55 protein-coding genes (1 of these 55 cut by a window edge) are annotated in these 57,671 nt (G+C 40.4%); 20 read left to right on the top strand and 35 right to left on the bottom strand.

Annotation, left to right across the window (positions count from 1 at the left end; all coding sequences use genetic code 11):
- On the bottom strand, positions 1-1,181 hold the 5' portion of the coding sequence (locus tag V7L95_RS11755) for an ABC transporter ATP-binding protein (RefSeq protein ID WP_017366929.1). 835 nt of this gene lie to the left of the window's left edge; 1,181 of the gene's 2,016 nt are visible here — the first part of the coding sequence; the start codon lies at positions 1,179-1,181; its stop codon lies off the left edge, out of view.
- Positions 1,178-2,935 (bottom strand): ABC transporter transmembrane domain-containing protein, encoded by a 1,758-nt coding sequence (locus V7L95_RS11750; RefSeq protein ID WP_340966478.1) that lies wholly within the window; start codon positions 2,933-2,935, stop codon positions 1,178-1,180. The genes V7L95_RS11755 and V7L95_RS11750 overlap by 4 nt, the downstream gene beginning before the upstream one ends.
- Positions 2,936-3,493: 558 nt before the next feature.
- Here V7L95_RS11750 and V7L95_RS11745 point away from each other — a divergent pair.
- The gene (locus V7L95_RS11745) at positions 3,494-4,000 is read left to right on the top strand and encodes a universal stress protein (RefSeq protein ID WP_017360333.1); all 507 of its coding nucleotides are present in this window, start codon (positions 3,494-3,496) and stop codon (positions 3,998-4,000) included.
- Between the two features lie 47 nt (positions 4,001-4,047).
- Here the strand turns inward: V7L95_RS11745 and dat are convergent, their stop codons facing one another.
- On the bottom strand, positions 4,048-4,902 hold the full coding sequence (gene dat, locus V7L95_RS11740; protein WP_025207022.1) for a D-amino-acid transaminase: 855 nt from the start codon (positions 4,900-4,902) through the stop codon (positions 4,048-4,050).
- 295 nt (positions 4,903-5,197) lie between these two features.
- On the opposite strand from dat, the gene V7L95_RS11735 reads away from it, so the two are divergent.
- Positions 5,198-6,052 carry a polysaccharide deacetylase family protein gene (locus V7L95_RS11735; RefSeq protein ID WP_008348955.1) on the top strand — a complete coding sequence of 285 codons (855 nt, stop codon included), beginning with the start codon at positions 5,198-5,200 and terminating at the stop codon, positions 6,050-6,052.
- A 38-nt stretch (positions 6,053-6,090) separates the two neighbouring features.
- Here the strand turns inward: V7L95_RS11735 and V7L95_RS11730 are convergent, their stop codons facing one another.
- The 3 genes from V7L95_RS11730 to V7L95_RS11720 all read right to left on the bottom strand — a co-directional run bounded on the left by V7L95_RS11730 (position 6,091) and on the right by V7L95_RS11720 (position 8,206).
- On the bottom strand, positions 6,091-6,837 hold the full coding sequence (locus V7L95_RS11730) for an NAD-dependent protein deacylase (protein WP_017360336.1): 747 nt from the start codon (positions 6,835-6,837) through the stop codon (positions 6,091-6,093).
- A 14-nt stretch (positions 6,838-6,851) separates the two neighbouring features.
- Positions 6,852-7,940 carry a mechanosensitive ion channel family protein gene (locus V7L95_RS11725; RefSeq protein WP_017360337.1) on the bottom strand — a complete coding sequence of 363 codons (1,089 nt, stop codon included), beginning with the start codon at positions 7,938-7,940 and terminating at the stop codon, positions 6,852-6,854.
- Between the two features lie 164 nt (positions 7,941-8,104).
- Positions 8,105-8,206: a YhdX family protein gene (locus V7L95_RS11720; RefSeq protein WP_017360338.1), complete on the bottom strand. Its 102-nt coding sequence runs from the start codon at positions 8,204-8,206 to the stop codon at positions 8,105-8,107.
- Positions 8,207-8,511: 305 nt separating this feature from the next.
- On the opposite strand from V7L95_RS11720, the gene V7L95_RS11715 reads away from it, so the two are divergent.
- The 3 genes from V7L95_RS11715 to crcB (V7L95_RS11705) are packed head-to-tail and all read left to right on the top strand — an operon-like array spanning position 8,512 to position 9,995.
- Positions 8,512-9,228 carry a glycerophosphodiester phosphodiesterase family protein gene (locus tag V7L95_RS11715; protein ID WP_138825463.1) on the top strand — a complete coding sequence of 239 codons (717 nt, stop codon included), beginning with the start codon at positions 8,512-8,514 and terminating at the stop codon, positions 9,226-9,228.
- Positions 9,228-9,629 carry a fluoride efflux transporter CrcB gene (gene crcB, locus V7L95_RS11710; RefSeq protein WP_060780926.1) on the top strand — a complete coding sequence of 134 codons (402 nt, stop codon included), beginning with the start codon at positions 9,228-9,230 and terminating at the stop codon, positions 9,627-9,629. Before V7L95_RS11715 ends, crcB (V7L95_RS11710) begins: the two co-directional genes overlap by 1 nt.
- Positions 9,630-9,995 carry a fluoride efflux transporter CrcB gene (gene crcB / locus V7L95_RS11705; protein ID WP_340966471.1) on the top strand — a complete coding sequence of 122 codons (366 nt, stop codon included), beginning with the start codon at positions 9,630-9,632 and terminating at the stop codon, positions 9,993-9,995.
- Here the strand turns inward: crcB (V7L95_RS11705) and V7L95_RS11700 are convergent.
- Together V7L95_RS11700 and V7L95_RS11695 are read right to left on the bottom strand one after the other, a co-directional pair.
- Positions 9,992-10,384 (bottom strand): transcriptional regulator, encoded by a 393-nt coding sequence (locus V7L95_RS11700; protein ID WP_212047087.1) that lies wholly within the window; start codon positions 10,382-10,384, stop codon positions 9,992-9,994. The two genes, crcB (V7L95_RS11705) and V7L95_RS11700, sit on opposite strands and share 4 nt — an antisense overlap.
- A gap of 89 nt (positions 10,385-10,473) precedes the next feature.
- Positions 10,474-11,856, bottom strand: a complete 1,383-nt coding sequence (locus V7L95_RS11695) for a hemolysin family protein (protein WP_017360343.1) — start codon at positions 11,854-11,856, stop codon at positions 10,474-10,476.
- Positions 11,857-12,191: 335 nt separating this feature from the next.
- Between V7L95_RS11695 and V7L95_RS11690 the strand changes: the two genes are divergently transcribed.
- Positions 12,192-12,632, top strand: coding sequence for a MerR family transcriptional regulator (locus V7L95_RS11690; protein ID WP_008348973.1), 441 nt, complete (start codon positions 12,192-12,194; stop codon positions 12,630-12,632).
- Positions 12,633-12,690: 58 nt separating this feature from the next.
- On the top strand, positions 12,691-14,022 hold the full coding sequence (locus V7L95_RS11685; RefSeq protein ID WP_008348975.1) for a hemolysin family protein: 1,332 nt from the start codon (positions 12,691-12,693) through the stop codon (positions 14,020-14,022).
- Positions 14,023-14,062: 40 nt separating this feature from the next.
- On the opposite strand, the gene V7L95_RS11680 is transcribed toward V7L95_RS11685, so the two are convergent.
- Entirely contained in the window at positions 14,063-14,665 is a 603-nt protein-coding gene (locus V7L95_RS11680; protein WP_017360344.1) for a 1-acyl-sn-glycerol-3-phosphate acyltransferase, read from the bottom strand.
- A gap of 386 nt (positions 14,666-15,051) precedes the next feature.
- Between V7L95_RS11680 and V7L95_RS11675 the strand changes: the two genes are divergently transcribed.
- The 3 genes from V7L95_RS11675 to V7L95_RS11665 are packed head-to-tail and all read left to right on the top strand — an operon-like array spanning position 15,052 to position 16,872.
- A complete protein-coding gene (locus V7L95_RS11675) occupies positions 15,052-15,543 on the top strand; it encodes a sigma-70 family RNA polymerase sigma factor (RefSeq protein WP_008348979.1) in 492 nt (163 codons plus the stop codon).
- Entirely contained in the window at positions 15,536-16,594 is a 1,059-nt protein-coding gene (locus tag V7L95_RS11670) for an anti-sigma factor (protein WP_024719964.1), read from the top strand. Before V7L95_RS11675 ends, V7L95_RS11670 begins: the two co-directional genes overlap by 8 nt.
- Positions 16,582-16,872, top strand: a complete 291-nt coding sequence (locus V7L95_RS11665; protein WP_008348984.1) for a hypothetical protein — start codon at positions 16,582-16,584, stop codon at positions 16,870-16,872. Before V7L95_RS11670 ends, V7L95_RS11665 begins: the two co-directional genes overlap by 13 nt.
- 44 nt (positions 16,873-16,916) lie before the next feature.
- On the opposite strand, the gene V7L95_RS11660 is transcribed toward V7L95_RS11665, so the two are convergent.
- Both V7L95_RS11660 and V7L95_RS11655 read right to left on the bottom strand, forming a co-directional pair.
- Positions 16,917-18,317, bottom strand: a complete 1,401-nt coding sequence (locus tag V7L95_RS11660) for an amino acid permease (RefSeq protein ID WP_025207016.1) — start codon at positions 18,315-18,317, stop codon at positions 16,917-16,919.
- Between the two features lie 456 nt (positions 18,318-18,773).
- Positions 18,774-19,604: a LysM peptidoglycan-binding domain-containing protein gene (locus tag V7L95_RS11655; RefSeq protein ID WP_340966463.1), complete on the bottom strand. Its 831-nt coding sequence runs from the start codon at positions 19,602-19,604 to the stop codon at positions 18,774-18,776.
- A gap of 354 nt (positions 19,605-19,958) precedes the next feature.
- On the opposite strand from V7L95_RS11655, the gene V7L95_RS11650 reads away from it, so the two are divergent.
- Positions 19,959-21,323, top strand: coding sequence for an alkaline phosphatase (locus V7L95_RS11650; protein WP_340966461.1), 1,365 nt, complete (start codon positions 19,959-19,961; stop codon positions 21,321-21,323).
- Between the two features lie 50 nt (positions 21,324-21,373).
- On the opposite strand, the gene V7L95_RS11645 is transcribed toward V7L95_RS11650, so the two are convergent.
- Together V7L95_RS11645 and V7L95_RS11640 are read right to left on the bottom strand one after the other, a co-directional pair.
- A complete protein-coding gene (locus V7L95_RS11645) occupies positions 21,374-22,789 on the bottom strand; it encodes a SpoVR family protein (protein ID WP_046527365.1) in 1,416 nt (471 codons plus the stop codon).
- A gap of 76 nt (positions 22,790-22,865) precedes the next feature.
- Positions 22,866-24,065 carry a globin domain-containing protein gene (locus V7L95_RS11640; protein WP_340966457.1) on the bottom strand — a complete coding sequence of 400 codons (1,200 nt, stop codon included), beginning with the start codon at positions 24,063-24,065 and terminating at the stop codon, positions 22,866-22,868.
- A gap of 183 nt (positions 24,066-24,248) precedes the next feature.
- Here V7L95_RS11640 and V7L95_RS11635 point away from each other — a divergent pair, with 183 nt between their 5' ends.
- Both V7L95_RS11635 and V7L95_RS11630 read left to right on the top strand, forming a co-directional pair.
- Complete coding sequence (locus V7L95_RS11635) at positions 24,249-24,680, top strand: Rrf2 family transcriptional regulator (RefSeq protein ID WP_041507532.1); 432 nt, start codon at positions 24,249-24,251, stop codon at positions 24,678-24,680.
- A 159-nt stretch (positions 24,681-24,839) separates the two neighbouring features.
- Entirely contained in the window at positions 24,840-26,315 is a 1,476-nt protein-coding gene (locus V7L95_RS11630; RefSeq protein WP_017360350.1) for a catalase, read from the top strand.
- A 45-nt stretch (positions 26,316-26,360) separates the two neighbouring features.
- On the opposite strand, the gene V7L95_RS11625 is transcribed toward V7L95_RS11630, so the two are convergent.
- Positions 26,361-26,624: a YqzG/YhdC family protein gene (locus tag V7L95_RS11625; RefSeq protein ID WP_340969031.1), complete on the bottom strand. Its 264-nt coding sequence runs from the start codon at positions 26,622-26,624 to the stop codon at positions 26,361-26,363.
- 248 nt (positions 26,625-26,872) lie between these two features.
- Here V7L95_RS11625 and V7L95_RS11620 point away from each other — a divergent pair, with 248 nt between their 5' ends.
- Positions 26,873-27,121, top strand: a complete 249-nt coding sequence (locus tag V7L95_RS11620; RefSeq protein ID WP_008349000.1) for a YhdB family protein — start codon at positions 26,873-26,875, stop codon at positions 27,119-27,121.
- A 159-nt stretch (positions 27,122-27,280) separates the two neighbouring features.
- On the opposite strand, the gene V7L95_RS11615 is transcribed toward V7L95_RS11620, so the two are convergent.
- The 11 genes from V7L95_RS11615 to V7L95_RS11565 all read right to left on the bottom strand — a co-directional run bounded on the left by V7L95_RS11615 (position 27,281) and on the right by V7L95_RS11565 (position 40,962).
- Complete coding sequence (locus V7L95_RS11615) at positions 27,281-27,931, bottom strand: response regulator transcription factor (protein ID WP_340966453.1); 651 nt, start codon at positions 27,929-27,931, stop codon at positions 27,281-27,283.
- Positions 27,928-29,073 carry a GAF domain-containing sensor histidine kinase gene (locus tag V7L95_RS11610; protein WP_340966451.1) on the bottom strand — a complete coding sequence of 382 codons (1,146 nt, stop codon included), beginning with the start codon at positions 29,071-29,073 and terminating at the stop codon, positions 27,928-27,930. Before V7L95_RS11610 ends, V7L95_RS11615 begins: the two co-directional genes overlap by 4 nt.
- Positions 29,074-29,224: 151 nt before the next feature.
- Positions 29,225-30,970: a phospho-sugar mutase gene (locus V7L95_RS11605; protein ID WP_206116101.1), complete on the bottom strand. Its 1,746-nt coding sequence runs from the start codon at positions 30,968-30,970 to the stop codon at positions 29,225-29,227.
- 144 nt (positions 30,971-31,114) lie between these two features.
- Positions 31,115-32,776: a glycerol-3-phosphate dehydrogenase gene (gene glpD / locus V7L95_RS11600; protein WP_039169256.1), complete on the bottom strand. Its 1,662-nt coding sequence runs from the start codon at positions 32,774-32,776 to the stop codon at positions 31,115-31,117.
- A 139-nt stretch (positions 32,777-32,915) separates the two neighbouring features.
- Positions 32,916-34,412: a glycerol kinase GlpK gene (gene glpK, locus V7L95_RS11595; protein WP_007497075.1), complete on the bottom strand. Its 1,497-nt coding sequence runs from the start codon at positions 34,410-34,412 to the stop codon at positions 32,916-32,918.
- A gap of 15 nt (positions 34,413-34,427) precedes the next feature.
- A complete protein-coding gene (locus V7L95_RS11590) occupies positions 34,428-35,243 on the bottom strand; it encodes an MIP/aquaporin family protein (protein ID WP_008349011.1) in 816 nt (271 codons plus the stop codon).
- Positions 35,244-35,459: 216 nt separating this feature from the next.
- Positions 35,460-36,017: a glycerol-3-phosphate responsive antiterminator gene (locus tag V7L95_RS11585; protein WP_017360356.1), complete on the bottom strand. Its 558-nt coding sequence runs from the start codon at positions 36,015-36,017 to the stop codon at positions 35,460-35,462.
- Positions 36,018-36,344: 327 nt separating this feature from the next.
- On the bottom strand, positions 36,345-37,682 hold the full coding sequence (locus V7L95_RS11580) for an aspartate aminotransferase family protein (RefSeq protein ID WP_017360357.1): 1,338 nt from the start codon (positions 37,680-37,682) through the stop codon (positions 36,345-36,347).
- A gap of 241 nt (positions 37,683-37,923) precedes the next feature.
- Positions 37,924-39,516, bottom strand: coding sequence for a PucR family transcriptional regulator (locus V7L95_RS11575; protein ID WP_017360358.1), 1,593 nt, complete (start codon positions 39,514-39,516; stop codon positions 37,924-37,926).
- Positions 39,517-39,544: 28 nt separating this feature from the next.
- Positions 39,545-40,462: an AEC family transporter gene (locus V7L95_RS11570; RefSeq protein ID WP_007497064.1), complete on the bottom strand. Its 918-nt coding sequence runs from the start codon at positions 40,460-40,462 to the stop codon at positions 39,545-39,547.
- Positions 40,463-40,545: 83 nt separating this feature from the next.
- On the bottom strand, positions 40,546-40,962 hold the full coding sequence (locus V7L95_RS11565) for a VOC family protein (protein ID WP_008349030.1): 417 nt from the start codon (positions 40,960-40,962) through the stop codon (positions 40,546-40,548).
- A gap of 166 nt (positions 40,963-41,128) precedes the next feature.
- On the opposite strand from V7L95_RS11565, the gene V7L95_RS11560 reads away from it, so the two are divergent.
- Positions 41,129-41,545 carry a hypothetical protein gene (locus V7L95_RS11560; protein ID WP_025207006.1) on the top strand — a complete coding sequence of 139 codons (417 nt, stop codon included), beginning with the start codon at positions 41,129-41,131 and terminating at the stop codon, positions 41,543-41,545.
- Between the two features lie 45 nt (positions 41,546-41,590).
- Here V7L95_RS11560 and V7L95_RS11555 read toward each other — a convergent pair whose 3' ends face one another.
- From V7L95_RS11555 to V7L95_RS11545, 3 genes are all read right to left on the bottom strand, one after another.
- The gene (locus V7L95_RS11555) at positions 41,591-43,129 is read right to left on the bottom strand and encodes a bifunctional GNAT family N-acetyltransferase/carbon-nitrogen hydrolase family protein (RefSeq protein WP_007497061.1); all 1,539 of its coding nucleotides are present in this window, start codon (positions 43,127-43,129) and stop codon (positions 41,591-41,593) included.
- A 14-nt stretch (positions 43,130-43,143) separates the two neighbouring features.
- A complete protein-coding gene (locus V7L95_RS11550; RefSeq protein WP_017360360.1) occupies positions 43,144-43,809 on the bottom strand; it encodes an HAD family hydrolase in 666 nt (221 codons plus the stop codon).
- A 307-nt stretch (positions 43,810-44,116) separates the two neighbouring features.
- A complete protein-coding gene (locus V7L95_RS11545; RefSeq protein WP_017366912.1) occupies positions 44,117-44,458 on the bottom strand; it encodes a DUF5365 family protein in 342 nt (113 codons plus the stop codon).
- Positions 44,459-44,566: 108 nt separating this feature from the next.
- Between V7L95_RS11545 and V7L95_RS11540 the strand changes: the two genes are divergently transcribed.
- Positions 44,567-45,472 carry an RluA family pseudouridine synthase gene (locus tag V7L95_RS11540; RefSeq protein ID WP_017360363.1) on the top strand — a complete coding sequence of 302 codons (906 nt, stop codon included), beginning with the start codon at positions 44,567-44,569 and terminating at the stop codon, positions 45,470-45,472.
- A 34-nt stretch (positions 45,473-45,506) separates the two neighbouring features.
- On the opposite strand, the gene V7L95_RS11535 is transcribed toward V7L95_RS11540, so the two are convergent.
- The 3 genes from V7L95_RS11535 to V7L95_RS11525 form a co-directional block, all read right to left on the bottom strand.
- Positions 45,507-46,073 carry a class D sortase gene (locus tag V7L95_RS11535; protein ID WP_340966439.1) on the bottom strand — a complete coding sequence of 189 codons (567 nt, stop codon included), beginning with the start codon at positions 46,071-46,073 and terminating at the stop codon, positions 45,507-45,509.
- Between the two features lie 32 nt (positions 46,074-46,105).
- Positions 46,106-49,012 (bottom strand): 5'-nucleotidase C-terminal domain-containing protein, encoded by a 2,907-nt coding sequence (locus V7L95_RS11530; RefSeq protein WP_340966436.1) that lies wholly within the window; start codon positions 49,010-49,012, stop codon positions 46,106-46,108.
- A gap of 82 nt (positions 49,013-49,094) precedes the next feature.
- A complete protein-coding gene (locus V7L95_RS11525; RefSeq protein WP_340966433.1) occupies positions 49,095-52,457 on the bottom strand; it encodes a CheR family methyltransferase in 3,363 nt (1,120 codons plus the stop codon).
- Between the two features lie 144 nt (positions 52,458-52,601).
- Here V7L95_RS11525 and V7L95_RS11520 point away from each other — a divergent pair, with 144 nt between their 5' ends.
- On the top strand, positions 52,602-53,246 hold the full coding sequence (locus V7L95_RS11520) for a spore coat protein (protein WP_017360366.1): 645 nt from the start codon (positions 52,602-52,604) through the stop codon (positions 53,244-53,246).
- A 29-nt stretch (positions 53,247-53,275) separates the two neighbouring features.
- Here the strand turns inward: V7L95_RS11520 and V7L95_RS11515 are convergent, their stop codons facing one another.
- Positions 53,276-54,151 (bottom strand): hypothetical protein, encoded by an 876-nt coding sequence (locus V7L95_RS11515; RefSeq protein ID WP_017360367.1) that lies wholly within the window; start codon positions 54,149-54,151, stop codon positions 53,276-53,278.
- 156 nt (positions 54,152-54,307) lie between these two features.
- Positions 54,308-54,814: a YhcN/YlaJ family sporulation lipoprotein gene (locus V7L95_RS11510; RefSeq protein WP_017360368.1), complete on the bottom strand. Its 507-nt coding sequence runs from the start codon at positions 54,812-54,814 to the stop codon at positions 54,308-54,310.
- 153 nt (positions 54,815-54,967) lie between these two features.
- On the opposite strand from V7L95_RS11510, the gene V7L95_RS11505 reads away from it, so the two are divergent.
- Positions 54,968-55,384: a hypothetical protein gene (locus V7L95_RS11505; RefSeq protein ID WP_017360369.1), complete on the top strand. Its 417-nt coding sequence runs from the start codon at positions 54,968-54,970 to the stop codon at positions 55,382-55,384.
- Between the two features lie 35 nt (positions 55,385-55,419).
- On the opposite strand, the gene V7L95_RS11500 is transcribed toward V7L95_RS11505, so the two are convergent.
- Positions 55,420-55,800: a hypothetical protein gene (locus V7L95_RS11500; protein WP_129548188.1), complete on the bottom strand. Its 381-nt coding sequence runs from the start codon at positions 55,798-55,800 to the stop codon at positions 55,420-55,422.
- Between the two features lie 94 nt (positions 55,801-55,894).
- On the opposite strand from V7L95_RS11500, the gene V7L95_RS11495 reads away from it, so the two are divergent.
- Both V7L95_RS11495 and cspB read left to right on the top strand, forming a co-directional pair.
- Positions 55,895-56,986 (top strand): diguanylate cyclase, encoded by a 1,092-nt coding sequence (locus tag V7L95_RS11495; protein WP_048003248.1) that lies wholly within the window; start codon positions 55,895-55,897, stop codon positions 56,984-56,986.
- 211 nt (positions 56,987-57,197) lie between these two features.
- Positions 57,198-57,398 carry a cold shock-like protein CspB gene (gene cspB, locus V7L95_RS11490; RefSeq protein WP_008349061.1) on the top strand — a complete coding sequence of 67 codons (201 nt, stop codon included), beginning with the start codon at positions 57,198-57,200 and terminating at the stop codon, positions 57,396-57,398.
- A 132-nt stretch (positions 57,399-57,530) separates the two neighbouring features.
- On the opposite strand, the gene V7L95_RS11485 is transcribed toward cspB, so the two are convergent.
- On the bottom strand, positions 57,531-57,671 hold a 141-nt coding region (locus tag V7L95_RS11485; protein WP_340969029.1), incomplete at its 5' end, for an IS3 family transposase.

The raw sequence follows: 57,671 nt of genomic DNA, 5'->3' as shown, positions 1-57,671 counted from the left end.
GAAAATTGATTCACAATGCCTGTAATCGGCTGGAACAAACGATTTAAATAATCGACAAATGCATAGAGCACCCCAATCGACACAATGCCCGTCGCACTTAAGGACGCGCCGCCAAAATACCAAATGAGTGCGACATATGCTAAGTTCCGAAGCAGATTCACCAGGTTATGTGAAAGCAGTGAATTTAAATGAAGCATCTTTCGCTGATATCGAAAGTGATTGTTATTCAGCTCATCAAATTCTTCTTTCGTTGCTTGTTCATGTCGAAATGCTTGAATAATCGTCATTCCTTGAATAGCTTCATTTAGCTTGGCATTAATTTCACTGATGATGGATCGAATGCGATGATTGTAAACCGACGCAAACTTTCGGTAAGTCATCGACCATAGGAAAATAATCGGAACAGCCACTAAACAAATGAGCGCCAGCTTCACATTTAATAAGAACATGGCGATATAAATTCCAACCATGTAAATGGCACTTGTGACGAAATTAGCGAGTACTGTTACATATAAATCACGAATGGTTTCTGTGTCATTCGTAATCCGCGCGACAACCTTTCCAGCCGGTAAATTATCAAAATACCGAATCGGAAGCGTTTGGATATGTTCAAATACGTCCACTCGCATTTTTTGAATAATGCGATTTGCAATACGCTGGAGTAAATAGTGCTGCCCATATTGAAAGAAAATCGCAATGACGAGCATCCCAAAATAAAATAGAACAAGCTGCACCAAACCACTGATTTCCGGCTGATAAAAAGCGAAGATTTCCTCTTTGGATAAACGCTGTACCTGATACGTCTCACGCTCGCTCCCATTTTCAATGGTGAGCTGATCCCCTTCTATTGTCCGGCTCCCGTCAAATCGAATCGGTTCATTCACAAAATAGTACCCAAATCCGACTTGCACGACATTGATTTGCTTTCCAGCTTCATTTTGATTCTGTAGCCGGTCACTTCTTATATAGTTATTTCCCTGGTAATAAACCGTTTTATCTGTTTTTTCATCTACCTCAACATACGGTTTTTCTACACCTAAAATATGATCATCAATCATTTTTTTCCCAATGAAAGGTCCTGTCAACTCAGCACCAACTGCAATGATCAGAAAGATCAAAGCAACAGACAATACTTTTTTATACAGGAGTGCATAGGCAAGAAGTCTTCTCCCTGTTGTCATGCCTCATCCCCTCCTTCCAGCTGATTTGTCAGCTGCTGACGCAGAAATTGCTCTTTATACCATCCATCTTGCTGAATAAGCGCTTGATGGGTTCCCTTTTGAACAATACGTCCTTCTTCCATGACAAGAATGAGATCCGCATGCTCTACAGCTGATAGACGGTGGGTTGTAATAAATGTCGTTTTTCCATGACGATTTTGTCTTAAATTCTCTAAAATAGCCGTTTCTGTTTTTGCATCAACTGCAGATAACGAGTCATCCAAAATCAAAATGTCTGGATCAATTAATAAAGCACGTGCAATGGAAATCCGCTGCTTCTGTCCTCCTGACAGCGCCACTCCCTTTTCTCCAACCATGGTTTCCAAGCCTTCTGGTAAAAGGCGCAAATCCTTTTCAAAGTAAGCATCTTTAATCGCTTGTGCTAATTCAGCTTCTCTCGCGTCTCTATGACCGAAACGCATATTCTCTTCTACACTTTTTGAGAAAAGGACACGATCTTGCGGAACATAGCCAATCCATTGGAACAGTTGATCCAATTCAATGTCCTCAATTGGAACACCTGAAAGCAAGATCTTCCCATCACCTGTCGGATACTGACGAAGAAGCTGTTTGACAATCGTTGTTTTTCCACTTCCCGTTTTTCCTGTAATACCAATCGTTTGCCCTTTTCGTACAGTAAAGGAGACATCCGTTAGATTATCTTTAGAGGAAGTTGGATATCTAAATGTCACATGTTCAAATTGAATATCGCCAGGCTCTTGTAATCTTTTTGGCTTGGCTGCGTCAGTTACATCCGGTTGATAACTGAGTGTATGATTCAACCGGTCTAATGAGGCATTTCCTCTTTGCATGATATTAATCAATTCACCAATGGCAAACATTGGCCAGATCATCATCCCCAGATAGACGTTAAATGCGACAAGCTCACCAATGGTTAAATCACTTTGGAACACAAGATATGCGCCGTAACCGATACCGATTAAATAACTGATCCCCACAAGCAATTTCACCGTCGGCTCAAACAATGAATCAATGATCGCTACTCTCATATTTTTTTGAAAAACATCATCTGTCATTTCTCGAAAGCGATTCACATCTTGTTTTTCCTGTACAAAAGACCGAATCACCCGAACGCCGGCAACTGATTCTAATACACGATCATTCATATCACCAAATGCATCTTGAGCGACTGTAAAGCGTTCATGAATTTTACTGCCATAAAACGCTATCAAAATCGCCATCAGTGGCATCGGAATAATGGCCATTAAAGTTAATTTCCAGCTGATCGTCAGTCCCATCGTAAAAAAGATCATCAGCATGTAAGCAGTGGAATCGACTAATGTTAAAACGCCAAAGCCTGTTGTTAAAGCCACAGCATTCAAATCATTTGTACCTAACGCCATTAAATTTCCGGTTTTTTTCTTTTCATAAAAGGTGGGTGTCATCTTAAGTAAGTGGCGCATTAATTTTCCGCGCATCACACGCTCCATGACATTCGCGCCGCCAAATAACTGATACATCCAAAAGTAGGTGAGCGCATAGACACTGACACCAAGTAAGCAAAAAATGGTTACGTAAAATAAGATACTGGATGTTGTAAATTGACCAGACCGAATGTCATCAACTGCTTGACCTAGATACCTCGGTGGCAGCATTTCAAGCACATTCACAATGAGCAGCAGCGTAATGGCGATTGTATAGCGCCTCCACTCTTGTTTAAAGAACCAGCCTAATTTCACAAATACTGAAAACATGTTTGTCTCTCCTTTTAAAGCTAGCCGCTTTCTATATTTTCCTGATTGTCACCTTGTTTCGTTTTTTGAACTTTTGTCATTTGTATTGCCTTTGGCATGTTCACATGCTTTCACTCCTCTTCATTTAGTTGTTGATGCATTCCATTATTTCGAGATACGAAATGTATACAACAAAAAAAGAGGCAACCAGCTGACTGGTACGCCTCTTTTATACATGATAAAAAGGCGCATGTTGACAAATACGCAACATACGCCTTGATTCATCCGATCAATTGGAACATACGAGTCCCTTTTCAATGACCAATGAAGGTGTAATTGTCACGTGAATCAACCCATTCATGCAGTTTGATTTCATTCTTCCAATGATGTTGCACATGACATTTCCTCCTTTTGGCTCTTGAATCTTTTTTTATCTTATAGTGGCTGTCACCATTTTGTCAATAAATATTTTTCAATAAATGAAATTTTCTAACAAAAACACAATCTTTTCATGTGTATCTTTTTCTCATAACGGGTATACCATGAACGTATAGACTCCTTTTGAAAGGAATGAGGACATTGTTTCAAGCTGATCGGATGGTCGTTGCGTTTGATGGACATGAAGACAGTAAGAAAGCATTAAAGAAGGCAATCGCTTTAGCCAAAACGTTGAATGCCAAGCTGACCGTTGCCTACGCTCATGATGGGAAATCCAGCAGACAGGTGTTTGATGCACCTCGCCCAATGACTGGCGGCGCTTATATCGGAGGCGGCATGGCAGACCTTCAAACACCCCCTGTGTATGTACCTCATGATGAACAGCAAAGTCCCTTGATTTTTGAAGATCATACAGAAGAGGTCGTTGCAGAAGCAAGAATGCTGTTAAATGAAGAGCAGTTTGAAGCTGCGATTGAAATTGTTGAAGGGGAGCCTGCAGAAGCGATTATCGAATACGCTGAAAAGATTTCAGCAGACCTCATCGTCATGGGAGCACGTGACCAAAGCAGATTGAAAAAAATGCTCTTTGGCAGTGTGAGTGAAAAGTTATCGTCCAAATCAGATATACCTGTACTGATCGTGAAATAAATGTCATCACAAAAGGCTGTAAACATTGGTTTACAGCCTTTTTCTTTTTACGAAGAAATAGATGCTTCGCTTTCATGCTTAATTTTTTTCTGGAACCCTTCCTGTACACGCTTCGTGATCTCTCCTGGAACACCTTCCCCAACTGGCTGACCATCTATCTCTACAATTGGAATCACTTCAGCTGTCGTTGAACTGATGAAAATTTCCTGTGCATGCAAAAGTTCGTCTTTACTCATGCGGGTTTCTTCCACACGACATCCTTCTTCCTGACAAACCTCTAGCAGCTTTCTACGTGTAATGCCGTTTAAAATCAGGTGATTTGCTGGGTGTGTACGAATGACACCGTCAATGACGGCATATACATTCGAGGACGTCCCCTCTGTCACAAAGCCGTCTCTTATTAAAATCGCTTCAAACGCACCAGCTTCAGACGCTTTCTGCTTTTCCATGACGTTATATAAAAGGTTTAAGCTTTTAATATCACACCTTAACCAGCGAAGATCTTCAGACAATAGAGCTTTCACACCAGCTGTCTGCTCTTGAATAGGCTTTTTCACTTGAAATGTATATGCCGTAATCTGAGGGGTAAGTACACCATATTGATGTTTACGAGGTGCGACGCCTCGCGTGACTTGAATATACACGCCGCCATCAATCACTTGATTATCTGCGACTAGCTTCTTCAAATTCTCTTCCATATCGGATACTGTACCTTGCAGATGAATGCCGATTTCCTTTGCACTCTTGAATAGACGCTCAGTATGCTCTTTTAATGTAAACAAAGTCCCATTATATACGCGGATGACCTCATAGACTCCGTCGCCAAATTGATAGCCTCTGTCTTCAATATCAACATGTGCATCTTTTTTTTCAATAAAATCCCCATTGTACAATACTTTCATATGGAATCTCCCCTTCGCTTTGCTTAATGGTTGAATCTGATGCTATCTTAGCGGATAAATGTAAACGTTTCAATGATTATTCAGAATTATTTCATATCCATTTGACTGGATAACCTTCTATTGTAACAAATATAGATTCATAACCAAAAAGATTCCAATTTTTTAGCATCTTCTATATTCATAGGCTCTTTTTTCCTGTATACTTACTCCATATGAGCACGACAAAAAACAGCGAAAAAAGACAGAATCCACTACATGATTCGACACAAACTACTGATTTATTGGAGCGATTGTAATGCAACGGGTTACGAAAAAACAGACACCTTCAAACACGATGCTGCTCTCAAAGGCAATTGGTCTAGTCATTCTGACATTGATCCTTTTTTTCATTTGGGATATATCTAAAACCAATATGCAGGCAGCAGATCAACCGAATGAAGTGTCTGCGAGCAGTCCATTTCGAGACACAAGTACAAGTCTGAAAGCAAAAGATGATTCGCCAAAAACATTAGATGCACATTTTAAGATCAATCCAAACAAACATGTAACGGATCAAACGATCTTTTTGACCTTTGATGATGGCCCTTCTGCTACATCAAATCAGCTGTTAGATGTGCTAAAATCACAGCAAGTGAAGGCCACATTCTTTATGCTCGGGCCGCAAATCAAAGAACACCCAACAGCTGTGAAAAGACTTCATCAAGAAGGTCATCAATTAGGACTTCATGGCATCACGCATGATGTGAAACGCTTTTATCAAAAAAGTGATTCTCCTGTAAATGAGATGAAAGAAGATCAACGTATATTGGCTTCTGTTACTGGTGAATATACACATCTTGTGAGAACACCTTATGGCAGTTCTCCAAACTTAACAGACCAGCAAAAAACACGTTTAAAACAAAAAGGCTTTGTATACTGGGACTGGACCATTGACAGTCTTGACTGGAAATATAAAAGCTCAAAATATGTACCAGAAGTATTAAATCAGCTGCAAGTGCTTGAAACCAAGTACCCGAAAGAGCCAAAAATCATCTTAATGCATGATCAACCAGCTACCGCAAAATACTTAAACAGTCTGATCACACAATTAAAGGCGAAGGGCTACACGTTTGAAGTCCTTGATGAAACAATGAAGCCACTACAGCAATAAAGAAAACCCGCACCTGTTGGATGCGGGTTTTTTATGATTTATAAAGCATTCACAAGCTCGCCAATTCGTTCGTGAAAGACAAGATCAAACAGCGGATCGAATTCCGTTTCACTTAAATTCATCATGACCTTAAAGATGGAAGGATGATGAGCAGCATCTTCTGGAATATATCGGGCTGGTGCCACTTCTAAGGAAGTTCCCATGACGAGCAGCATGTCCGTTTGCTGGAGCGATTTCTCCACTTGATCAAAGTGCTTCACCATGTCTCCAAAAAGGACAACATCTGTTTTAAGTACTCGTCCACATGTGCGGCCGTCTGATGAAATCCGCTCACAAACCGGCACCTCTTCTTGTAATAAATAAGGCAGTTCGTATGTTGACCCGCATGATGGACATGTAGCTGTTTGAATGGAACCATGCAGTTCATACACATGCTGGCTTCCCGCTTTTTTATGCAGACCATCGATATTTTGCGTGAAAATATCCACGCGTTTTCCTTGCTTTTCTAAATTGGCTAAAAAAGCATGTCCAGCGTTTGGCTCGTACTCTCCACTCATCTTCATTTGAAACAATTCTTTGAATTTCGGCCAAAATTGATGAGGATGTGATAAAAAGTAGGACCGGCTCATTGCCTCCATGCGAGAGGTATCTTCTGTCCATAGTCCACCTGTTGATCTAAAATCGGGAATTCCCGATTCTGTGCTCATCCCAGCACCTGAAAGGACCGTAATATGTGAGGCCTTTGATAATCTCTCTCTTAGCGCTGCCACTTTTGTTTGATCCAACCACCATTCCTCCTTTATTCACCGAGCTGTTTCTCACCTTTTTGTTTCATATAAATGGTCTGTCCAGGGAAAGCAAATTCTACCCCTTCTTCATGGAAAATATCAATAATGCGATAGTTAATATCCTGCTTAATATCCAGGTTTTCAGACCAAGCCGTTGTGTTTGTATAAAAGTTAAAGAATAAGTTTAAATAGCTGTCTGCCAGCACATCGAAATTCACCATTATCGTTTCCTTATGAACCCCATCATGCTCATAAAGCATTTGTTTCAGACGTTTGATGCACTTATCAATGTTTTCTTTCGGTGTATTGTAAGATACGCGAACAGAGAACGTAATTTGACGTTTATTCATTCTCGTCCAATTTGTGATCGGCTCCTTTGAAAGGGTCGAATTTGGCACGGTCACCACCGCTTCAGCAGGTGTTCTAAATTTTGTGCTTCGGAAGGTAATGTCCTCTACAGTCCCAAGTACACTTGGAGTCTCTACAAAATCGCCCATTGTAAAAGGCTTCTCTGTAATAATCACAATTCCTCCAAAAAAGTTCGCCACTGTATCCTGCGCAGCGAGCGCAAAAGCAAGACCACCTAGACCAAGCCCTGCCACAAGTCCGTTCACATCATAATTAAACTCTTGTGCAATGACGCTAATACTCAGTGCAATAATAATAAAACGAAGAACCTTTGATAAAAATGGCGCTAAAATATCATCCATCTCTAATTCAAATTTTGAATTCACTTTTTGAAATAAGAAGGAAGAAGCTGCGGTTAGATTACAAAGTCCCCACGTCAGCATCAAAATAATAGAGGATCTATACAATTTGACAATGACATCCATATGGTGCTCAAAGTATGGGGCTTGTCTTAACGCAAAATATAAACCTAGTGCCACAAAAAACAGTCTCGCAGGTTTTTCAAACGCTACGACAATTTGATTAATGACTTCGGTTTTAGACCGGTTTGTCAGCTTAAAGAGCAGGTGAAACAAGTATTTCGTAAATACTTTTCGAAGTAATAAAAAAAGCAATAAAATACAAAGGCTAATGCCTATCTGGATCGCAATATCGACTGTAAAATATGTATCCATCCATTTTTGTGTAAACATCTCTGTCTCTCTCCTTTAAAACAATCCTCTCTAGTTTATAATATAACCTTCGTTTATGTCCTCTCTTAAATGTTTGACCTCTATATAAAAAGCCTCGGGACCTATCCCGAGGCATGATGTTCAATTATGAAATTTTGGCTTGAGACATATCGACGGGCAGCAAACTACTTTTTCTTCTGAGCCTGATCAAGGAGAGTCGCTTTAAACATTTCAGCATCCGTTTCGGCCTTAATACGTTCTTCCACTCTAATTCTCCCTTTACCCAATCATCTCGCCTCCTTTTCATCATTATAAAACATCAGAATTTTCAGTCAACATGACGAAAGCACTAATATTTTGACGAACGCTGACGATTTGGACAAAATTGATCGAAGAAAAATTGATGTAATTCAGGTTTACTCAATCAAAGCTTGCTCTATTCCTGTAACTTTTCAAAATGATACATCAAGCTTTTTCGGTACATGAGGTTCCATGATAATACGGCGCTCTTCTTCTCCATATAGTAAAGAAGGAAAACCACCAAAGCATTTGATATGATAAGACCAGAACTTATGTCAGGGAGCTGGAGCAAGTGTATATTATCGCACATAGAGGGTCATCAAGCGCCGCCCCAGAAAATACAATCGCTGCGTTTGATGTAGCTGTCGAGCAAGGAGCAGATTATATTGAATTAGACGTACAAATGACAATGGATCAGCACGTCGTCGTCATCCATGATGATACCGTTGATCGAACGACGAACGGAAACGGATTAGTCAAAAGCTATACACTTGATCAGTTGAAAAAACTGGACGCAGGAAGCTGGTTTGACCAACAGTATACGAATGAACGAATTCCAACATTACAAGAAATTCTTGAAAGATACAGTCAGCGGATTGGGATATTGATCGAGATCAAACACCCAAAACGGCAGATAGGAATCGAAAAGGCCGTTGCCCGCATCATCAATCGGTTTTCCTATTCTCGTCATATCATCATTCAATCTTTTGATGTTCATGCACTGCAAAGAATCAAAGCATTCGCCCCTTCTCTTCGCACAGCTTTGATTATAAAGCCTGATGCATTTAAACTAACGAAACGAAAGTTAACGACATACAGCTCGTTTGCAAATTGTCTTAATATGAAGAAAACGATGATCAATAGATGGTGGATAGACCGCATCCACACATTCGGGATGGATGTGTTTATATGGACTGTAAAAGATCAAAAAACAGCGGATCGAATCAAAAAATACCCAATTGATGGTGTGGTAACGGATAACCCGCTATTTTTTCAAAAGGAGAAATGATGCAGATGAAAACTTATTTCGCCGTTTTTATCGGTGGATTGATTGGTACACTTTGCAGATATGAACTAAGCCAAACTGTCATCAGCCAGACATTCCCCTATGCAACGATGATTGAAAACATTTCTGGCAGCCTGCTTCTTGGTTTTGCGACAGGATACTTTCTATTTCAGAAAGCAAAAAAAGATCTTGCAGCTTTGATTGGAACAGGGTTTTGCGGCGGGTTTACGACCATGTCCACCTTTTCTAAAGAGACAGTTCTTCTGTTACAGGCAGGGCAGTTCAATTTAAGTATGATGTACATCCTGCTCTCAGTCATTGCTGGAGTAGCCGCTGCTTTAGCTGGCCTGATCCTTGCTGAACGGCTCTTTCATCAAAATAAGCAGCAGAAAGGAAGCAGATAAATGATTGTTTTTTATACAGCTGTAGCTGGAGGGATCGGCAGTGCATGTCGTTTCTTCATCAGCCAAACAATCCAGAAAACTCCATCCCATGCCCTTTTCCCGTACAGTATTATTTGCATTAATTTATTAGGTGCAGCCGGTTTAGGTTTTCTCACAGGCGCTGTAACGTCCAATCCTCCACTGCTAGTGATCATAGGAACCGGTTTTTTTGGCGGCTTTACCACATTCTCTACGTTTAGTGTAGAATCTGCGACGATGCTGATGCAGCGTCAAATAGGAAAGCTTGCTGCCTATTTACTTGTGACAATTATCGGCTCTTTATGCATTTTTGCGGTGTTTTATCAAATAGGACAACTTCTGTTTTAAATATCTGTGATGGCAGCTAGGCTGATGAGCAGTTGATCCATCAGCTGGCGCTTCATTAAAAATAGTGTCTTCTCACTATAGCCGATTTCGATTGCACATTTTGCCATGCGCCAATCTCGAAAATACTTATAATCAATGAGCTTCTGCTCTATTTCATCCAATTCTTTTAAAGCCGTTTCAATACAAGCAACAATCAGTTCATACTGACTTTTCTGCTCTTCTAATTTTTGACGTGCCATATGATGATGTTGGAGAGAACTTCGCTTTTCAAGCTGTCTTTCAATATTTAAAATGGCCGCTTGATAGTTCTTGAAATTTTTTAAATGAAACTCAATACGTTTCATTGAGGTTTTTTTCTCCGTGATACTTGCTGTTTCATACCAGAGCATGTCCATCCTCCTTTTACGAACGTTTGTTCTTATTATATACGAACATACATTCTTAAAAAAGAGACTAAATACCTAAAAAAACCTTGAGCTTATTTTTCGCTCAAGGTCATTTCATTTACTAACAGTGGCTCTTTTATATCAAGCCCTGTTCGTGTATTTTCTTTTTCTGATGATGTGACGCCTTTTTTCAGGTCGATCTTTTTCACATAGCGTCCATCCATCTCCAAGACCTTCATCCGAATATCATCAAGATAAATGGATTGTCCTTCTCGGATATCAATGTTCTCATTTAAGATTAGCCCGCCTATCGTATCAATTTCTTCATCATGATATGACATTTCGATCAAATCTTGAACTTCCTCTAATCTCACTTTTCCATCTAATATATAATGATGCTCCGCTCTCTTTTGAATGACCGGCTGCTCATCTTCATCGAATTCATCTCGAATGTCTCCAACAATCTCTTCTAAGATATCCTCCGTTGTGACAAGTCCAGATGTCCCGCCATATTCATCCGTTAAAATCGCCATATGCATTCGATCGCGCTGCATTTTGACGAGAAGCTCTTGAATTGGAATCGTGTCAATCACTTCAATCACTGGATAAATATAATCTTGAAGCTTCAGTTGATCTTTTTCTCCTTGATACACAATATCTGCAAAGAGCTGCTTTTTGTTGAGCATGCCAATGACATGGTCTTTATCCCCTGAAAACACTGGGAAGCGTGTGTACTTTTCCTTTGTCATGATCGCAAGTATTTCGTCTAACGGCATATCTTCTGGAATCGCACAAATTTCTCTTCGCGGTATCATAATTTCTCTTGCGATTCGATTATCAAAATCGAATATCTTGTTCATATAATTATACTCTGATGAGTTGATTTCCCCATTTTTTAAGCTTTCAGATAATAAAATCTTTAATTCCTCTTCGGAATGGGAATGTTCTTTTTCAGACCCCATATCGATGCCCATCATTTTCGTTAGTACACGGGCTGACCCGTTCAACACATAAATAAAAGGGTACATAAGGATATAAAATGCATGCAGCGGTCCTGACAGCCAAAGCGTCATTTTTTCTGCCTTTTGTATGGCAAGTGTTTTTGGTGCAAGCTCGCCAACAACTACATGCAAAAAGGTAATAATAGAGAACGCAAGTGTTGCTGAGATCAGGCTGATTGCTGAATCAGGAATGTTTGTCAAACCAAAACCTCGAACCAAAAGTTCTTTTACTGCCGGTTTACCGATCCACCCTAAACCAAGGGATGTCACTGTAATACCGAGCTGGCAGGCTGACAAATATTCATCTAGCCTTGATGTCACCTTTTTCGCCATGATAGCCTTTTTGGACCCTTCGGCAACAAGCTGATTAATTCTTGAACTTCTCACCTTTACAATGGCAAATTCAGATGCAACAAAGAAAGCTGTTAAAGCAATCAAAACTCCGACTATACTCAGATTAACAATATCGTCCATTTAACCTTGCTCTTTCTTAGAAGAACAAGGAGTCACCTCCTGATTGATGATGTTATCTTTTGCAAAACGGTTAACTGATTAAATAAGACTACTTTGAGGGCCCCACTTAACCACCTCCGGTTCACGTAAAATCCGTCTCTCTACATATATATGAAACGGTATTCATTTTATCTTACCATAAATAATCTGAAAATTCCTGTATCGCTACAGTATTTTAAAGATGACAACCTAAATTGATGGAAATGCCCTTTGTTTCTTCATATTGGCAGGAAATCTGAACAATTATCTTGTATTTCAGACTCGAATTATATTAAACTATTTTCATAAACTATAACGTGACGGTTAGGAGGAGATGTTCAGATGGGGCTGAGAAAAAGTATCGTATTGGTGAACTAGCACAGATTGCACAGGTGACGAAACGAACTGTAGATTATTATACGAATCTAGGGTTGCTTGCGCCTGTTAGATCTTGCTCTAATTATCGTTATTACGATGAACATGCTTTAAAACGATTACAATTAATCGTTCTTTGCAAACAGCAGAGATTGGCTCTTTCTGACATCAAATCCAGATTAGATGAACAATTCCCTTCTCAAAAGGAAGATCCTGATGAACTTGTCCATTTAACCTCAGATATCGATCGGATGAATGAGCATATGGACCGCATTTTGGCACGTTGTAAGCAGCTTCAGCCAGAACAACGTGAAAAACTAAAAGAGCAGCTTACTCCTGAAAAAATGACGGCTGTCCAATCATTTTTACTGCTGTTAAGTTAAAATTTTTACTAAACAGGAGGTGTTACCTTCGTTCTCAAAGTCAGAACGAAGGCCTTAATTGGACATAGTGAATTTACTCATAGTTGCTTTACTTATAGCTTTAACCGCGTTTTTCGTTGCATCGGAGTTTGCGATCATTCGCTTAAGAAGCTCAAGAATTGATCAATTAATTGCAGAAGGTAATAAAACAGCAGTTGCTGTCAAGCACGTCACCACTCATCTTGATGAGTACTTATCGGCATGTCAGCTTGGTATCACCATTACCGCCCTTGGGATTGGTTGGTTAGGGGAAGAAACAATTGCGCACATGCTTGCTCCACTATTTGTAGAGCTGTCCATTCCTCAATCAGCTAGTTCTATTGTCACTTTTATTATTGCGTTTAGTATTATGACGTTTTTACACGTCGTGGTTGGAGAGCTTGCACCGAAAACACTCGCCATTCAAAAGGCTGAGCAAGTGTCCCTTCTATTTGCTAGACCGCTTATGATATTTTATAAAGTGATGTTTCCGTTCATTTGGGTGTTAAATGGATCTGCTCGTTTATTAACGAAAGCATTTGGTCTTCAACAAGTATCTGAGCATGACATGGCGCACTCTGAAGAAGAATTGCGGATTATTTTATCTGAGAGCTATAAGAGCGGCGAGATTAACCAGTCTGAATTCAAATATGTGAATAAAATTTTTGAATTTGATGACCGTCTGGCGAAAGAAATTATGATTCCTCGTACCGAAGTTGTCAGCTTCCCGCATGATATTACGATTGAGGAAATGCTGAAAGTGACCAAGGTCGAGAAATATACACGTTATCCAATTGAAGATGGCGATAAAGACAACATCATCGGTGTTGTGAATATTAAAGAAGTACTCACTGCATGTATTAGTGGTGAATGTTCCACAAGTGATACGATCGAACATTTTGTAAACCCAATTATTCATGTAATTGAAACGGTTCCTGTTCATGATCTACTGCTTAAAATGCAGCGTGAGCGTGTACACATGGCCATTTTATCAGATGAATATGGCGGTACAGCAGGACTTGTGACAGTTGAAGACATCCTTGAAGAAATCGTCGGTGAAATTCGTGATGAATTCGATATTGATGAAATCAACGAAGTGCGTAAACTGGGAGAAGACCACTATATCTTTGATGGAAAGGTTCTTGTGGATCAAGTCAACCTGCTACTAGGTATTCAGCTTGATAACGAAGAAGTCGACACAATCGGCGGCTGGTTCCTTACACAAAAATATGAAGTCGAGAAAAATGACGCGATTCGTGAACAAGGCTATGAATTTATCATTAATGAAGTCGATGGACACCATGTGGCATACATCGAAGTCAAAAAACTAAACGAACAACTATTAGAAGCAGCTGAAGAAGGCGCTTCTTAAGAAAAAAAACGACCCTTGCCTTAGCAAGTGGTCGTTTTCTTTATCCCTTTTCGATTAACTTAGCTTCAAGTTCTTTGATTCTTGTGTTTAATACTTCTGTCATCGCACCTAATCTTTCTTTTGGCGGCAGATGATCAAATTCAGACAGCTCAATCGGTTCACCAATAATTAAGCGCATTTTCCCCTTCTTAAAAAGGCTTTTTGCATTAGAAGGTCCTTTGTACGCTGCTGGTACAATTGGTGATTTGCCGAGCTGCGCAATCGTAACGGCCCCTCTTTTTAAAGGAACATCTTCTGTTGTACGTGTTCCGCTTGGAAAAATCCCAACGATTTTCCCCTCTTTTAATAATTTAATGGGCGTTTTAATACTGCTTGGCCCAGGATTCTCTCGATCAACTGGAAAAGCATGAATCTTCTTTAAAAATCCGCCGATCCATTTATTTGCAAACAATTCTTTTTTCGCCATGTAGTGGATCTCAAACGGAAGAATTCCTGCGCCTAATGCAAGAACATCCACAAAACCCTCATGCGTACAAGCAATGACAAACCCCCGGTCTGTTGGCAGATTTTCTTTTTGATATACTTTGATTCCGCCTCGGAGAGCAAAAAATGCTTTGACGGTATAGCCTGAAAATTTATACATAGTGCACTTCCTTTGTTTGAAGAATGAAGGATTTGTTTCTATTATAACAAATTTTTTATTACCTGGTACTAAAAATTTTCTCCTGCTGATAAAATAGAGACGGTTCACTAAAATCATCTTTTCACTTAAGATGACCGCTCCTTCTGTATTCAAGTATGTGTTTTTAGGAGAGAATAGAGGAAGAAATGTGTCCAAAATTGTCGTTTTTTGAGTTTTTTTCCTGATTTGTTCTATTGAAAATACTTTATAAATGATGCAAATTTCGCTATGATAAGGAGAAATGATTTTGATTCGGCGAAAGAGATGAGTAATGTACGGCCTATGAGAAGTTTCGTGCAACTTTATGCCTTTCTTATGCGTGTATAACATAGAGGGGAGAAAAATCAGTGACGATCGATGAAATTTATCAAATGTATATGAACGATGTTTACAGGTTTCTGCTCTCCATGACAAAAGACAAACATTTGGCAGAGGACTTATTGCAGGAAACCTTTATGCGTGCTTATATACATATTCATTCCTACGACCATAGCAAAGTGAAACCTTGGTTATTTCAGGTGGCACGAAATGCTTTTATTGATTATGTCAGGAAACATAAAAAAGAAGTGACCATATCGGATGATCTCATTGGCGGCCTTTTACAAACGTCTGTACAAAGTCCTGCTGAACAGATTGAAATAAAAGAAGTCCTCAACATGTATTTGGAGCAGCTTCCAGATAACTACAAGGAAGCGTTGACATTGTATTATTTAAAAGAACTGAATTACAAAGAAGCATCCAAGGTCATGAATATTACTGAAGCAAATTTTAAAAGTGTTTTATTTCGTGCAAGGCAGCGCCTAAAAGCACTATATAACAGAGGTGTTAATGATGAATGAAGAGTTTAATAAGCGATGGGAACAATATAATAATGGCGAGATGAACGAGGAAGAAATGATGGCGTTTGAAGAAGAGCTCGAAGAAAATGAAAAACGCTTAAGCCAAGAACTGAATGACTCAGATTGGACAGACTTCTCCATCAGTCCTGAAAAACAAAAAGCCATTTTACAATACGGAAAAAGAAAATCCTATTTACGTATTTCTGTGCTTGCTGTTATATCTACACTGATTATTTTACCGCTTTGTACACTAGGTAGTTATCTATACTACGGCGTTGGCGGAGCAGACAGTAAAGGCAATCATTTTATGGAAACGGCCGCTGTAACAGTCGCCCTAACAAAACCGAATGTCGCCATTGATATGAAGGATTTAAAAGGGCAAGTCAAACTGTTTGGTATGAACACAGAACTTAAGCTGCAAAAACAAATTGGCAATAAAACAGAAGCCATCGGTAGTGAACAAATCGAAATGTTTTTCGATAAATTAAAGCAGCCTACGATCTCTTATTATGGCGACAGCGCACGTAATACGGAGGATTTCTTTACGCACCCTTCGTCTCAGGCAGATACATCTAAAAAACAAACACTCACTACTCTAGACAAGCTACCTGAAGGAACAGTGAGTGAAGTGTATGTATCCTATGACAAAGCATACACACCGAAAGACGTGTATTCATTTGCTAAAAAATATGATATGAAAGTGCTTTGGAATGCGATAAAAACAGAAGATTCATTAAGTGGAAATCAGCGTCCAATCGGTTTTCCCGGGAAAGACTCTGAATTTTTAAAAGAGCTTCAGCACACATCAAAAACAGAGGTTGATCAGTTCAAAGATGCCCTCGCCTATGTCAACCAGCATCCATCCTGGGCAAAAACGATCTCTGGCAGACCTGAACTTGACCTCTCTAACAGAATACGCTACATCAATCAAAATGGTGTCACGGTTTACGGTTCTGTTGTCACAGGTCCTTCTAAAGAAATAGAGAAATTTGTGAAGACAAAACGCATTAAAACGGCCAAAGTGAGCGAGGTGGAATTATGGAATTGGTAAGAATTTTTAAAGAGCATAATGTGTTTGGCTGGATTTCGGTCGGCACCGCTATTTTATCGCTGCTCATGCTGAACCTCGCCATTATTAGCAATGTGACATTTTATTCGTTTCAAATGCTTCCTTTTGCAATGGCCGCAGTTCCATTCGGTGTGATTGAACTGTTCATTAAAAAAGGCCGCACTGGACCAGGTTTCCTAGGCGTCGTTCTGAATATTTTTGTCATCGTTTGTGTCTATGCGATCGTCTCCATTGATGTCGATCTTCAATTAGGTTTTTAATACTAAGAAGCCAGTCATACTTGACTGGCTTTTTCTGTACACTCTTATTTTTTGTTTAATTCGGAGTGCTTTCTTGAATATAAGAAATAGACAACAAGCCCAATGGCAAGCCAGATTAAGAAACGAACAAATGTGATGGTGCCAAGCTTATAAATGAGCAGTCCGCAAGATAGAATAGCCAAGATTGGAATGAACGGGACTGCGGGGCATCTGAATGCTCTCGGCAAATCAGGCTGTGTTTTTCTCATGACAATGACAGCAACTGAAATCAAAATGAAAGCTGAAAGTGTTCCGATGTTCACTAGACTTGCCAGCTCATCAAGCGGAATGAATCCACCCATTAATGCTGACAATGTTCCAAAGAAAAGAGTATTGATATAAGGTGTTTTATGTTTTGGATGAACCTTTGAAAGAACCTTTGGTACCAAGCCATCACGAGACATGGCAAACATGACACGTGTTTGGCCGTACAGCATGACAAGCATGACCGTGGTCATCCCTAAAATCGCCCCAACATCTACAATACCCGCCACCCAATTTTGACCGGCTACTTGTAAAACAAGAGACACTGGATGGGATACTCCCTCAAAGTTCATAAATGGAACAATGCCTGTCATGATGGCACTGACTACCACATACAACATGGTACAAATCAATAAGGAAGTGATGATTCCTCTTGGCAAGTTGCGGGATGGATTTTTTGTTTCCTCTGCCGCAGAAGCAACTGCATCAAATCCGATAAATGCAAAGAATACGAGAGCTGCTGCACTTAACACGCCTGAAGTTCCAAAAGGAACGAATGGTGTCCAGTTTTCAGGTTTTACATATTTCACAGCGACTAAAATAAAGAGCAGAATCACCGCAATTTTCATAATGACCATAATGTTGTTGACTCGTTTTGATTCTTTAATACCGAAGTAAAGCAAGAAGGTGATGATCATTAAAATAATAAATGCAGGAAGATTAAAATATGTCACTTGACCCTTTAAACCACCTGGTGCTGCTGTTAATTCAACCGGTATATGAATCCCTATCCCATTTAAAAACGACACAAAGTAGCCTGACCAGCCTGCTGAAACGGCACTAGCGGCTAGCATATATTCTAATATCAAATCCCAGCCAATGATAAACGCTAAAAATTCTCCCATAGATGCGTACGTAAATGTATAAACAGATCCTGATACTGGCACTGTGGAAGCGAATTCCGCATATGACAATGCCGCAAATAAACATGCAAGACCTGCAATCACAAATGATAAAACAAGTCCTGGTCCTGCTGTGACGGCGCCTGTACCTGTCAGAACAAATATCCCTGTACCGATAATCGCACCAATACCAAGCATCGTTAAGTCAAATGAACCTAATTCCTTTCTTAACGCTTTTTCCCCTTGTGTTGCCGCAATTAGCTCTGAAATGCTCTTCTTTCTAAACAACGAATTGCTCATACCATCACTCCCAAAACTTAGTATCCGTCTAAAGACGCCACCACTTCGTAATTCACTTTATTTTCTGAATATTTAGATTTAATTTAGCGCAATAAATTAGTGGCGTAAAATTATTATATATGAAAATTAAAAAATGAAAACACTTTTTTTCGAAATAGAGTGAAAATTCTTATTTATTAACAAAATATTTGTCAATCATCAGGGTAGATTTTCTTCAATCTTTATTCAAATCATAGCTTGGCTTCTTCTATTTATTATACAACATACAAAATTATACTTTTTTGATATAATTTTTATAAAGTGAAAATAAAATTATTCTTTTGATAACTTGTCTTCACTTTTGCTTATTTAAAAGCCTTTAGACTCATAGAGAGCTATGATAAAGGACTGATTTAGCTGCGCAAACGATATACAAAAAAAGAGACTGCCTAGTAAGCAGTCTCTTAAGATCCATTATTAGTTTACAAATGTCTTTGCGCCAAGGTAAATTGGCTTCCAATAGCTTGAAGTCATATCGCTGATCGTCACACCATCAGAAGCAGCGTGGATAAACTTGTTGTTCCCAAGGTAGACACCCATGTGAGATGGGCCAGATTTATAGGTTGTAAAGAAGACAAAATCTCCAACTTTAGGTGTTGAGACGCTTTTCATTGATCCCCAAAAACCTTCAGTCGTTTGTCTTGAAATCTTTGTTTGTTTGTTAATGATATACCACATAAAACCGCTGCAATCAAAGCCTTTCGGTGTCGTTCCACCCCATTTATATGGTGTACCGTTTTGTGCTTTCGCATCTGCTACGAGTTTAGACGTGTTTAAAGAAGAAGTAGCAACTGTTTTTTCTTTGACAGGTGTTGGTTTCACTTTGGATGTCTTTTTCACTTTCAGCTTTTGTCCAATTTTAATCAGATCTGTTTTGAGTTTATTTAACGATTTCAGCTCTTTCACTGTCATTCCATATTTTTTGCCGATTTTAGATAAAGTATCACCTTTGACAACTTTATGAGTGACTGTCGTTGAAGACGCTTTTACTTTTGTTGTTGTTTTTGATGTTTTCGTTACCTTTTTTGAAGAAGTACCATTCACTTTTAAGGTTTGTCCAACATAAATCGTGTTAGATTTCAGTTTATTGTCTGATTTAATCTTACTCACGGTTGTTTTGTATTTTTTCGCTAGAACAGAAAGAGAGTCACCTTTTTGAACCTTTACTGATTGTGCTGAGGCAGCTCCGGCAAATAATGTCGTCCCAAGTAGAACTGCACTTGCAACTGTGATCAATTGTTTTTTCATTTGTTCCTCCTGTATGTATCTATCGTGATCCGAATTTTTATCTACTTTCTATTATAAGGATCGAATACCAGAAGAAATAGTCTTGACTTCCTACGACATTATGCTTATTAATTCGGCAAAAATGTTTTTTTTTTAGGGTTCTTTTTATTTCATTTTTATTACACAATCATGACAAAACAAATGCATCTTGTCATAGATAAATCATACATTCATTTCTCTTTTTGGTTCATTCTATGTAAAGTGGACCTTTACAATTTTAAAGTGAACTTTACGGTGCTGTCATTTGGAATCCACACTTCTGCTCTACCATTGTAAACGTGAGAGCGATACATAAACAATGAGGAGGCAAAATGAATGAGTGTGTTGAAAAGCTCGAAAACGAAAATAGCTGCAATCGCAACCGCATCAGTGTTATCGATTGGTATTTTTTCAGGAATTGAATTTGGACAGGCTGACAAAGCTGAGGCTAAAAAGAAACCAAAAAATGACGTACAAAATGTGATCGTGCTCATTGGAGATGGCATGGGAACACCTTACCTTTCAACTTACCGCTCATTTAAACACAACGGTGATCTTTCCAAGCAAACAGCGTTTGACCCTTACCTCACTGGCATGCATAAAACATACCCTGATGATTCTAAAAGTAACATTACTGATTCAGCAGCAGCTGGTACAGCCATGGCAACCGGTCAAAAAACATACAACAACGCCATTGGTGTAAACAAAAATGGCAAAAAACTAAAAACAGTATTAGAAGAAGCAAAACGCAAAGGAAAGTCTACTGGTCTCGTCGTCACATCTGAATTAACCAATGCGACACCTGCTGCGTATGCCGCTCACGATGTGTCTAGAAAAAACACAGCAGCCATTGCTGATGATTTCTTCGATGAGAAAATTGGCAAACAGCATACAGTCGATGTCATGCTTGGCGGAGGACTGATCGATTTTGTCCGCAAAGATCGTGATTTGACGAAAGAATTTCAAAAAGCAGGCTATCGTTACGTAACCAATAAAGCTGACTTACAAAAAAACAAACAGCAAAAATTGTTAGGCATTTTTGCTGACGGCGGTCTCGATAAAGCAATTGATCGCGATAAAACGACTCCTTCCTTGCAAGACATGACATCCTCAGCCATCAAACAGCTGTCTAAAAACAAAAAAGGGTTTTTCCTCATGGTTGAAGGCAGTCAAATTGACTGGGCTGGACATGACCACGATATTGTCAGTGCGATGAGTGAGATGAAGGATTTTGAAAAAGCATTTGAAGAAGCCATTCGTTTCGCAAAAAAGGATAAAAACACATTAGTCATCACGACCGCAGATCATTCAACTGGCGGTCTTTCCTTCGGGGCAGACGGCTCGGGCAGCTGGGATTATCAGCCTGTCAAAGCAGCAAAAAAGACACCTGATTTCATTGCAAACAAAATTGTAGAGGGTATGACGGTCGAGACTGCGCTCAAACAATACATCGACCTTGATTTCACAAAAGAGGAAATCGCCTCTATTCAAAAGGCAGCTGAAACAAAAGATCCTGTTCAAATTGATGATGCCATCGAAAAAGTCATCAATACAAGGTCTCATACAGGCTGGACCACATCAGGTCATACAGGGGATGAAGTACCATTTTATGCTTATGGACCAACAAGCGAGCAGCTAAAAGGACTCATGGAAAATACAGATCAAGCGAAACACATTTTCAAACTGCTGAAAAACCAATAAAGTGCTAATCACAAAAAAAGATGTCTAGTCGTAGACATCTTTTTTGATCATTAAGTGAGATACTTCCTATGAACCCCTTTTCCATCGTATGAAAACATCACTTCTTTTCCTTCAAGAACTGACTCGATATGCACACTTCTTCCCCATAGCTGATGCAAATATGGAAGTACCTTTTCTAAGTATTTGAGATCGAGCTCAATGCCTTCATACCAATGTTTAATATAGAGTTCATTGTTTTTTAAATAGTCACCATCGATGACTGTCAAATACGGAAAGCCGCCATTGACCCTCATGCTGACTAGCTGATCACGGACTGCCTTCCATTCTTTATCAATGACTTTATAGTCTCTCCCCTGCTTTTGAAACAAGTACAAATCTTCCCTCATCACAAGGTCTTTCGTTAAGTAATTTCGAATAAAAGAAATGTCTGATTCAATTTCTCGCACTTCAAACATTTTGCTGCGACCGGACCCTTCCGTCACTCCTGCTTTTTTTAATTCCTCGCATGGATGATCGTAGCGCTCTTCAATATCTTCAAAAATCTTCAGCCCTAAATAGTAAGGATTGATTCCTGTCTTAGATGGCTGCACGACACCTGCATTTAATTTGGCAAATTCAATCGATTCACTTGAATCTAAATCAAGTTCACGCATAATCCGCTGGTGCCAATACGATGCCCAGCCTTCATTCATGATTTTCGTTTCTAGCTGTGGCCAAAAATAGAGCATTTCCTCTCTCAGCATCGTCAGCACATCCCGCTGCCAAGGCTCTAGCTCCCGGGAGTGTGCCTCGATAAAGAGCAAAATATCTTTTTCTGGCTTTGGGGGGAATTGCTTGATCGTTTTCTTTTTCTCACGTGTTTTCGGTTCATCCATTCCCCACAAATCATCATATGGCGTTTGACGTTTTGGTTTGTCCTCTTCATATTCATCTTCATCGTCGAGATTCCAGCTTAATTTTGAACGAACAAGCGACGGATCAATATGCTCCTGCAATGCCAATACAGCATCTAAAAAGGACTCGACTTCTTTTGTACCGTGGATATGTTCATATTCTTTAATTCGCTCTGCTGCCGCTGACATACTTTCCACCATATCTCGTTTTGTGTTTTGGAAACGGCAGTTGTTTTTAAAGAAATCGCAGTGTGCCAAGACATGAGCCACAATTAGTTTATTTTGAACAAGCGAATTGTTATCAAGGAGAAAGGCATAGCAAGGATTTGAATTAATCACCAGCTCATAAATTTTGCTTAATCCTAAATCATAATGAAGCTTCATTTTGTGAAATTGCTTTCCAAAGCTCCAGTGGCTAAATCGTGTTGGCATGCCATATGCACCGAATGTATAAATAATCTCCGCGGGACAGATTTCATACCTCATCGGATAAAAATCCAGACCAAATCCTTCTGCAATTTCTGTAATTTCATCAATGGCTCGTTGTAAAAGACGCTTTTCAGATACGCTCAAGGAAACCATCCCTCCTCATCGGACTTATCCCTAATATATGAGCGTACCTAATAAAACATGATGTTCAGCCAGTTGTTTAGACGACTTCCATCTCTTTCATGGACTGCCCGCCGAACGCTTCAAAATGGATATTCTTTTCCGGGATGTCCATCGCTTTTAGAATAAGGATCATCTCTTGAGTAAATGCGGGAGAACCGCAAACATAAAATTGGCCTTTTCCTTCACCAATGACTGATTGAAGGAAAGGTCGGTCAATCCGCGTAGCCACCTTCTCAACCAGCTCACTCTTTCCACTCTTTTCAAATTGTTCGTTACAAAGGATAATACGCCCCTCTGGAGATGAAGTGAGAACGTGTTCATACTCTTGTTCAAAAGCGGTTACATCCTCTAGTCTGTCTGCATGAATCATCGTGAATGGCTGATTGTTATGCGACGCTGTTTTCACTAGACCAATCATTGGTGTGACACCAGAACCGGCACTAATCAAATAAACAGGTTCTTTTGTATCATCTTGCAAACAGAACATTCCCTGCGGCATACTGACGTGAAGAACATCGCCTTCTCTCATTTCATCATGCAGGAATGTGGAGACATGCCCATCTCGTTTCACGGTGATGCGATAGTAAGATGGGTGATATTGATCTGATAAACTGTATTGTCTGCTGCATACATAGGCTTCACCCGGCATATCTACCTGCACCGTAATGTATTGACCAGCTTCATACATTGGTAGCTCAGATTCATCCTCTGGTACGAAATAAAAGGAAATGAGTGATGGAGATTCTTGTTTCTTTTTCTTCAGAATAAACGGTTTGACATCTGCCCATCCACCAGTTTGTTTCACATTTTCAGCCATCATTTCTGCCTCAATGGTGATGAATATATTCGCAATGATGTCATATGCAGCCTTCCAAGCCAACAATGTGTCATCTTCCTCTGATAACCCAAATACCTCTTTCATTGCTTCAAGAAGGTGATATCCGACGATTGGGTACTGCTCTTTTTTCACCATGACACTGACATGCTTATGGGCAATTTGTTTCACAGCAGGTAACAAGTCTGCCAAGCGATCAATGTGCAGTGCAGCTTGATAGAGTGTTGCGGCAAGCGCCTCTGGCTGGCTTCCATTCATGAGATTTGTTTTATTAAACTGATTGAGTAGCTCTGGGTGCTGTCTAATCATATTTTGATAAAAAACAGTCACAAGTTTTGTTCCCTCAGCTTTTAGAAGAGGGGCTGATTGTTTTATGGCATTCATTTGATCTGTGGATAACATCGTTATTCCTTCTTTCAAAAGATGTATTTTAAATACATCTTTATCGTAACGGATGACAGCTTATAAAAGCAATATTTAAAATGCATGTTTTAAATGTTGTCACATTTAGTACTTTCTCGAACAGTTTTTGTCTAAAATGTGTTACGATGATACAAAACTCTATTAGGTTTAGAGGTCGTCCAAATGAAACTTACGAATTATACAGATTTCTCATTAAGGGTACTCATTTATTTAGCTTCGAGAGAAAACAATGAACTGTCAAATATTCAGCAAATTGCCGATATTTATGGCATTTCGAAAAATCACCTGACAAAGGTCATTTACCATCTAGGAAAACGTGGTTATGTAGAAACGATCCGCGGAAGAAATGGTGGGATTAGGCTGGGGAAAAGCCCAGAAAGCATTAATATTGGTGAGGTTGTCCGCTATACAGAGGATGATTTAGTCATGGTTGAATGCTTTGATCCGAAGAAAAACAGCTGTATTATCTCCCCGATTTGTTCATTAAAGCACGTACTTCATGAAGCACTCACTGCTTATTTACGCGTTCTTGACCAATACACATTAAATGATTTAACACAAAACAAAGATGCTCTAAGAGAGCTTCTGCTCTAAGGCGAAAGAATTTATTTCTTTCGTCTTTTTCTTTACCTCTTTGTAATAATAATTTATTTAAAATTATTATAAATAAATATTGACTATCATGTTTGATTCAATATAATTAGGGTATATAGATTGCTAGAAACCATTTTTGTTTACAGGAGGAGAAAAAGAATGACAAATTCTAATCATAAAAATTTGACGACGAATCAAGGCGTGCCAGTTGGCGATAATCAAAACTCAAGAACTGCTGGTCACAGAGGGCCTTCATTTCTTGATGATTACCATTTGATTGAAAAACTTGCACACTTTGACCGTGAACGTATTCCAGAGCGTGTTGTTCATGCAAGAGGCGCTGGCGCTTATGGTGTGTTTGAAGTAGAAAATAGCATGGAGAAACATACAAGAGCAGCTTTCTTAAGTGAAGAAGGAAAACAAACAGATGTTTTTGTCCGTTTCTCAACGGTTATTCACCCTAAAGGTTCACCTGAAACATTACGTGACCCTCGTGGTTTCGCTGTCAAATTTTATACAGAAGAAGGCAACTATGATCTAGTTGGGAACAACTTGCCGATCTTCTTCATTCGTGATGCACTCAAATTCCCTGACATGGTTCACTCTCTTAAGCCAGATCCTGTAACCAACATTCAAGATCCTGACCGTTATTGGGATTTTATGACGTTAACACCTGAATCCACTCACATGCTCACATGGCTCTTCTCTGACGAAGGTATTCCTGCGAACTACGCTGAAATGCGCGGTTCTGGTGTTCATACGTTTAGATGGGTAAACAAATACGGAGAAACAAAATATGTGAAATACCACTGGAGACCATCAGAAGGCATTCGCAATTTATCGATGGAAGAAGCTGCAGAAATTCAAGCAAACGACTTCCAGCATGCGACAAGAGACTTGTATGATCGTATTGAAAAAGGAAATTATCCAGCATGGGATCTTTACGTTCAGCTTATGCCGCTCAGTGATTATGATGAACTAGATTATGATCCATGTGATCCGACGAAGACGTGGAGCGAGGAAGATTATCCGCTGCAAAAAGTGGGCCGCATGACACTGAACCGCAATCCAGAAAATTTCTTTGCTGAAACAGAGCAATCTGCTTTCACGCCAAGTGCCCTAGTACCAGGAATTGAAGCATCTGAAGACAAACTGCTTCAAGGTCGTCTGTTCTCTTATCCTGACACGCAGCGTCACCGCCTAGGTGCAAACTACATGCGCATCCCAGTGAACTGTCCTTATGCGCCTGTACACAATAACCAACAGGATGGCTTTATGACTACAACTCGTCCAAGCGGTCATATCAACTATGAACCAAACCGTTATGAAGATCAGCCAAAAGAAAACCCTCACTACAAAGAAAGTGAACCAGTTCTTCATGGTGACCGTATGGTGAGACAAAAAATTGAAAAACCAAATGATTTCAAACAAGCTGGAGAAAAATATCGAAGCTACTCTGAAGAAGAGAAACAAGCATTGATCAAAAACCTGACAGCTGACTTGAAAGACGTAAATGAAAAAACAAAATTACTTGCGATCTGCAACTTCTATCGTGCAGATGAAGATTATGGACAGCGTTTAGCGGATTCACTCGGTGTGGATATTCGTTCATATCTTCAAGGAAGCATGAAATAGATCTTCTTTTCAGCTGGAGCACCTCTTTTTAAAAGAGGTGCTTTTTTATAGCCGAAATATGTTAATACTAATCAAATGACCCGTCACTGGATGAAAATAAATTTCTGCATGTGCTGGAAATCGTGTGGAGCCTTCCTTCACGGTCACGCGAAACACATCTTTTGTTTGATCTTCATTCACTTGTGTACGTCCAATGTAATGATAATCGTTTAAAGCGGCGCCTTCATATTCATCTTGCAAGGCAGTATACGCAAGTCTTTCCCAATTCTCTGCCGGCTGCACAGCTGCTTGTGAAGATGGATGAACCATGAGACTGCCAAATAAAACAATTCCTGCTGCAAAAAGCATCCATAATTTCGGGTGCATAATATCAATATTCTCACTTTCATGTCTATTTTGTTTAGGTTTTGCTGGTTGGTTCTTTTTCATACATCAAGCATTTATTCAGCCTATAATTCCCGGTACCCAGTTTATGCAGACACCAACTTTTCCCCTGAAAAAGTCGACCTGATCCGAGCAAACTAATGAGGACTTCTCAAGGGAAAGGAGAAGGTTTAATGAATGTGGCAGATTATGATAAGGCACTTTATTATACGCATCGCTCGCAATGGGATAATTTACTTATTCTTATGGTCCGTACGCAAGATGATTTGCTCTCGAAACGTATTGAGCATTTCTTACATGCGTATCAATTTAACCGGAACGATGCAGATGTTGAAAAATGTTTATATGGACTCCTGCAGTATATCGACCATGCTTCAGAAGCTGCCGTTGCTGAAGCATATGCTGAACCAATGTACACATAAAGGAAAAGGTTGATTTTCGATTGTTGACAAAGGGCTAAAATGAACTTTATTTTAGCTCTTTGTTTTCTTTTCAGCCTTTTACTAACCGCCTTTCATAAAGAAGAAAAGACTTCACGAGAGAATACTCATGAAGTCTTTTGGAATGTCCACCATGACTGTTTACAACAGCTCTTTCGGCTGATTTTTTTGATAATCTACCGCATATAGAGCGGCCTGAGTTCGATCTGCCAGCTCTAACTTTGATAACACATGAGACACGTGAGTTTTCACAGTCTTTTCAGAAATAAAAAGCGATGAGGCAATTTCTTTGTTACTTTTCCCTTTTGCGATTTCAAATAAGACATCACGTTCTCTATTGGTCAGTTCGTTCATCAATGCCCATTTCTGCTCTTTAGGTTCAGTTAGATGCTGGACGAGAAACGTCGTAATATGACCGTCTAATTGATACGTACCATTTTGCACCTCAATCATTGTCGTGAGAAGCTTTTCAGGTGCTACATCCTTGAGCTGATAAGCCTTCGCTCCCGCTTGGATAGCAGGGATCACATAGTCCTTATCTGCATAGCTTGTCAGAATGACAATGCGGACATCCGGCATATCCAGCGTCATTTGCTTTGTCGCCTCAATTCCATTCATTACAGGCATAGAGAGATCCATCAAGACAATGTCAGGCTTTGTTTGCCTCACTACCTGTAGTGCCTCTTCTCCATTGGATGCTTCACCAACGATTTCTACATCTGGCTGAGTTTGCAAGAAAAAGACCAGCCCTTTTCTGACAATATGATGATCATCTGCAATGACTACCCTCATGACAACCCCTTCCTTTCTTGAGAAAATGGGACTTTAACATGAATCGTGGTTCCTTTCCCTAGCTCAGAGTTGATACAAAATGTACCTCCCACCCTACGAATACGTTTAGCCATCCCTTTCAATCCAAGTGAAGGAAGACTCATTTGTTCATCATACTGAAATCCCTTTCCCTGATCGATGATTTTCATACCAAACGTGTCTCCTGATTGCTCCAGTTTGACCTCTACTTTCTCAACACCCGCATGCTTTTGGCAATTATTGAGAGCTTCTTGGCATACGCGAAATAAGGTCTCGTGCTTTGAATGATCTATTTCCATACAGCCTGATAAAGACAATGAACAATTTAGACCTAAAAGCTGTGCATACTCTTCAATCGCTGTCGTAAATCCTTTTTCAAGTCCTTTTGGTCTTAACTGCCAGATGAGTGAGCGCATTTCAATGAGGGCATCTTGTGATAAATGCTGAATAAAATCAATCATTTCACCTAATTTTTGATCACTTGTCATTTGACGCGCTGCCTTTGCAGTCAAACTCACGGAAAACAGCATTTGATTCACAGAATCATGTAAATCCTGCGCAAGCCGGTTTCGTTCTTCTAGCAGTGCATGCTGCTGCTCATTTTGCACAAGCTTCATACGCTGAATAGCCGTACCAATTTGCAGTGCAATACTTTCAAGCAGATTCAGCTCCTCCTGTGTAAATGTGACCTTCCCTTTTGCCGCCACATTTAATAAGCCAAACGTACGCTTACATGCTTGGAGAGGAACGGTTGCATGATGGGTAATTCCTTCTGTATCTCCAAGCTTTTGCTCAATCGCCGTTTCAATCCGTTTACAATTGATGATATTGGTCGCTGATTGCAGTGAGCCTTTTGTGTAGCGGTTGATGCAATAGCAATCGTTTTGACACATCAATTGCTTTCGATCCTTTGCCAGTGCTTCAGGTAAGCATACTTCTGCCATTAGTTCATACGATCCGTCTTCTTCTATAAAATAAATCCATGCTGTTTGAAAGCCTGTCACTTCCATAAGCATATGAAGCACTTCATGAAGCGTTTCCTTCATTTCCATCCCTTCATTTAGCTTTTCAGCAATTTCTTTTAACGTTTTTAATGTTTTGACTTTTTCTTGGTAATCTCCCATCGTGTGTACCCCCGGCTTTTACTGCCTCTCTGATCAATATGTTGATTATACCATGAGCATCTGTGCGGCTCTTTCTCAAAAAGGATGATTTTTTCTCATCCTTTTGACTGAGAAAAAGCCATCATGCATGACATGATGGCTTTGTGATGTTTTATTTAGCTGTTTCTTCCACAATGTCATAGACGACTTTCATGACTTCTTCTGATAAGTGTTTCAGCTTTTCTTCGCTGTCAGTTAACGATGTGCCTTTGACTGCAATATAAAATTTGACTTTAGGCTCCGTACCAGAAGGTCGTAAACAAAACCATGAGCCATCTTCAAGGAAATATTTCAGGACGTTTGATGCCGGCAGATGAATCGTTTCTTCTTTCTTTTCAGCTACAAGGTGCCTTTGACTTGATTGATAATCCTCAATGACCGTAATGCGCTGACCAGCGATAGAAGCTGGCGGGTTTGATCTAAAGGTATGAAGAATAGCAGAAATCTGCTCCGCTCCTACTTTCCCCTTTAAGGTTAATGACTTTAACCCTTCTCTGTAAAATCCAAATTCCTTAAAAATATCAACAAGAGCATCGTATAATGACTTGCCTTGTTTTTTATAAAAGGCTGCGACTTCAACTGCTAATAACGCCGCTTGAACTGCATCTTTATCTCGTGCAAAATCACCGATCAAATAGCCGTAGCTTTCTTCATAGCCAAATTGAAACGTGTATTCTCCGCTTTCTTCAAACTGCTTGATTTTTTCTCCGATAAATTTAAAGCCAGTGAGCGTATCAATCGTGTCAGCTCCAAATGCTGAGGCAACAGCACGCCCAAGCTCACTTGTCACAATCGTTTTCATCACAACGGGGCGAGGCGGCAGCTGACCTAGTTTTTGTTTTTCAGATAATAAATAATGAAGTAGTAAGGCGCCTGTTTGGTTACCGGTCAAAACGGTAAATTCACCATCATGATTTTTCACAGCGATACCTAATCGATCTGCATCTGGATCTGTCGCAATCAACATATCAGCATTTTGCTTTTCGCCAAGCTTGATGGCGTATTCAAAAGCGGCATGCTCCTCTGGATTTGGAGACGTAACCGTCGAGAATTGCGGATCTGGTTTTTCCTGTTCAGGTACAACCGTCACATGCTTATAACCAAAGGCCTGAAGTCCGTTTCGGACAGGTTTATTCGCCGTCCCATGAAGCGGGGTAAACACCACTTTGACATCGACTTCTTTTGCAAGCTCAGGGTGCACACGAATCGTTTTTAATTTTTCCATATACGCTTGATCGATTTCTTCACCAATCATGCGGATCAAACCATTTTGCTTCAATACTTCTTCTGATTCCACTGAAATGGCTAATTCATTTTCGATGGCATCTACTTCTTTAATGACTTGATCTGCTTCAAATGGGGGCATTTGGCCTCCATCTTCTCCATAAACTTTATAGCCATTATATTCTGGCGGATTGTGACTTGCTGTCACAACAATCCCTGCAAAGGCATTCAGTTCTCGAACTGCAAAAGAGAGTTCTGGTGTCGGACGCAGTTCGTCAAATACGTATGTTTGAATGCCATGTGAAGCAAGTGTTTTGGCCGCTTCCATTGCAAATTCAGGAGATTTATGGCGTGAATCATAGGCAATGGCGACACCTCTTTTTTTTGCATTCTCTCCATGTGCTGCAATATACGCAGCAAGACCAGCAGATGCTTTTCGAACAGTGTAAACATTCATTCGGTTCGTTCCAGCACCAATTTCTCCGCGCATTCCTCCAGTACCAAACTCAAGATTTTTGTAGAAGCAGTCTTCAAGCGCTTGATGATCATCTTGATGTGCCTCCAGCCATTCCCTTAGTTCAGTATCCAGGTGCTTCTCATTGATCCAACGCTCATAATTCGTATTCCAACTCATGGTCGTCCTCCCAGCTCTTATCATCAATAAAATAACATCTACTGTTATTTTATATGGAATTATCCTTCATGTCATGTTATATCATGAACATATGAAAAAACGATGAACAAAATAAAAAAAGCCGATACACGATCGGCTTTTTACTTATTCAGCATCAAGCGGTACGACTGCTTCATGGAATAGTCGGTCTAATTCAGTTTGATGTTTCTGTTTTGTCGCTTCATCCCAGCCAAAACGATCTGCCATATAGTCAACAACAGGCTGTGCATACGTTTTTGCCCAATTGATATTAAATAATAGGCTGCCTGTTCTTCTCAAGAAGAAATCGACAGGTGTTACAGCCAATTCTTCTTCGATCGCATAGACAAGTTCAGCCAACACATATGCGGGAATGTTTCGTTTGTCTGCTTCCCCTTGAAGCTGCTCCACACGCTTGAAGACATTGCTGACGTTTGAGCCATATTTCTCAGCTAATTTTTGTGCAATCGGTTCTGTCAAACCAACGGATGCTCCTTCTGCCGTTTTCGCTTGAACAAAGGATGCCATATTTTTTGAACCGCCTACATGCCCGCCTGAAATTGGCATATGTTTCGTTTTACATGGTCCGAAATCTTTTCCAGTTTCCTCTTTCAGTCCATCACGTACAAGATTCACAATATGTTCAGCCATTTTACGGTAACCTGTTAATTTACCGCCAGCAATCGTGATTAAGCCTGAAGATGATGTCCATACCTCATCCTTACGAGAAATTTCTGAAGGATCTTTGCCTTCTTCATGAATGAGTGGACGAAGACCAGCCCAGTTAGATTCAACGTCTTTCTCTGTAATATGAAGATCTGGGAACATATATTGAATGGCTTTGATCACGTAATCACGATCTGCTTTTGTCATACGCGGATGTTCCAGCTGTTTTTTGTATACGGTATCTGTTGTTCCCACGTACGTTTTTCCTTCTCTTGGAATGGCAAAGACCATTCGTTTATCAGGTGTGTCAAAGTAGATTGCTTGTTTTAATGGGAAAACAGATTGATCAAATACTAAGTGAATTCCTTTTGTATGCTGTAAATGTTTCCCCTCTTTTGAGTGGTCCTTGTCTCTTAGCTGATCGACCCATGGACCTGTCGCATTGACGATTTTTTTCGCATATACATCGTATGTTTTCTGTGTTGTGACATCTTCAATGACAACACCGACAACTTTGCCTTTATCATAAATAAATTCTTTTACTTTCGCATAGTTGACCGCTTCTGCCCCGAATTTCACAGCCTCTTTCATGACTTCAATTGTCAGGCGTGCATCATCTGTACGGTATTCAACATAGTAGCCCCCGCCTTTTAAGCCATCCTTTTTCACAAGTGGTTCTTTTGCAAGTGTCTCTTTTGCACTTAGCATACTTCTGCGTTCACTATGCTTAACGCCAGCTAAAAAGTCATATACTCTAAGTCCGATTGAAGTTGAAAACTTACCGAATGTCCCGCCTTTATGCATCGGAAGAAGCATCCATTCTGGCGTTGTCACATGAGGACCGTTTTCGTATACGATGGCACGCTCTTTACCGACCTCTGCGACCATTTTCACTTCAAATTGTTTTAAATAACGAAGTCCACCGTGCACTAGTTTCGTTGAGCGGCTAGACGTACCCGCTGCGAAATCCTGCATTTCCGCAAGACCGACACGCATTCCGCGTGAAGCCGCATCAAGTGCTGTACCAGCGCCAGTAATACCCCCACCAATGATAAACACATCATATGGTTTTTTTGTCATGTCCTGAAGCATTTGTTCTCTTTCTAAGCTAGAAAAAGTCATCTCTTGTTCCTCCCATGTTGTACGGTAAAGAAAAAGAGACCGCAAACACCCAAAGCGTATTTCTACACTTCGGTGCTTGCGGTCTCTCCAGTTCTCCAACCGTTCTATTAACTTACTTGAAGTATACCATACTTTTTGTTTATTTGAAAGCTTGAGCTGCTTTTACAGCCTTTTTCCACCCGCTGTATAACGAGTCACGGCTGTCTTCTTCCATTTTAGGTTCAAAGCGCTTGTCAAGGTTCCATTGTTTTGCAATGTCTGAACGGTCGTTCCAGAAGCCAACTGCTATTCCCGCAAGATAGGCCGCACCGAGTGCCGTCGTTTCATTAATTTCTGGACGTTCTACTGGTACATCGAGCAAATCACTTTGGAAGCCCATTAAGAAATCATTCTTTACAGCCCCGCCATCGACGCGCAATGTTTTAAGTGAGATGTTTGAATCTTTTTCCATCGCATCTAAAACATCTTTCGTTTGATAAGCAAGTGATTCTAACGTTGCACGAACAAAGTGCTCTTTAGAAGTACCGCGTGTTAAACCGAATACAGCGCCTCGGACATCACTATCCCAATATGGTGTGCCTAAACCAACGAATGCTGGTACGACATATACGCCGTCTGTTGACTCAACGCGCTCAGCATAAGCTTCACTGTCTTTTGAGTCTTTAAACATTCTAAGTCCATCACGCAGCCACTGGATCGCTGAGCCAGCAACGAAAATACTTCCTTCTAAAGCATATTCAACTTTGCCGTCAATGCCCCATGCAATCGTCGTTAACAATCCATGATCCGACTTAATTGCTTTTTCCCCTGTATTCATCAACATGAAACATCCTGTACCATATGTGTTCTTTGCCATTCCTTCTTCAAAGCAAGCCTGACCGAATAACGCAGACTGCTGATCTCCTGCCGCTCCTGCAATTGGAATATTTTTACCGAAGAAGTGATAGTCTGTTGTTTCACCATAAATGTGTGATGATGGTTTGACGTCTGGCAGCATGGAAGCTGGAACACCTAAGATATCAAGTAGTTCTTCATCCCATTTCAGATCGTAAATATTGAACATTAACGTTCTTGATGCATTTGAATAATCTGTTACGTGTGATTGACCGCCAGTCATTTTCCAAATGAGCCATGTATCAATTGTGCCAAACAGCAAGTCACCATTTTCTGCTTTCTCACGAGCACCTTCTACATTGTCTAAAATCCATTTCACTTTAGTGCCTGAGAAATAAGCATCAATGAGTAGACCCGTTTTATTTCTAAACGTTTCATCGTGCCCTTGCGCTTTTAGCTCATCACATATACCAGATGTTTGTCGTGACTGCCAAACAATTGCATTGTAAACAGGTGCGCCTGTATGTTTATCCCAAACAACAGCTGTCTCACGCTGGTTCGTAATTCCGATACCGGCGATTTGATCTGCTTCAATTCCTGATTCGATTAAAGCAGTTGAAATAACTGATAGAACAGAGCTCCAAATTTCATTTGCATTGTGTTCTACCCAGCCTGGGTTCGGAAAATATTGATTGAATTCCTTCTGAGCTGTATGTGCAATTTTACCTTCTTGATCAAATAAGATCGCTCTTGAGCTTGTTGTCCCTTGATCTAATGCGAGAATATATTTTTCTTTTGCCATGGTGTTTTCCTCCCCTTACATACTTTCATTGACAGCATTTGTCTGGTTTTTCGTAGAAACATAGAGTCCTAACAATACCACAACTAAAATAACGCTTACAATCCAAAAGGCTGGTGTGACGTTCGCTTTAAAGGCTGCATTATAGAAAACACCGCCAAATGCACCGCCCAAAATTGGACCAACAACAGGAACCCAAGCATATTTCCAATTTGATGGACCTTTACCTGGAATCGGCAGAATGGCATGTGCGATTCTTGGACCTAAATCACGTGCAGGGTTAATTGCGTAACCAGTTGTACCACCTAATGAAAGACCAATCGCAACAATTAAGAAACCAACAATCAACGGATTGACTCCGTCTGCAAATTTATTTGCACCAATCGCTAAAATTCCTACCACCAATACAAATGTACCAATGACTTCACTGAGCACGTTTGCAAAAGTATGCGGAATCGCAGGACCAGTTGAGAATACGCCTAGTTTTGCACCTGGATCGTCTGTCGCTTTCCAGTGCGGTAAGTAATGTAAGAAGACAATAATAGCTCCGAGTAATGCGCCAAGCATTTGACCGACAATATACATTGGAACATCAGCCCAAGGAAAACTTCCTTCTAATGCTAGACCTATTGTCAGCGCCGGGTTTAAATGTGCACCGCTGATTCCTCCAGTGGCATAAGCTGCAATCGCTACTGCAAATCCCCATCCGAAAGCGATTACAATCCAACCGGACTGATAAGCAAGCGATTTCTTTAAACTGACTGCCGCACACACACCGCCTCCAAAAATAATCAGAAGCATTGTACCAACGACTTCACCCCAAAATGGTGTCATGAAAAATTCCTCCTCTGGTTCAGTTGCCATCCCCTATAAATGTGTAGAAAAGATACAGAAAAAAAGATCCACAACAAACATACTTTACATCAGGGTCATTTGTCACCTAGTAAAGCGTCGTTGTGGATCTCCATTTCTCCATCACATGATATTAACTTAGTGCTATAGTATCAGAGGATGAAAACGTTGTCAATCAATTTTCACATTTTATCTTTTTCACTTTTGGAATGCTTTCCAAAGCTCTGTATTCGATGTGGTGACAGCTGTCGCCCCTGCTGCAAGCGCCCTTTCTACATCTTCTTTTGTTCGGATAAATCCTCCTGCAAATATTGGTATTCCAGCTCTTTCGCGCACTTCTGTAATTAAATCTGGCACGACACCCGGCAATACTTCAATAAAATCTGGACGATGTTTTCCGACAAACTCCATGCTTTTTTCCATCGCACTTGTATCAAGTAAAAACATTCGCTGGATGGCATATACCTTTTTCTGCTTGGCTTTCACTATGACAGAAGACCTAGTAGAAATAATGCCAGCTGGTTTCATTTCCTGACAAATAAATTCCGTTCCGTACTCATCATGTTTGATTCCGTGAATGAGATCGACATGGACAAACATTTTTTTATGATGCGCATTCGCCTCATTCATGATGCCCTTAAGCCGCCCTAAATGAACATCTAGTAAGACCCCATATGTAAATGGACTTTTTAAAAATTCCTCAAATTGCTTCATATTGCGAACAGCAGGTAGAATGGGTTGATCATGAAAACTCATATGCCGTCTCCTTCTCGTGTGTATTGGTTCTATCTTCTCCTTACAGTAATAGAATCACATGTTTTTTTCAATACACCTAGTGTGCCCATTGACCATTCAGCCTAGCAAATCGATCAAAACCTGATCCTTTCAGGGCATAGAAAAAAGCAGAGAAACCTCTCTGCTACAGCGTGTAGGCAAATCCTCGCATTCTTTGTCAGTCCTGCGTGCTGGTGCTCACCCTTCCTAGGGCTGCAAAGATTTTCTATCACGCTGAAAAGAAGACAAAGGGCTAAAATAAATAATATTTTAGCCCTTTGTCAACAATCTGAAGCAGAGAAATCTCTGCTATAATTGTGCCATGCTTTCTTTTAAAGTATGAATAATGAATGAGGCGTCTTCATCAGTGATATTTAGCGGTGGTGCGAGCTGTGCCACGTTATTATAGCCAGCCACTGTATCGCCATTTTTCCCGATGATCAATCCCCGCTTTTTACATTCTGCAATCAATTGACCGACTACACTTGGATCAGCTGGCTTTTTTGACGCCTGATCCTGCACAAGCTCAATCCCAAACAGCAGACCTTTTCCTCTCACATCACCGACAAATGGATGCTCTTTTAACTCTTGCAAACGTTCGAGCATGTCTTGGCCAAGCGTGCGTGACCGCTCCACTAATTGCTCGTTTTCCATGATCTCTAGGTTAGCAAGCGCAACCGCACAGGAAGCAGGGTGACCGCCAAATGTATTCACATGCCGTAGCCTGTCATACGTATCTTCTCCTGCATACGCTTCATAAATGTCTCGTTTTACGCACGTTGCAGATAGCGGTAAATATCCACTTGTGATCCCTTTTGCCATGGTGATGATATCTGGCTTCACTTCCTCATGCATAAATCCAAACCGCTTTCCTGTCCGGCCAAAGCCGCATATGACTTCATCCACAATGAGGAGCGCCCCATGATCTTCACAGATTTCTTTCACCTTCTTCAAATATCCTTTTGGCGGCATTAAGATACCGCCTCCTGTAATCATCGGCTCCATGATGACGCCAGCAATGGTCTCACTTAATTCCCACGTCATTGCTTGATCGATTGCATCAGCACTTGCCAAGCTCTCTTGATCTTCAGGGTGCCGGTACATATCAGGCGGTGCGACATGGATAAACCCCTGTCCTAACGGTTCATATTTGTACTTACGCTGCGCTTGACCCGTTGCGGCAAGAGCTGCTGCTGTATTGCCGTGATACGATCGATATCGGGAAATGAATTTTGTTCGTGTACTCTCTCCCTTTTGCGCATGATATTGTTTGGCAATCTTAAATGCCGCTTCATTCGCTTCAGAACCACTGTTAGAAAAGAAGATCACATAGTCCCCGTCTAGCCATTCATTGAGCTTCTCAGCCAGCTGAATCGCTGGCACATGGCTTTGTGTCAGTGGGTAGTAAGGCATCGTATTTAATTGCCTATACGCCGCTTCTGCAAGCTCTTTACGTCCATATCCGGCATTGACACACCATAGTCCTGACATTCCGTCTAAATAGCGATTTCCATGAATATCTGTCACCCATGCGCCTTCTGCCTCATGAATCACCATACTTTCATTTTCTTTGTTTGTCCCTTTCATATGATGCCAAATGAACTGATCATCTTTCGCCTGAAGATCTTGTGCGTTATGTGTTTTCATCTTCCCACGCCCCCATGTATCCGTTTTCATCATCAAAGAAGCTTAAACCGGTCCTGCATATGACCTCTCCATTCATTATATGGATAAAAGTGAGGCATATGAAACTGAAACAAGACCGCCCGTGTCGTTACTCTCATTATAAAAAAGGGGCCAGACACATTACATTAGACAGATCGTCAACTGATTGAAAAGAACCATGAGACACTCTACTTGATCCCTCGGCAAAATCTAACATATACCGTTAATGGCGATTCCCCTGTAAAAATTCATAAGCAAGGATCGCAAATTCAAGCGCTTGACGTTTTGGCGCTTGCATCATATCCTCACCAAGTAAAGCATGAAGCTTATCCAATCTGTGATAAAGCGTCTGCCTCACAATATAGAGCTGGCTTGCGGTTTCTTTTTTAGAACCGTTTGTCTGTAAAAAGATATTCAGCGTCTGATAGAGCCTGCCGCTATTTTGTTTATCATATAAAATCACCGGCTCTAAATACTCTTTCACCATGCATTCTAATAACCCGCTTTCTTTCATGACAGGCATCAACCGAAGCATATGTAAATCTTCATAAAATGGGCTTTTTATCCGTTGCGGCATCACTTTCTTTAAATGCAGCACTTCTTTCGCTGCTTGAAAACTTTTTCTCATGTGTTGAAATTGCTCACAATATGAACCGATTCCATAATTGATGACTGCCTCGCCGGGCTTCTCACGGTCATATAATTGCGTGATGTCGTTTGCCGCTTTTTCTGCACGCTCTTTCCAGTCCTCAACTTTTCTTGTATTCAATAAAATAAATAAGGTTTGTCCTTGATGCTCGTACACAATCAAATAGAAACCAGCACGCTGAAAAATAGAACGGCAAGAGACAAGAAAATAAAGATTCCCTGCGATTTCTTCTATTTGGTGGTTTTTTTGAAAGAGCATCACCACACAGCCGGTCGGTTTTTTCAGCCCTTCTGTCTCCTCAAGGTGTTCTATGATCTCTCTTTCTGTATGATCTTCATGAAACCATTTTTGCAGCCATTCATTCTCTTTTGTCTTCTTCAGCTCTTCTGTATACAGCTCTCTTAAAGTTTGCTGGGCAAGGGCATTCGCTCCTTTATCCATCACAAGCAGTTCAAATTCCGAGAGTGTGTTCGATTGATGAATGAGGACGAGGTCTGCAAAGGTTTGTTTGAGTGCAAGGACTTGTTTTTGCGTCACTTCATATCCTTTTGGTAATGAAGCATATTGCAAATAATTCATCACCAGCTCTTCTGTTTGTTTGGAAGAATCACATAAAATAATCGGCTCACCTTGAACAGGGATCAGCAGTAGTATCCCTCTCACATGCTGATACACTTGATCCAAAATATCCATCTGCGGATGAGGAGTCAATAAAAGCTCATTCAACTTGGACGACAGTGTTTCTAAATCCGCCATCATCTGATACTGACGCTCAATCATCATCGTATGGAGATGCTGTGTAATATTGACGAACTTCACTTCTTTTGTAAACAAAATAAGCGGAAAATCACGTTCTTCTGCATAAATAATCAGTTCTTCTGGCACATCAAACCGGAGCGGTACAAATTCAATACACAAGCCAGCCGCACCTGAGTCAATCAACTGTCTTAAAAACGCCTGAAAGACTTCCAATTGATCATGGAAGCCTGCGGCCGTCGTTAAGATCAGCTCGCCTCCGTTTAACAAATCCTCTACAGCAGGCACTTCAAGTACATGTACCCATTTTACCTGCCGAAACAATCCCTTTTCCCCCGCTAACACTTTCGCATGTGTAAAATGCTTCGTTTTTAACACATCACTTACTTGAAAATGAACATCTACATTCATTCATAAGTCCCCCTTTGTTTGCCGTCCCCTATCCCAGAGGGTGCATGGATAAAATCCATAATAAAACAGGTAAAGTCACAATACTTAAAATCGTACTGAGAAACGTCGTGCTTGAGACAAACTCAGGCTTCGTTCGAAATTGCACAGCCATCAGCGTTGTATTCGCCGCTGTCGGCATCGCTGCAACTAAAATCATAATTTGTTTCACCAAATCATCTACCGGTAAAATAAGCGTAAAACCAAAGGCGATGAGTGGTGAGATAAACAGCTTCAGCAGCACCGCATAGGAAATATTACGATAATCCACTTGTTTAAAAGAAATCACTGCGAGCTGCATACCTAAAATCAGCATAATCGTTGGTATCGCTGCATCCCCGACCAGCTGAACACCTGTCATAAGCTCTTTAGGTAATGAAAGGTCAATGAGCTGAAATAATAGACCAAGAAGAGCCCCGTAAGCAACAGGCATACGCAGCACTTTTTTTAGAACGACCTTCAAGTCTCCCGCGTCCTCTCCACCTTTTGCTGCATAATACATGCCGATCGTACTCATGACGAGCTGCTGAAGGACCATTAGCACAATCGCAATATCTAAACCAGCTGCTCCAAAAACAAGAAGGACAACAGGCGTGCCGTAATTTCCATTATTCATAAATGCTGATGACAAAATCATGGCGCAATACGTTTCATTCGAATACCCGTAAATTCGAGATAAAATGAAGACACATAAAACAAGTGAAAGACAAAGCCCTACGACAAATATTGATAAGTACACATAGTCCATCGATACTTTATTTTGATAAAAGGTTTCAAACGCAAGAAATGGTGACATTAAATATAAAGACATTGATGAGAGCGTATGTATATCAAAACCAATTGTCTTCTGCCCAATATACCCTATAAGGAATATGCCGAACACTGGCATTAAGACAAGTAAAAACTCCATGCAGCACCTACTTTTCTCTAGATGAATTCCTTCTTTTTTACCCTCTTATCATACCACTGATTATCAATAAAAAAGAAGCACCCTTATGAAAGGTCGCTTCTCTCCTCATCCATATAAAACACTTCCCATAAATGACCATCACGATCCTGAAAGCTCCAGCCATACATGAAATCATGGTCTTGTTTTTCCTTAAACGGTGAACCACCAGCTGCGATCGCACGCTCTACAAGCTCATCAACCTCTTCCCTCGTCTCGACCTGTAAAGAGATAATGACCTCTGCGCCATTTCTGGCATCTACCAATTCCTTCTCTGAAATGGATTGGAAATGCTTAAGTGATAACAGCATGACTGTGATCGTCTCATTCATCACAAAACAAGCAGCATGTTCATTCGTCAGTTCTTGTTGAAAGTCAAAACCCAGCTGTTCAAAGAAAGCCTTTGACTCATTTACATGCTTAACCGGCAAATTGATATACAGATGTTTAGATTGTCGCCCCATATCCCTCTCCCTTTGTAAAACATCATTTCCATTCAGTATATTCGTCTTTTCATTTGGCATCCCTTTGTCGCATGAAAAAATAAGCGGTAAGTCTCATTACCTTATTTTAACAAAAATGTATAATAAATCTCGTGCACAATACTAAATGAACTAGGAGGTTTTCTTAATGAAAACAATCGCAAAATCTTTGATGCTCTCCACCACTGTCCTTTTATTCGCTTCACCTATTACACAAACAGCTGATGCTGCATCTATTCAAACGAAGCAGGTGACAGCAGAAAGTGATTTTCAGCTTCCTTCAACAACAGACACCATTAAACAAAACATCGAACAATCTTTCCAAAAACAAGAAAAGTGGCTACAAAAATTAGAAGTGATTGCCGGACAAGAAAAACGTGAACAATTTGAGCAGTTTTTCAACCAGCATGTAGGACCTGATTTAAAAAATCTTTTAGAAGAGCCTGCTCTTACATGGAAACAAGTAGAAAAAACGATTTATCAATCTCTTGTCAAATCAGACGTTCCATTTTTAGCTGCCAAAAGCATTGCCCACTTTGCTACACTCGCATTAAAGAAAATGTAAACATACAGAAAAGCGCCTCGCATAACTGCGGGGCGCTTGTTTTGATTATTTCTTATATTCAATATGGTACACGTCTCTTCTTCGGTCTTTCAGCTGACGAACCGTCCCATCTTGACGCTGCCTTCTTAATATTTCTAAGTCGACATCACCGACAACCACCATTTCAATATTCGGGTTGCATTCCCCTACAATGCCATCTCTTGCGAATTCAAAATCAGATGGTGCAAAGATGGCTGATTGTGCATATTGGACATCCATGTTTTCTGTTTGCGGAAGGTTTCCGACTGTTCCAGAAATGACCGTATATATCTGATTTTCAACCGCTCTCGCCTGCGCACAGTAACGCACTCGTAAATAGCCTTGACGGTCTTCTGTACAGAATGGAGTGAAAATAATTTTCGCTCCTTTGTCAGCTGCAATTCGAGCAAGCTCAGGGAATTCAATATCGTAGCAAATTTGGATCGCAATTTTACCGCAGTCCGTATCAAATACCCGGACTTGGTCACCAGCTGAAATCCCCCACCATTTTCTTTCATTCGGCGTGATATGCAACTTATATTGCTTTTCAATCGTTCCATCACGTCTAAATAAATAGGCGATATTATAGATTTTCCCTTCCTCTTCAACGAAATGAGAACCACCGATGATATTAATGTTGTACTTGACCGAGAGATCTGTAAACAAATTGATGTAGTCCTCGGTATATTCTGTGATCCGCTGCACTGCTAGACTTGGTGATCTCTCTTCTAAATATGACATAAGCTGGGTTGTAAAGATTTCCGGGAAAACGGCAAAGTCAGCTGACGCATCTGATGCCACATCCACGTAATACTCCACTTGATTCATAAACTCCTCAAAGGAATGAATTTGCTTCATTGCATATTGAATGACACAAATACGTACTGGGAACGCCGATTTATAATATCTTTTCGATTGCGGGCGATAATCGACATTGTTCCATTCCATTAGCGTTGCGTACGTGCTGGAAGCTTTATCATCCGGCAAGTAATTCGGATTGATCCGCATCAGGCTAAATTCATTTAACAGCTGAAAAGATAGCACAGGATCATAAATTTGGTGCAGCATGACTTGCTCTACATATTGGCGAGGCGTCATTTCCTCTTGATATTTATGATAATTCGGGATACGTCCACCAATGATGATGCTTTTTAAATTTAATCTTCTCGCTAAGTCTTTTCTTGCTTCGTATAAACGATGACCGATTTTCATCCGGCGGTACTCAGGACTGACCATTACTTCAATTCCGTACATATTCATCCCATCTGGATTATGGTTTGTGATATATCCATCATCTGTGATGTCCTGCCATGTGTGACGATCATCGTATTCATCAAAGTTAATTAATAAACTTGAACATGAGCCAATGATTTCTCCCTCGAATTCCGCACAGAACTGGCCTTCTGGGAAATGTTCAAGGTGGCTTTCAAGGTGCTCTTTTTTCCAAGGGTCCATGCCTGGAAAGCATACCTCTTGCAATGCGATGATTCGGTCGATATCTTCTTCTCTAATATTTCGAATCACCATTCTTTTTTCAAATCGCGTTAAATCTAGTTTTTCTGCCATGATGTATTGCCCCCTTACTGATCCTCTTTTTCAAGCTGATGGAATAGCTGGAGCAATTCGATTTCAGCCATGGATTCTAATCTCGCGTCATATTCTTCAAACTGCAGTGTGCTCGTCACTTTATTTGGCACGATGACACATTTCATACCCGCTCGTTTGGCAGCGATTGACCCATTCACAGAGTCCTCAAATGCCACGCAATCTTTTGGCTCAACGCCTAAGCATTGTGCGGTTTGCAAATAAAGTTCTGGGTGAGGTTTCACTTCTTCCACATCGTCTGACGTGCGGATACATTCGAAGTAATCGAAAAGTCCAATTTTTTTCAGGTGATCAGACACCCATTTATAATCTGAGCTGGAAGCAAGTCCAATCTTAATTCCAAGCTCCTTTGCCGCTTCTAAATAAGCTTCTACACCAGGTCTTGCTGCTTCGTCCTTCATTCTCTTTTGAAAACGTGAACGCCGGTCTTCTGTGAGTGCCTCATGATCTAATGTCTTTCCTAACTGCTCTTCCAAGTATTCAAAAGGCTTAAAACCTGCCTGCGTTCCAATCACATTTCCCCATACAGACAGAGGCAGCTCCGATTCATGCTCCGCAAACATTTCCTGCAGAACCTCATATTCATGTGTTTCTGTATCTAAAATTAATCCATCAAAATCAAATATAATCGCCTTTACCAAAGAGGCCACTCCTTTTTTCCGAAAGTCTGAAATATCTTCCATACTGCTATCATATCGTGAATAAAATTGACTTTCAAAGATGAATGTCTGCTAAAATGATTATGTATAAAAGGAGCCTGCATCGTTTTGTCAGGCTCCTGTCATGTTCGATTCTTTCTGCAAGAGATCCAAGCGCTCCGATTCGTGGAGAATAGACATTGTTGAAAAAGAGCGGAATTGGTATTACAGATCTTGAAGGTTTCTCCGTTCCCTTAAAAATAGTATGTGCGACGACCTTGTAAGTTAACAAGGAAGTTCACACCAACTTTTACGCATTTTGAAGGTGACGGCCTGCAAAATCATCTAAATCAAACGGGAAAGAAAAGCCGCACGCATTAACTTGTTCACGGTTGAGTTCAAATAACTCACGATCTCGTTTTGTGATATGACGCTTCGGCTTTAAAATAATGGTATGTAATAACTGAAGACCTGATAAAATACGAAAAGCATCATCCATTGTCCCGTTATACACACCATCAATGAATGTAAGCGGGGGTTGTTTTTCCTGCTCTTCTCCATTTACGGAATGGGATAAAAGATCTTCAATTTCCTTTGATATTTCTTCAATTTCCTGCTCCTGAAGGTCTGTCGCAGCTTTCATTAATCTCACGTGGCATCTACCTCTCTGTCGTTATTACTCCATTCAGAATAGCACAGAAAAAAAGTCATTCGCTAAGGTAAGTGTTTCCTATATATACCCAAAGAGAGGACGAATATCATGATCATAAAAGGACACACGCTCTCCCTAAAAGTAGGAGAGCAGCAAAATGGCATTTCCTTAAGTCAATTTTTAAAAGGCGAAGTGTCTGCCTCTAAACCGATTATCCATTTTTGGATGGAGCACCAAAAAGTCCGTCTCAATCAAAAAACTGCCCACCATGCTGCAAAAGTGAGTACAGGTGATCAGATTCTCATTGATTTATTTGAGACGGAAGAAAGTGATGTGACGCCAGAATACGGTGAATTAGAGGTACTCTTTGAAGACGAGCATTTATTAGTTGTCCAAAAGCCTGCTGGAAGGCCGACGCATCCAAATGAAAAAGGACAAACAGGTACGCTGGCGAACCTAGTCGCTTTCCATTTTCAAGCAAATGGAGAAGAAAAGCGGGTCAGACATATACATAGGCTGGATCAAGACACAAGCGGCACCGTCATTTTTGCCAAACACAGGTTGGCACATGCTGTACTCGATCAAATGCTTTCAAAAAAAGCGATTAACAGAACGTATCTTGCCATCGCACAAGGACTGTTTAAAAAAAAGAAAGGAACGATCCAAGCAGCCATTGGACGTGATAAACACCATGCCGTCAGAAGGAGGGTTTCTCCTACTGGTCAAAGCGCCAAGACTCATTATGAGGTCTTCCATCTCAATAAACGTTTACAGTTGACGGCCGTTAAGCTGCGATTAGAAACAGGCAGAACGCATCAAATTCGGGTCCATCTTAGCAGTCTCGGGCATCCTTTAGCTGGCGATACATTATATGGCGGGAAGCGTGACCTGATAAACAGATGCGCCCTTCATGCCAAACAAGTAGACATGAACCATCCATTCACAGGTGAAAAGCTGACGATAGAAGCACCGCTCCCACCTGATATGGCTGAATTAAAAATGGACAATATGTAGAAAAAAGAGCCTGATCATCCAGGCTCTTTTGACGTTAGACAGATGCTCTTTTCGCATAAATAATGTACCGCTCTGGTGCGTTGCCGACAAAATGAAATGGATAGCATGTGGTTAACACAAGCTCTTCTTTTTTATTTTGTAAGGTAATAATCGATGTATCATACTGATCCACAATTTTCGTATGCGTGATTTCATAAACAAACTCACCATACGGTACAGTGATTTTCAGCTGATCCCCAATATCCAGTTCACCAGTCCGGCGGAAGACCGTATCCCTGTGTCCCGACAAAACGATTTGTCCATTTTGATCAGGGTAATAACTGCCTTTATAATGACCGACTCCTTTGGCAAGGTCGTCCGCATCTGTCCCTTCAACAATCGGCAAATCGGCTTTTAATTTCGGAATGGTCAGGATGCCAGAGGCTTTCCCCATTTCAGGTGCAAACTTTTTCTTTGTCATTCCTTGATCAGTTTTTACGACCTTCTTTGCTTCCTCTAACGATTGTGCTGTTTGTAAGTGAGTAGAAGCGATTTGCCAAATTCCCCAGCCAAGCAGCACAATCCCCGCTGACATGACAATCACTGCAAGCCATTTTTTCATGCGTTAACTCCTTTGTCTTTGCTGATGATTCTTTAGCTTGCTGCTGCCTTTTCTTCTTGTTTTGCTTGTTGAATTCGGCCCTCTTTTTGATACACAATAGAAGCTCCCTCGAAGCTCTTTACAAAAGCGACTGTTGCTTCTAAATCTTCTGGACCTGTCTCCGGATTCTTCCCTAGCCGTCCAATCGGCGCATACTTATTTCCAGTGGCAGTCGCCATGAAATTATTCACTGTGAGTGTATACGTTTTGTCGAAAACAACGGAAGAACCATCAGGCAGTTTTAAGTCGACTACTTTATATGTTAACGGATCGTACGAATAAGAAAAGCCTGAAATGCTATAATCCGGTCCAAATTGAGGAGATATTTGAGCTTCAATGATATCAACTAAGTCTTTCCCCTTGATGTCCAGCTTCACTAACACATTTCCGAATGGCTGAATATTAAAGAGATCTCCCCAAGTAATCGGCCCTTTTTCGAGATTTTGTCTGATGCCGCCGCCATTCATCATGGCAAAGTCACTTTTCATTGAATATCTCATGCCATCCGCAATGAGGTTGCCAAGTGGTGTATCACCATCATTGGAATAGCCACCTTCCAGCTTGACCCCTGCTTCTCCAACAACCTCACTAATAATCGGCTCCACTTCTTTTCCGTAATGAGCTAAAATGTCCGCTGCTTCCTTATCCTTTTCAATACCAGCCTGGTCTACATACTGGATGTTTGCACTCTTTTTGACAATATCTTTTGTTTTCCTGTCAAGTGTGACATTGACTTCTCCAATCGCCTTTCCATATTCAAAGGCTTGGACAATTAATTTTCCATTCACTTCTCCATTGACCACTTCGTGATTATGGCCAGCGAAAATGACATCAATTTCGTCATCACCTTCTTTGGCGAGCCTTGCGCTTTCTCCAGTAATGGTATCACCATTTTGAGAGGCGGTCATATGAGCCAGAACCGCGATCGCTTTAATCCCTTTTTGCTTTAATTCCTTCGCTGCTTCATTCACAGCTTTGACTTCATCAGTAAATTGAATGTCTTTAATTCCTTCTGGCATGACCATACCTGCCGCTGATGTTGTCACAACCCCGATAAAAGCTACAGGAATTCCTTCGACATCCATGATTTCATAGGCTGGTAAAAGTGGTTTGCCAGTATCCTTATATTCACAGTTTGCACAAACAAGCGGGAAGTTCTGCCCATCGTACCCTTTTGTGCCTTTAGGATGATCTCCACCTTTTAAGATGCGCAATAATTCATCTACACCTTCATCAAACTCATGGTTGCCGACTGTCCCAACATCAAAGCCGATGTTCTCCATTAGTTCAACGGTTGGTTCATCTTGTAAAAGAGAAGATATTGGCGAGCTTCCGCCTATCATATCTCCTGCATGAACTGTTATCGTATTTTTTTGCGCAGCCTGCTTTTGTTTCATATAAGCCGCCACATAATCCATCCGTCCATACGTTCCTTTACTGCCATCACCTTTTACATCCAGCTCATATTGCTGATCAATTTTACCATGCAAATCATTCATGCTTAAAATGGTTAATGGGACTTCACTGGATGATTCTGACGCCTGATATCCAGCCTGCTCTGCTTCTTCTTTAGAAGCAAAAAAGATACGTTTATCCACATCGATCTCATTCCAGCTGTCAGGTGATACGTAGGTTTTTGCAGATGAATCACCCACATAACGTGTGAGCCCTTTTTTCTGCTCGCGTGCTCTAAATTCAAACGGCTGTTCTAGCAGAGGGTCTTCTTCATTCCAAATACCAAGCCCTTTTTCCTTGGCATCTTTCACTGCTTGCTGGAACATCAGATACTCTTTTTCATCTCCAACAGGCCAAATGAAATAAGTAGGGGCATATCCTTTTTTCACAAGCTCTAGGTTCGTATTCAGCCCTTTTTTGGTTTTGACTTGAGCTAAAAGACGTCCATATCCATCCTTTGCTTCCGGGCCAATCTTTAATGTGACTTGATCACCACTTGAAAGAAGCGTTTTTAAATAATCCGTCGCTTTTTGTCCAAAGCGCAGCTGGTTTTGATCTAATTCATTTTTGGGCTGGTGGTAGGTTTCTGGTGTGTCCATATTCACGAAGCGTACCTTTGTTGTGCCGAGCACAGGCTTCTTCAAATGAATGGTATCTCCATCCACAACACGATCTACCGTTGCCTCATATTCTTTTTTGATTTTTGGCGGCTTTGGCTGGTGCTTCAGCAATTTGACATCGGTTTTGTGTCTTGGAAGTACTTGCAGCGTATCATATCTGCTTAAAACGCCAGTAAACTCATACCATTTTCCGGTCTTCACTTGATCAATGGCACCCGTATCAACCATGACTCTAAGGACTGTGCTATGATATTTTTTATCGATGATGACCACATTGTATCCACCGCCAGCTGGCTGATCTGGCGCTTGTTCTACATAGCCTTTTACCTTCACTAATCTTCCTTCATATTTGCTTGCCTGATCCGATTCCAATTGTTTAATGGAAACTTTCTTTGGCGAAGGCAATGGCTGATTCACAGCATCTATCTTCAGACGATCTTGATCTGGCACAATTTCAACGAGCCCTTTATAAGTCGTCACCTTGCCAGTCACCGTGACCTTCATGCCTGCTTTCAGTTCTGGAAAATTCTTCGGCTGCGCAGAATAAATATTGAGACCAGCTGTTTTGTCTTGAATATATGTTGATAGTTTCCCATTCCCTATAGCGGATTGATCTGCTGTTACGATTCCGCTCACCGTTACCGTTTCTCCTATCAGTTTTCGGGCTTTTTTTATGTTCATCGGCTTTGTTTGTTTCCATAAAGTCTCCTTTTTCTCAGAAGAAGAAAACGCCTCAGCTGTCATCATACTAGGCAGTAAAGATTGCAGGCTAAATATCACCAAAATCAAACAACAGACCATTCGAATGGATTGTATACGTTTCATTAGATTTCTCCCCTTTGAACTTCATCTCTTCTAGTGTACAAAGCAAATATTGAGACTGGATGGATTTCGTGTAAAACTGATCTCAATTACTTGGAAACGTAATAATCACACGTGTCCCTTCAAAGCTTTTGCTCTCAAAACGAATGGTACCGCCATGGCTTTCAATAATCTTAATGGTCATCATTAATCCAAGACCCGTGCCTTTTTCTTTCGTTGTGTAAAAAGGTTCACCTAATTTTCCAATCTCGTCTTCTGGTATGCCCTTTCCTTGGTCTTCAAATATCAGCATCATTTGGTCGTTTTTCAATAATGAAGTCACTTGGATCACACCTGTTACTCCATCCATCGCTTCAATTCCGTTTTTAAGAATGTTAAGGAACACTTGTTTTAGTTCATTTGGAATGCCTTGAATATGAGGCAGAGAGGGAGCCAGATTCTTTTGAATCGACACTCCTTTTAAGACCGCCTGAGATTCAACGACCATAATGACTTCTTCGAGCAGAAGATTCACATTCACCGGTTCAAATTTAACAGATTTGCTTCTAGAGAGCACAAGGAACTCGTTAATAATAGACTCAAGCCGATTAAACTCTGACATCATCACATCGGCATAATCCTTCTGATACTTTTTACTTTGAATCATTAGCTGTAAAAAGCCTTTTAACGACGTAAGTGGGTTACGTATCTCATGGGCAATACCAGCTGCCAGCTGTCCAACTGCTGACAGCATTTCAGACTTCATCAGCATTTTCTCAGACTGTTTTTGACTTGTAATATCCTCTGAAATCCGCATGACAGTAGACTGCATTTTGTCAGGGTCATCGATTCGGTGTAAAGAGACTCTTTCCCATCGCTCACGCCCTGATAAGTCCTGAAAATACAACTCACCTGTCCAGCTGCCCTCTCTTAAACACACGTCCCATTGTTTCGCTAGATCATCACATTGACACAACGCATAATAAACAGAAAAAATATCTTTTCCGATCAAGTCATATTCATGCTGCTGTACAAACTGACAAAAGCGCTGGTTGACACACTGAATGACACCTTCTCCTGTTGCAACCACAATATGAATATGGCTGTTATCAAGTGCTGTCACCGCAAGATGAAGAGCCTGCTTCAATTTCGTCATTTCGGTCATTTTGATCCAGGTCATCACTGCTCCCTCGCGATCTTGATCATAGAACGGCGTCATATGAACCGTGAATTGTTCTCCTTCGTTCGTTTCAATTTCACGTTCGATCACGCGCCTATCTGAAATGACAGATTGAATATCATGATAGAGCATTTCCTTCGATAGCTTCTTCACCATCGACTGAAAAGTTTGCTGGTGCCGGGTTTGAGCTGAAGTAAATAAAGAGGCAGCTGTAGGAGTGTGATAGCGAATATTCATTTCCCGGTCCACAAACAACGTGGCAAGTTCTGGCTTCACAGACGGCCGGTACAGTTCTTCTCTTGTCACCTTTAAGTTGTTTATGATATTAATAAAATGCTCGTTTGTTTTCTCGCGCACTTCTATTTGCTTGTTTTTTTCTTTTAATTGAGCCCTTGCTTCTTGCTCCTTTTGTTTGACCTCATTGAGCTCATTTTCTAAATCGACAATTCGCTGTTGATAAACCGAATTCTGCTCTGACATCCCTTTGTCCCTGCCGTTCTTTTGATTTTTTCCTCTCTCACTCATCCGAATGAGAATGACGTATACTCCTTTAAAACGGCGATCAAAATGTTTCACTGTAAAATCTGCATACTGCTTTCTTCCATTTTCCGAAATGAGGACATGTTGAAAAACAACCTCAGTCTCTTCAGTCCACACCTTTTGAAAGCTTTGACTTAGTATCTCTTTCATATAATCAGGGGTTACATATTCACATAATTCATCTGAAACTTCTGCATGCGCTAAGAAAGAATAGGCACCGTTTGATATCGCGAGAATTTGCTCGCAATCGTCTATGATGAAACATGCATCATACTCCTGCTCTACTTCTTTCATATATTGGACAGCTCGTTCTTTTAACTCCGTACGACCTGCATTGTATTTAGGAACGTTTGAGTGGGTGTAAATGTTCCACTTTTCATTTAACAAATGAAATAAACGAGGGATATTGGGTACCTTTTCATTCGGTCCTAATATCAACATCCCTTGATCCTTTAGTGCATATTGGAATCGAGATAAGACTCGTTTTTGTACTTCTGGCTGGAAGTACATCAGAACATTTCGGCAACTGATAAAATCGAGGTGGATAAAAGGTGAATCAATCAATAAATTGTGAGGAGCAAAGACAATATGTTTTCTAAGCGACTGCTTCACAATAAAAGCGTCACCTTTTTTTTCGAAATATCGCGCCCTCCATTTTTCTGGCATCCGTGCCATAGACTCAAGCGAATAAACACCTTTGCTTGCACTTTGGATGGCTTTCCGGTTGATGTCTGTTGCAAACACTTGAAGTTCAATGGACACTTGTCTTCGTTTCATTTCTTCTAAAAATAACATCGCAAAAGAATAGGCTTCTTCACCTGTAGAACATCCTGCAATCCAAATGCGGCATCGAGATTTCCCATTTTTCATTGTGTTTTCAATGATCGACGGAATGATGTGATGTTCACATACTCGAAAGGCTTCCATATCTCTAAAAAAGGAAGTCGTTCCGCTTAAAAGCTGTACATGCAGGCGATCAAGCTCATCTGGTTCTCTCTCTAATAAACGATCGTACTCGGACAATAAGGAGATCGATTGGTTCGCACTCCTCATTCTTTTTTGAATGACAGAGAGCAGCCTGCGCTTCTCATAGGTTGAAAAAGCAATTCCTTTATGCATTTCAAGACGTTCAATCATTCTGATCAAAACAGGGTCTGCAACATATGTATGCGGAATGTTGATGATGTTGGCTATATATGACGCAAGTGCAGAAGGGTCTTGAAATGTTTGATGATACATACGATCAAACCCACTATTTGTCTCACTGCACGATATGGCTGTACCGCCTTGCTCAACGATTTGAAGCAAACCACTTCCTACACAATAGCCTTTTTGAAAAAAGATCGCATAGGCCTCTTCCTTTTGCACATTGGCAAGTGACTGAAACAACGAATTCACAGCACACGCCTTGTTCGTAGGATGCTGCTCTGTTATGTGTAGCCGTTTGTCTTCTGTCAATGTCACAGCTGCATGCTGCGGACAAAAATAAATCGTATTTTTCATGACTTTCTCACCATGCTTAATCGGCTTTGCTCGGTAGCCAATCGGTAAAACAAGTGCTTCCAAATCAGTTACACAATCGCCTGTCACATGATTTTGCACAACAATAAAAGAGGCATTTAATTCCTGCGGAAATGATTGAAAAAAAACCTCAAGATGATGCTGTTCAAACGGCGAAACACCGATGCCAATCACTGGTGCCTGCACATGTTCGTCTTCTATCAAACGATTAATGATTTTGTCCTGCATCTGGTACCCCCATGTTCATTCGTCTGATACATTTTTTCGACAAAAAGGAAGAAAACCCTCTAATTGTAAATAATGTTTTTTGCATGAAAGGAGGAAAACTTCCTCACATTAAAACAGACTGTATAAACAGAAGGAGGATTCTTTATGCAAAACGATCAGCAACCAAACGTTCAAGGACATGTCCAGCAGCCCCAATTCAATCATGGCGGGCATGAGTTATTTGATTTACATGAGGTATTAGCAGGGACCATTAATATTTTGGATCAATACATGATCTTTCGGCAATTTATCCAAGATCCCGCATTATCCGACATGTTAGATCGACAATATCAATTTGTATTGTCCCAGTACAACGTCACGGTAGATTGCTTTTCTACTGGTCAAAAGCCTAGTGAAGAAACATCTACTTATATGATGAACGAACAGACACAGGTGACATACGGAATAAAACCATCTCAGCCTAAGAAGCCAAATCAATCATTACAGGATGTAAAGGATGCGGGAATTACAGGGCATATGCTTGGTCTTATGAAATCTCATGCTGGATTACTCTCAATGACTGCATTAGAGGTCACAAACCCTGTGGTACGACGTGTGCTTGCAGCGCAAATCCCGAACTTTATTGAAATGGCGTATGAAATTTTCTTATATCAAAACAAACATAGCTATTATCAAGTTCCGCAGCTTACAGCTCAAGATATGCAGGCGATGACATCTACATTTGCCCCTATGCAGGGACAAGTGCAGATGCCGCCGAGCAAAGCCAACCAGCAAAAACCGCTTCATTAAATAAAAACAACGGCCGACCTATTTACAGGTCAGCCGTTTTTTCTTTGATAATTCAGTTTAAATTGCTCTTCAAAATCTGTGAGACGTTGTCCTGTCGCTTGTTCAAACCCTCTATCAAAACGACTAGTTTTCGCCGTTTCCTCCATGATCTCATGTATGACATCTCGTCCATAAAGCTCCACAAGCTCATAGATCATATAGTAGCTTTGTAAATAAACATCTGTCTCATACGTCGTGCGAGATTCTTGCCAGTCTTGATCAGAATAAAGAGATTTAAAAGGAATGACGTCAAACCGTTCAGACGTGGCATTCAGCACATCATAGGCCGTCCATTCTGCTGTTCCTTCATGGAACCAAAGGGGAAAGACGACTGGAGATACCTTATATGCATGCACCTTTTCATAGAAAACGAAATGGGCATACTCATGAATGAATAACGTGTTGAAAAAGTATAAAGGCAGTGTCTCTTTCTTCAACAATTCTTCCCGTTTATCTGGGTATAATCCAATCATATGATCAACATCAGAATAAAAACCTGTAATATGCTTGATGCCAGCAAATTGCTCAATCGTCTCTTTATCATCAAAATAAATGATATCTAACGGTTTATCAGCTTCATACTGAAACACTGACATCGTCCTCTTCTTTGCCTGCTCAAGCGCTTCTATGGTCAGATCGACAAAGGCGCTCTCATCGTCTGCATAGTAGATTCGAATATGTTCATAGACTTGCTTATTGAGTCCTTCCGTTAAGACCGTTTTAGGCGAAGAATGCTCCTCTAGATATTGCCCTGCCAGCTGGAACGCTACATAAATCAAGTACGCAGTGAACGCATAAAAAATCAAACCTGCTGCAATCATTCCGCTTACAAGTTTTTTATGAATTAATGACGGTTTTGCTTTCATTTACTCCCCACCTGAATTCATCCTGCAACCTCTTTCTCTTTCTATGAAAAAACAAAGATCAACAAGAGGTGATATATTTTTTACTTTATGCAGTCAGGTGCGCAAGGTGCGGTTCCAAACAAAAAAGCCGCATATGACATACGGCTTTTGTCGTAGCTATTTTGATTCAGGGAAGACACGCCGAACCGTTTCAGTAAACTCGTCGAAGAATCCTGAAATTGGCTCTCCACTTCTAATACGTTTTCCGTATCCTTCCATACGATCGACAAAGTCTGGATTAGCAGATACATACACATTATCAATTTGTTGATCCGTCGATTTGACTTTGTCAGAAATTTTCTTTTTCAAATCGTCTGTTACATCTCCGCTTTTATTGCCTTCAAGCACGACAGCAACAAATGCATTTTTCCCTGTGACAAGTACGTTCGCTGTTTTCACTTCAGACATGTTGGCAACAAGCTCTGATGCCTTATCTGCCACTTTCACCTTCTGAGGTGTCTGCACATTTGGTTGATCCTGTCTCATGTTGTCGTTCTTATATGTGACATTTTCGTACTGTCGTTTCATTGTTCCTCTTCGTTCATCGCCTTGGTTGTTCATTCCACACCCAGCAGTGATCAATGTTGGAACGAGTAATAAAGATAGCATCCATTTCTTATTCATCAATTGATTCCCTCCTTTTGCTCATAGGTTTTTCATCCAGCAGACTTTTTATGCACACATCCTCTATTTCAGCAATGAATTCATAAATCAGCCTTGATTGGTCATCCTAAACATGATGAAGAAGTATCATCACGATCAAATGGAGGGATTCGTTTGTTTAAAAAGAGAAAAGGTATGAGTACTGGTGCAATGATCGCAGCATCAACAGCCATCATTGCATTATTTTCACCACTATTACGGAGAAGACTTAGCAGCATGACTCAAATGAATTTGTCCTCAATGATGAAAGGCAAAGATCAACACCAGCATGAGTCATCTCGTCATGAGTCCCATTCACATTCACGTAAAGACTCAAAAGGCACAGCTGAAGTAGGACAAATGATCAAGCAAGCATTCAGCGCTGTCCAGCCAAATGAAACAAATCAGCATCAAACATCATCAAAAACATACCAAACTCATCAGCCGCCGAGAGAGTCTTACGCCCAGTCTCTTCACATTGATGAAAGTGTCATGAATGTAATGGATGATGAATCTATTCAGCAAGTACTCAATGACATCGAGCACAAATAACTAAAACAGGAGCCTTTTTTCAGAAAGGCTCCTGTTTATTCTCCTGAAAAATGCTCTTTCACCATGATGCAGAAGGAAGGCAAGAAGGTGATTTCGATCGTGATAACAAACCGTTCCACACCATCTAATAGTATCAACAGCTCTTTTTCATGCTGCCGATCCTTTTTTATTTCTACATGTCGCACAGTTTTAAAGGCATATACTCCTAAAACAGATGCGTCCATTTTTCGAACAGCCTTCAAAGAAAATTCTTGTACTCCAAGAGACATCGTCACCACAAATCGTTCTTCCTCATTCTCAAACCGAAACGTTAGATCTTGATATTCAATGGGCATATCTCGTTCAAATCCTTCATCAGGCCACGTCTCAAAAAAAGAAAGCCAGTCCGTTCGATCTGGAAATTGTTTTCTCCTCATTTTAAACCCCTCATAAGTGAAATTTTTATTAATTATCTTGTTTCCTCTTTTCTTTTGCAACAAATTTTAGTAATTTTAAAAAGGTGATTTTATTTTGCTAAGAGACCTCTTTATTAATTTAACAATTCTTGTCACTTTCCATTATTTATTGATGCTTGTGTTTAAAGAGAATTTTTTAAAAAAGGAAGACACCCTGCTCAGACAAATTTTTAAAGGAATGATTTCTGGGTTACTCGGTGTCCTCTTAATGTTTTTCTCTATTAAAGCAGGACCAGCCATCATCGATTTAAGACATATCCCCCTTATTTTAACGGCATTTTATGGAGGCATTGCACAAACGTTCATTGCAGCCTGTGTGATCATTATTGGCCGATTATTAATTGAAGCCAATGTCGCTTCTTTCATTAATATTTTTTCCATGATATTTATCGCCACAGCTTCCTTTTTAATTGCTGAGCGTCATATCAATCACGTCGTAAAAATGCTGTTATCTATTACCATGAGCAACGTCATAGCGACGATTTTATTTATCATCATCGTCAATGAAAGATCGTTTGAACTGCATACTGCCTATTGGATGTTCTCGTATATTGCCGGTTTATTTAACTTTTATGTCATTGAGCATCAAACAAAAGCGTATCAGATGTTAAATTTGTATAAATTCCAAGCTCATTATGACTTTTTAACTGGTGTTTTAAATAAACGGAAATTCGATGAGATATTAAGTGATGCTTTTTCTCTGAACTTAAAGCAACCTATCCATCAAATGTCCTTGATTTACCTAGACATCGATTATTTCAAAACCATCAATGATCAGTATGGACATCATGAGGGAGATATCGTTTTAAAAGAAATCGGAACAAGGCTGATTAAGAACACAAGAAGCTCTGATTATATTGGGCGGATCGGCGGTGAAGAATTTGCTGTGCTTTTACCGAATTGTTCCGTTGAAAAAACATGGCAAATTGCGGAACGTTTACGAAAAAAAATGGCGGATCAGCCAATTTATTTACAAAACGGAACATCGATTCACATTACGGTGTCAATTGGCTGTGCTTATGATGCAGGAACAAGTGAAAACATGAAACAATTACCGATTATTGCAGATCAGGAGCTCTATAAAGCGAAGCAGTCAGGCAGAAACAAAGTGAGCTTTTCTGGACGAAAAAGAGAACACTTAACATAGGCTTTTTCCTCAATTTGTTAGCGCTAATTATTTTTAAAAAAGTTTTCGTATAACAGTTGTTTTTTCCCGCAAACACTGGTAAAGTAAAGGTAATTATTTTTGTTCGTATCATCTTTAAGAAGAAAGTTTTGAAAGAGTTTTCGTCTTTGAAGTTTGTGTAAGAGCAAGAATAGTGAATTTAAGCGTTAAGATCGCTTTAGGAGGAAATTTCATGTTAGAAGGTAAAGTAAAATGGTTCAACTCTGAAAAAGGTTTCGGATTCATCGAAGTAGAAGGTCAAGACGATGTATTCGTTCACTTCTCTGCTATCCAAGGCGAAGGCTTCAAAACTTTAGAAGAAGGTCAATCAGTTTCTTTCGAAATCGTTGAAGGTAACCGTGGACCACAAGCTGCTAACGTTAACAAAGCGTAATTTAAGAGCATCTGCTCTTTTAGCACTTTATAGAGTGAAGGAAAACCGCTCGGCTTATGCCGGCGGTTTTTTTGTGTAATAAAAAAAGAGAACCTGACGTGAAGTGACCCCCTAAATTTAGACGCGTTTTTTTTATGAGACAGCTTTCGAGGCATGAGTTCGATATTGTATCGGACTCATGCCTTTTAGTTTTGTCTTTATACGTGTGTGATTGTAGTAGTCAATATATTGTTCAAGTTCTTGCTTGAAGTGTTCGATGTTCTCAAATTTTTT

The sequence above is a fragment of the Bacillus sp. PPSBB_11 genome, from assembly GCF_038023285.1.
In the GTDB taxonomy this organism is placed as follows: domain Bacteria; phylum Bacillota; class Bacilli; order Bacillales; family Bacillaceae; genus Bacillus; species Bacillus altitudinis.
This window is presented reverse-complemented; position numbering and strand designations above follow the sequence as displayed.

What these genes read in the sequence shown, in the direction of transcription:
- V7L95_RS11650 (WP_340966461.1), top strand. Translation starts at nt 19,959, where the DNA reads ATGAGTGTGTTGAAAAGCTCGAAAACGAAAATAGCTGCAATCGCAACC.
- V7L95_RS11520 (WP_017360366.1), top strand. Translation starts at nt 52,602, where the DNA reads ATGCAAAACGATCAGCAACCAAACGTTCAAGGACATGTCCAGCAGCCC.
- V7L95_RS11680 (WP_017360344.1), bottom strand. Translation starts at nt 14,665, where the DNA reads ATGTATAAATTTTCAGGCTATACCGTCAAAGCATTTTTTGCTCTCCGA.
- V7L95_RS11605 (WP_206116101.1), bottom strand. Translation starts at nt 30,970, where the DNA reads ATGAGTTGGAATACGAATTATGAGCGTTGGATCAATGAGAAGCACCTG.
- V7L95_RS11500 (WP_129548188.1), bottom strand. Translation starts at nt 55,800, where the DNA reads ATGAGGAGAAAACAATTTCCAGATCGAACGGACTGGCTTTCTTTTTTT.
- V7L95_RS11620 (WP_008349000.1), top strand. Translation starts at nt 26,873, where the DNA reads ATGAATGTGGCAGATTATGATAAGGCACTTTATTATACGCATCGCTCG.
- V7L95_RS11580 (WP_017360357.1), bottom strand. Translation starts at nt 37,682, where the DNA reads ATGAAAACACATAACGCACAAGATCTTCAGGCGAAAGATGATCAGTTC.
- glpD (WP_039169256.1), bottom strand. Translation starts at nt 32,776, where the DNA reads ATGACTTTTTCTAGCTTAGAAAGAGAACAAATGCTTCAGGACATGACA.
- crcB (WP_060780926.1), top strand. Translation starts at nt 9,228, where the DNA reads ATGCAGATGAAAACTTATTTCGCCGTTTTTATCGGTGGATTGATTGGT.
- V7L95_RS11575 (WP_017360358.1), bottom strand. Translation starts at nt 39,516, where the DNA reads ATGAATGTAGATGTTCATTTTCAAGTAAGTGATGTGTTAAAAACGAAG.
- V7L95_RS11700 (WP_212047087.1), bottom strand. Translation starts at nt 10,384, where the DNA reads ATGCTCTGGTATGAAACAGCAAGTATCACGGAGAAAAAAACCTCAATG.
- V7L95_RS11555 (WP_007497061.1), bottom strand. Translation starts at nt 43,129, where the DNA reads ATGGCAGAAAAACTAGATTTAACGCGATTTGAAAAAAGAATGGTGATT.
- V7L95_RS11515 (WP_017360367.1), bottom strand. Translation starts at nt 54,151, where the DNA reads ATGAAAGCAAAACCGTCATTAATTCATAAAAAACTTGTAAGCGGAATG.
- V7L95_RS11565 (WP_008349030.1), bottom strand. Translation starts at nt 40,962, where the DNA reads ATGGGGCGACAATCTAAACATCTGTATATCAATTTGCCGGTTAAGCAT.
- crcB (WP_340966471.1), top strand. Translation starts at nt 9,630, where the DNA reads ATGATTGTTTTTTATACAGCTGTAGCTGGAGGGATCGGCAGTGCATGT.
- V7L95_RS11640 (WP_340966457.1), bottom strand. Translation starts at nt 24,065, where the DNA reads ATGTTATCCACAGATCAAATGAATGCCATAAAACAATCAGCCCCTCTT.
- V7L95_RS11750 (WP_340966478.1), bottom strand. Translation starts at nt 2,935, where the DNA reads ATGTTTTCAGTATTTGTGAAATTAGGCTGGTTCTTTAAACAAGAGTGG.
- V7L95_RS11510 (WP_017360368.1), bottom strand. Translation starts at nt 54,814, where the DNA reads ATGAATAAGAAATGGATGCTATCTTTATTACTCGTTCCAACATTGATC.
- V7L95_RS11540 (WP_017360363.1), top strand. Translation starts at nt 44,567, where the DNA reads ATGATCATAAAAGGACACACGCTCTCCCTAAAAGTAGGAGAGCAGCAA.
- V7L95_RS11560 (WP_025207006.1), top strand. Translation starts at nt 41,129, where the DNA reads ATGAAAACAATCGCAAAATCTTTGATGCTCTCCACCACTGTCCTTTTA.
- V7L95_RS11635 (WP_041507532.1), top strand. Translation starts at nt 24,249, where the DNA reads ATGAAACTTACGAATTATACAGATTTCTCATTAAGGGTACTCATTTAT.
- V7L95_RS11625 (WP_340969031.1), bottom strand. Translation starts at nt 26,624, where the DNA reads ATGGTTCATCCATCTTCACAAGCAGCTGTGCAGCCGGCAGAGAATTGG.
- V7L95_RS11725 (WP_017360337.1), bottom strand. Translation starts at nt 7,940, where the DNA reads ATGTTTACACAAAAATGGATGGATACATATTTTACAGTCGATATTGCG.
- V7L95_RS11525 (WP_340966433.1), bottom strand. Translation starts at nt 52,457, where the DNA reads ATGCAGGACAAAATCATTAATCGTTTGATAGAAGACGAACATGTGCAG.
- V7L95_RS11610 (WP_340966451.1), bottom strand. Translation starts at nt 29,073, where the DNA reads ATGGGAGATTACCAAGAAAAAGTCAAAACATTAAAAACGTTAAAAGAA.
- V7L95_RS11670 (WP_024719964.1), top strand. Translation starts at nt 15,536, where the DNA reads ATGAATGAAGAGTTTAATAAGCGATGGGAACAATATAATAATGGCGAG.
- cspB (WP_008349061.1), top strand. Translation starts at nt 57,198, where the DNA reads ATGTTAGAAGGTAAAGTAAAATGGTTCAACTCTGAAAAAGGTTTCGGA.
- V7L95_RS11695 (WP_017360343.1), bottom strand. Translation starts at nt 11,856, where the DNA reads ATGGACGATATTGTTAATCTGAGTATAGTCGGAGTTTTGATTGCTTTA.
- dat (WP_025207022.1), bottom strand. Translation starts at nt 4,902, where the DNA reads ATGAAAGTATTGTACAATGGGGATTTTATTGAAAAAAAAGATGCACAT.
- V7L95_RS11535 (WP_340966439.1), bottom strand. Translation starts at nt 46,073, where the DNA reads ATGAAAAAATGGCTTGCAGTGATTGTCATGTCAGCGGGGATTGTGCTG.
- V7L95_RS11665 (WP_008348984.1), top strand. Translation starts at nt 16,582, where the DNA reads ATGGAATTGGTAAGAATTTTTAAAGAGCATAATGTGTTTGGCTGGATT.
- V7L95_RS11735 (WP_008348955.1), top strand. Translation starts at nt 5,198, where the DNA reads ATGCAACGGGTTACGAAAAAACAGACACCTTCAAACACGATGCTGCTC.
- V7L95_RS11655 (WP_340966463.1), bottom strand. Translation starts at nt 19,604, where the DNA reads ATGAAAAAACAATTGATCACAGTTGCAAGTGCAGTTCTACTTGGGACG.
- V7L95_RS11630 (WP_017360350.1), top strand. Translation starts at nt 24,840, where the DNA reads ATGACAAATTCTAATCATAAAAATTTGACGACGAATCAAGGCGTGCCA.
- V7L95_RS11660 (WP_025207016.1), bottom strand. Translation starts at nt 18,317, where the DNA reads ATGAGCAATTCGTTGTTTAGAAAGAAGAGCATTTCAGAGCTAATTGCG.
- V7L95_RS11585 (WP_017360356.1), bottom strand. Translation starts at nt 36,017, where the DNA reads ATGAGTTTTCATGATCAACCCATTCTACCTGCTGTTCGCAATATGAAG.
- V7L95_RS11570 (WP_007497064.1), bottom strand. Translation starts at nt 40,462, where the DNA reads ATGGAGTTTTTACTTGTCTTAATGCCAGTGTTCGGCATATTCCTTATA.
- V7L95_RS11590 (WP_008349011.1), bottom strand. Translation starts at nt 35,243, where the DNA reads ATGACACCATTTTGGGGTGAAGTCGTTGGTACAATGCTTCTGATTATT.
- glpK (WP_007497075.1), bottom strand. Translation starts at nt 34,412, where the DNA reads ATGGCAAAAGAAAAATATATTCTCGCATTAGATCAAGGGACAACAAGC.
- V7L95_RS11615 (WP_340966453.1), bottom strand. Translation starts at nt 27,931, where the DNA reads ATGAGGGTAGTCATTGCAGATGATCATCATATTGTCAGAAAAGGGCTG.
- V7L95_RS11530 (WP_340966436.1), bottom strand. Translation starts at nt 49,012, where the DNA reads ATGAAACGTATACAATCCATTCGAATGGTCTGTTGTTTGATTTTGGTG.